Source organism: Rubrobacter tropicus (assembly GCF_011492945.1).
GTDB classification, from domain to species: domain Bacteria; phylum Actinomycetota; class Rubrobacteria; order Rubrobacterales; family Rubrobacteraceae; genus Rubrobacter_D; species Rubrobacter_D tropicus.
On sequence record NZ_CP045119.1, the window covers coordinates 3,700,522 to 3,758,192 of the forward strand.

The following is a 57,671-nucleotide window of genomic DNA, read 5'->3' on the forward strand; positions in this document are numbered from 1 at the left end:
TGCTTGCCCGTGCAGGTCGCCCCCTCTGCCTGCGGGACGTAGGCAAAAGCCGAGAATAGCGTGGCCAAGGTCGCTGACAACACCAACAAACGTTTCACGCTAGACCTCCGTCGTTTTTGCGCTCCCCTGCGATCCTCCTCACAATCTGCCCTTGCCGACTCAGTCCAGGCCGCCTGGGGCTCGGCTGTACCGGCCACCACAGCAAGCCCGGGCCACGGGTTCGTAAGACGCCCCTACGTAGCCAGAATCGCACGGAGGCCCTGCGAGTAGTACAGCCTACAGCGAGAAGCTACGATTCCCCCTCCAAAGGAATTCTTTCGCAGCATCTTACGGTTTTTCTTTCGGCCAAGTATCTACTCAACTGGATACGCTGTATATTGGTCATCTGACCCATATTTTCTGACCGGCAGACCCATATCCGACCGGGATTACGACACTAAGAATGCCCAGAGGAAGAGCCCCTATCTCTCGTGCCCCGCACCAACCCCAACTCCGCGGCTTTGACGGCCGCCTGAGTGCGGTCAGAGACCTCTAGTTTGGAGATGATGTGTTCCAGATGCTTTTTCACCGTCGAGATGCTCACGTGAAGCTCCTGGGCGATCTGGTGGTTGGTGTTGCCCTTGACGAGGTACGGCAGCACATCGAGTTCCCGGGGGGTAAGGAGGGTTCCTCTGGCGGCCCTTTCTGACCGCGCGGGGGTTCGCCCGACCGGTAGGAACTTCGTCTGCTGCTCACGCCTGTTCTCGCCTTCCAGCCTCTTGAGAAGGCGCATAGCCACCTCGCGGTTGAAAGGAGACATGCCCTCAAGCGTCTTTTGTGCGGCGTTCAGCAGTTGGGCGGGCGTCGACCCTTTCAGAACGTAGCCGGCGGCGCCCAACCGTACCGCCTCCAGCAGGAGGTCTTCGCTCTCCCTGGTCGCCAGAAGGAGCACCCTCGTTCCGGGACATTCCTCCTTGAGCGCCCTGGCGGCTTCCATTTCGACGGCATCCGGTTGCGTGAGACCCACCAAAGCGATGTCCGGCCGGAGATCGCGACACAACTCGAGGGCCTCTCGCCCGTCCCGCGCCTCGCCGACCACGCGCAAGTCGGGCTCGCCCGAAAGTGCGGCCCGTATTCTCTCTCGCGCAAGGGCCTGGCGGTCCAGTATAAGCACCTTTGACGGCGCGGGGTCGTCGTTCCGCATGTCGGCTCCTTCAGTCCCGGTCTAGGCGACCTCGTCGAGTGGACGACTTGTATCTTTCTCCACAACTCGACAACGGAACAACTCGGACACGTGATCCCTCCTGGCCCACGGCCTCGGATAACCGGCTGCGCCGCTAGCGCACCGTCGCCCCGACTCGCGGTCTTCCTCTCGACCTCGGCTGAACCTTCTTGCGGCCAGGAACGATCTACTCCCCTGACGCGTGCGGCATCGAGGCCATCGCTCGACTTGCCGGCATTGCCACAAAGCTCCGTGGGCTCCGACGGGGGCGGAGGCCTGATCGAGTGACCGTCCTGGACGGAGCGTGCGCGGTTCGTTACGGGACGGTCTTATTCGCCGAAAACTCCGAAGTGTTGCCCGTCGTGTCAGTCGCGGTCGCGGTTACGCGGTCTCCGCTTGCGACCCCGGTCACCGGCACCGAAAACGTACCGTCAGGGCCGGCGACGGACGAGCCGATGAACGTCTTGCCCTCGCCGTAGGGGCCCGTGGCTGAATCCGCGATAAAGACCTCGACGGTACATCCCACACAAGCCGTCCCCGTAACCGCAAGAGGCGTGGCCGTCTCTATTACAGGGAAGTTCAGCTGCTCGTTGGCGTCGCCGTCGACGTCGCCCGGGTCGTTGGGAGTATCTCTGCCAAGGGTCGGGAGGTCGATCCCGAGCCCTGCGTTGCCGAAGATTGAGTTGCGTGTGATCGTGTTCCTGTCGCTGTCCGCACCGAAGATGCGCACGCCATTTACCCCGTTGTTCGCGACGACATTATCCGGCCCGACGTACGAGTCCGAGGAGTTGGTGCCGTTGATGCCGTCGATCTGCACGCCCGAGAGGGCGTTCGGTATAGCAGTGCCATCACGCGCGATGCCGATGCGGTTTCCGTGTATCCGGGTACTCTTGGAGTTCTTCGTGACCAGGATCCCCCCCTTCGTGGTGCTGTTCCCGATCACGTTGTCGGCGACCACGTTGTCGACGGGCCTATCCTCGACCTGCACGTTCCAACCCTCGTGGGAAGCGTAGTCCGGGGCAGCGTTGCCGGAAAGATCGGTGCCGATAAAGTTCCCGACGACCCTGTTTCCCGTCACGGCCACGCCGTGGGAGAGCTCGATGCCCTCCAGGCGGTTGCCGGAGATCACGTTGCGTTCGTACTGCTGGGTGCCTCCGATCTGGTTCTGGGCCGCGCTCAGGTTCAGGTCTACGCCGATCTTGAAGTTGGCCAACCGCTTGTTCCCAGCTGGTCCGAGGCCGATTATGTTGTTGACCACGCGGTTGGAGTTCGAGTTGGCGAAGAACGATATGCCCCTGCGGGAGTTTCCCGAGATAACGTTGCGGCCCTCGGGCGAAGCGACACCGATCGTGTTGCCGCTCGCGCCGTTCTGCACCCTGACGCCCTCCCCGTCGTCGACGAACGCCGCAGCGGAGAAGGTGGCGGCGGCGTTCGTCCCGACGAAATTGCCGGCGACCGTGTTGCTGCTGGCGTTGCCGCCGTACAGCCATATGGCCCTTCGCACCTTGAAGACAGAGAGACCGCGTACTTCGTTCCCGGGGGAGGTCATCGTGAGACCGTACACGCCCTCAGGAAACGCCTGGGAAGCGGTGATCTGCACCCGAATCTTGGCGTTGCTCGCCAGAGGGGCCGTGTTGGGCGACGACCCCGGCTGGGAATAGCCGTTGATCGTGGTCGGCCCGGTCTCGTCGCTGATAGTTGGCAGCGTGCTGCCTATCTGGATGCTCTTGACGCCCGTGCCGGGTATGTCGAAAGCTATCGTATCCGGTCCAGGGTGGAGGTTCGTCTCCTGAATGGCGGCCCGTAGGGTACAGCCGCCGTCGGCGGCGGCGCAGGTCCCGTCCCCGACGTCAGCGTCGACCCCGTCGCCCGTCGAGCTCACCGTGAACGTCGACACCTCCTGCGCCAGCGCCGGTCGCGGGGATAACCATTCGAAAAGCGAGGAGAGCGGGGCGATCAACGAGCTAGCCGACGACCTTCCAGCCCCCAGGTCCGCTGCAAATCCCGTCTCCGCCCCGTCGCCGTCGTAATCTGCGGCGATCGTCTGGAGGTCCGCAACATCGACGCAGCCGTCGCGGTTCACATCCCGGCTACGATCTTCCACGGAGCCACAGGCGCCGCCGGCCTCGCGCAGCGCCGTCCAGTCGAGCGCCACCTCCATGGCGTCGGCGTACGTGACCCGTCCGTCTTCGGTCAGGTCGGAGGACCGAGGAGAAGGCACCGGCTCCCTCGAGCCTTGCGACACGACGTCCGGCGCGGGGTAAGAAGGGCCCGCGTTCCGGGGGCCGACTCGGACAACTACGCTCTTGTCTGCCGCGCGGACGCGCAACAGATTGCCGGTCGCGTCGACGAACTTCGTCTCGGCCAACTCGAACTCCAGAACACCCGTCCGGTTCGGGACCATGGTGACGGCGAAGGGTTCGACAGCGCCCCCCACGCCACGGGCGGCCTCCGGGGGCTCGTCCGACCGCGTGCATTCCCCCGTCGGACACGAGAACGCGCCGATGGAGATGCCCCAAGGCTGCTCTACCGGGCCCAGCGACTCGACATCGCGGCCGCTGCGGGAGAGATTCCCGTTTGTTTGAGAGAATCCAACGAGGTTCGCGGCCTGACGGTCGAAGACCAGGTTGGTTTCGTAGCCGCCGAGGTTGGTCGCGTTCTCTACGCTCAGCATGATCTTGATCGGTTGCCCGACGTCCACTCGTTCGGGGGCCGAGATGCGGAAGGATGGTCCGGGATCGGCCCGGGCAGACCGGGTCACATCAGGTATCCCCGCGCACAACGCGAGCAAGACCGTTCCCACGACCAACAGGTGAATCGTACGTACCATCATCGCCTCCCCGCAGCCTTGCTATACGGCTCGCACGTTGCTACTAACCTGAGCATGACGCCACAATTTCATAGTATGTTTGTTACGAAACACCGGCGCATATGCCAGCTGGCACATCTTCGCCAGACAACGCCGACCCGGGCGGGCGAGGGGATACGAAGATCGCTTACAGAGGCTGTCCCGCGATCCAGACCGAGAGATCTCGCCCTATAAGATCCTGTAGGGCGCGAATGTCTTTCTTGTAGCTTTGGAGCAATTCTGCGTAGGTCTCCCTGTCAGGGCGAGGCTTCTCGAGCAACCGCTGGTTGAGCCTCTGGCTCAACCCGTAGCGCACCTCTCCGGGCACGAGGGCTTTCATTGCCGACCTCAGCGGGTTGGGCTGCAGGAGCAGCTTTCCCAGGAGTCGATTTTTCGGGATCCCGGTGGCGTTGGGCCGCAACGAAGTATCGACCACGAAGTCTGGGTCCACCCCCAGAAACACGTAGATGTCTTTGAGGAAGCCCATCGGATTCGCCAGCAGGTCGTCGTACAGGTAGACGCGTACCTGCTCGCGCGGGAACACATCGAAGAAGCGCCCGACCTGGGCCGCGTAGAAGCCGGTCCGCTGGTAGTGCCAGATAAACTCCCACCCTTGCTCGATCCGCTCCTCCTCGGCGAGCAGCCCTTCTTTGAACGTCAAGTGCTCGCGTCCATCCCTTGCCACGTGCAGGTAGCTCGAGAAGGCCCTCTCGGCGGGGTTCCGGAGCACGATGATGAGCTTCGCATCCGGAATGTGCCGATGGATGTTCTCCGCGGATCGGGCGGAGTACAAGTACCAGGGAGAGGCCTCGCCTATGGCCCCCTCACCGCACACTCCGGCGAACTGCTCCTTGTACGCCTCAAGGTCCGTGATAGCGGTTTCGGAGATCTTCTCGTCGCCGGGGCCTTTGAAATGGATGTTCTGTCCCTCAAAGGCAAAGAAGTTCGTCTCCTTGGTCGGGCCCATGTACACCTGAGGATGCTGCTTCAAGTAATGGTACAACGCGGTCGTTCCCGACTTGGCCGCGCCTACTACCAGGAAGTTCGGAAGCGTCATTTCGCCGCCCACGCGTCACGCGTGGTGGAGGGTAAGGGTTCGACCCCCTCCGGTGTCAACAGGGATAGCCCTTCTCTCGAAACCCGCTTTATCGGTTTACAGAGCATGGCGTGGAGTATAGATTTCGGGTAGATGCGGCGCATGGGTCAAGCAGCATATTCTTTGCAATCAAACGGCCACATATCCGGGCCGAACGTGAACCCGTCCGGGCTACCTCAGCCAGGTCGAGAGGTCCCTCTCGATAAGGTCTTCCAGCTTGATGATGTCTTCCCGAAAGTACTCGGCTGTCATCCGCCCACGCGCCTCCGCCGACAACCGGGGCTCCGTAAGGTTTTTGTTGTGCAACCCGCCGCCCACGCGCAGCAGGCCCCGGTAGTGCTTCTCGGGTACCAGGCGTTTGATAATCGGCCTGGCTCGGCGCAACCCCTGCAGGGTGAGGTGCAAGGTCTTATTCTTCGCGACTCCCGAAGCGTTGTACCGGATGCTCGTGTCCGGAACGAACGTAGAGTCCACGTCCAGGAACTCGAAGGCGTCCCGCAGCACCTGCACGGGGTCGGCCCGAAAATCGTCGTAGAGATAGACTTTGATCTGATCCCGTTCGAAGAGATCGAAGTAACGTCTCAGTTGGTCGTAGTAGAGGCCCATTCGGGTATAGTGGAAATCGGGCCACCATCCCTCCTCGATGCGCGCTGCCTCTTCTTTGAGCGCCTCGAAAAAGTTCTCTGACGGCTCACGGCCGTCCCGAACCATTTGGCTGTAGTGTGAGAATGCCCTCTCCACCGGATTACGCAATATGGCGATCAACCTTACGTCGGGCGCGTAGCTCTTTATCCGCCCGGCGGCCTCCGGAACGTAGAGGTAAGAGTGGGAGGCTTCGCCGATGGCCGTCTCTTCTTCGGCCCCCACGAAGAGCGCGTGGTAAGTGGCAGCGTCGGCTATAGCGTAGGAGATGTACTGGTCGTTTATGGGACCAGGACCGCGAAATACCGGGTTGGCAGTCTGGAAGGAGAAGAACCTGGTGTGTTTTTTGGGGCTCATATAGATTTGCGGGTGTTGCCTGAAATAGTTCCAGAGCGCGGTAGTCCCGGACTTTGCCGCTCCTATAACAATAAAGTTCGGCCTCTTGACCGTCCGGGTGGTTGTGTCCCGCTCTTCCTTCACGATCTTGCTCCTACTCCAGACTGCACCCTAACCCGAGTGCCGCGCGGTCACTCGCTGGCACCAGGAACTCGACACGAGCTGAAAACCGTCCGCCCGCGTGTAACCGTCGAGCTGCGTACCTGGACGTTTTCGTCCCGCGCGGGGCCGGTCAGGCTCCGGCCCGCGTCAGGGACGCCTCGCGAAACCAGGCGTAGGTCTTCTCTATGCCTTCTCTCAGCGGCGTTCTCGCTTTCCACCCCAGCTTGTGAAGCCTGCCTACGTCGAGCAGCTTTCGCGGGGTCCCGTCCGGCTTCGCAGGGTCGTAAGAGATTAGGCCCTGATAACCTACTACCTCTCTCACCAACTCGGCCAACTCTGAGATGGCCACGTCTCTTCCCACCCCGACGTTGACGACCTCGCCCGAAGAGTAGTTGCGCATAAGGTAGACACAAGCATCGGCGAGGTCGTCGACGTGTAGAAACTCTCGTCGGGGCTTGCCCGAACCCCACACGGTCACGGACGGATCTTCGCGTTCTTTGGCCTCATGAAACTTGCGGATAAGCGCCGGCAACACGTGGCTGGTCGCGAGGTCGAAGTTGTCCCCGGGCCCGTAAAGGTTCGTTGGCATGGCGCTTATAAAGTTTGCCCCGTACTGCTCCCTGTAAGCCTGGCAAAGCTTTATGCCCGCTATCTTTGCGACGGCGTAGGGCTCGTTGGTAGGCTCGAGTTCTCCCGTCAGCAGGTGTTCCTCTTTCATGGGCTGGGGGGCGAACTTGGGATAGATGCACGAACTCCCGAGAAAGAGAAGCTTCTCGACGCCGTACCTGTGGGCGGCGCCCACGACGGCGAGCTCTATTGCCAGGTTCTCCCTCAGAAAGTCTGCCGGGTAGGTGGCGTTGGCCAGGATGCCCCCCACCTTGGCGGCGGCCACAAACACGTACTCGGGCCTCACCGATTCGAAGAACTCGTCGACCGCCTTCGCGTCCGTCAGGTCGAGCTCTACCCGGTCCCGGGTGACCACGTTCTCAGCCCCCTCGGCAAGCAAGCGCCGGACGAGCGCCGATCCCACCAGCCCCCGGTGACCGGCGACAAAGATCTTGCTGTCTCGGTTCATAGTGTCGCCATACCCCGAGACGCGAAGAGGTGCCCGGCCTCCTTCAGGGTTCTTTCCTGGAGGGCGAGCTCGAAGTCGTGGTCCGTCATGCGCCGGACGAGCTCGTCGAACCCTACCCGGGGGCTCCACCCCAGCACCGTCTGCGCCTTGGTGGGATTACCCTGCAGCACCTCCACTTCGGTCGGACGGAAGTAGCGAGGGTCGACCTCGACGTACCGTTCCCAGTCGAGTTCCAGATGCCCGAAAACCCGCGCCACGAAGTCGCGCACCGGGTAGGTCTCCCCAGTGGCTACTACGTAGTCGCCGGGTTCCTCCTGCTGGAGCATCAACCACATCGCCTCGACGTAGTCGTTGGCGTGTCCCCAGTCGCGCTTGGCATCGAGGTTGCCCAGGTACAGCTTGTCCTGCAGACCCAGCTTGATGCGCGTGGCGGCACGCGTGATCTTACGCGTGACGAAGGTCTCTCCCCGGCGCTCCGACTCGTGGTTGAAGAGTATGCCGTTGGCCGCGAACAGGCCGTAGGCCTCCCGGTAGTTGACGGTCGCCCAGTAGGCGTACACCTTTGCGGCGGCGTAGGGGCTGCGCGGGTGGAAAGGCGTCGCCTCCGACTGAAGCGGTGGCGCGGCTCCGAACATCTCGGAGGTGCCGGCCTGGTAGAACTTCATCTCCTTGTCGGAGAGGGTCGATATATCGCGTATGGCTTCGAGCAGCCTCAGCGCCCCCATGGCGTCCACGTCGCCGGTGTACTCCGGCTGTTCAAAGGAGACCTTGACGTGCGACTGGGCGCCGAGGTTGTAGACTTCGTCGGGCATCACCTGCTGGAGAATTCGCCTGAGCCCCGTCCCGTCAGCCAGATCCCCGTAGTGCAAAAACATGCGGGCCTCCGGGTCGTGGGGATCTCTGTAAAGGTGATCTATCCGATCCGTATTGAAACCCGAGGCCCGACGAACCAGACCGTGGACCTCGTAGTCTCTTTGCAGAAGCAACTCTGCCAGGTAAGAACCGTCCTGCCCGGTGATGCCGACGATGAGTGCCCTCTTAGTCAACCGACTTTCCTTTCTCTCTAGCGAACCGGCCGGCACGACCTGTTCTTACGCCGCCCGCAGGTGAGCCTTTCGAGGTCTCCCCTGACAACTCTCACGATCCCCTGAACTTCTTGGTCCCTGTCTCGTAGGCTGGTTTCTTCCGGCCGTGCAGCCATACGGAGAGGTCCCGTCCGGTAAGCTCCTCCAGCTTGAGGATGTCCTCCTCGTACCCGTCGAGCAACTCGGCTCGTATCTCGGGGTCCATAGCCTCCGGTTTGGCGAGCATCAGACCCTGCGCGCGTCGACGCACCCTGGACGCGAACGGGTAGAGGCGCGAGTTGGCCGAGAAGCTCTCCAAAAACGCGGCGGCCACCGCGTCCATGGCTTTGACCGCAGCGCGGGCGGCCCGGCTCTTCGGAACCCCGGACGGATTGTGCTTGCGGGAGGTGTCTGGAACGAAACCGTCGTCTACCCCGAGAAGCCTGAAGACGCCCCGCGCGACGCCGGTCGGGTCGTCCCTCAGATCCTCGTAGAGAAAGATCCCAACCTTCTCCTGTCCGAAAAGCTCGTAGTAAGGTTCCAACTGCGCGTGGTAGAAACCGAGGTTGCGATAGTGAAAAACGTAGCGCCAGCTCTGGCGCCTGCGCTCCTCCTCCGACCTCAGGGCCTCGGAAAAGTGGGCGAGCGGCTCCACCCCCAGCCTGCGGGCGTGCAGAAACGACGAGTAGGCCCGGTCCGCCGGATTGCGCAGGAGCGCTATCACCCTGGCCTGCGACGCGTACTTCTTTATGCGCCCGGCGGTACCGGGCGCGTACATGTACAGGGTGGAAGCCTCGCCGACGGCGCTCTCGCCCGTGACGTTCTCGAACAGCGCCCGGTACTCGTCGAGGTTAGTGAACCTGCTGGCTCGACGACGGGCCGGCCCGCCAAATTCCCGCTCCACGATCTCGTGGTCGGCGTTTATCTCGTGGTTGAAGAAGAAGGGTTCCTTTACCGGGCTCATGTAGACCTGGGGGTGCTGGTTGAGGTAGTGGTACAAAGAGGTGGTGCCCGCCTTCTGCGCACCCACCATGAAGAAGTTCGGCATTGTCATCTGCTTACCTCGTCGGCCTTTCCTGTCGGAATGCCCCCCAGACGTTCCATCCCCCCGAAGCCGTCCCCGCCGCCCCGCCCCTCGCGGTATCCGCGCATCTCACCTCGGCGGTACGCCAGCAGTTGGAGCATGAGCAACCCCAAAAACCTCGGATTGTGTTTGGCGTAGCGTTTCCACAAACGCCTGGGGTCCATCATCAACCTGAAAGCCCACTCCAGCCCCGCCTTTTGCATCCAGCGCGGCGCCTGTCTTACCCGGCCCGTATGGAAGTCGAAGGCCGCCCCAACCCCCAGCATGACCGCGCCGAACTTTCCTCTGTGCTCGGACATCCACCTCTCTTGCCTGGGACAACCTATACCAACCAGGAGGATGCGTGCGCCTGACTCTTGTACCCGCCGCACTACCGCGCGGTCTTCCTCGAAAGTCAAGGGGCGGAAAGGTGGCGCTATCTGGCAGGCCACTCGGGCATTGGGGAAGCGCTGACCTATAACCCGGGTGAAGTCCTCTAGCGACTCGGGGGTGCCGCCGTACAGCCCGACCGGGATACCCTCCCTAGCCGCCCGCTCGATCACGTGCGTCACCAGGTCCGCGCCGCGCACCTGCGAAGCGTTCTCCGCTCCCAGGCCCTTCAACGCCCACACAAGGGGCTTGCCGTCGGGCGTAACCAGGTCGGCCCCGTTCACGACCTTCCTGAACTCTTCCGAGTCACGCGTCTCCATCGTCATGTGAACGTTCGCCACGCAAACGTAGGCGGACCTCCCCTCCGTGGCCCACCGCGCTACGTACTCTGACGTTTCTTCGTAAGATGTGGCATCGACCCTCATGCCCAAGATATTTCTCGAAGCGAGACCCACGCGCATCTCCTCACAAAACAGCGAACTACAGTCTGATTCAGGGACGATGATATTCGGGGTTAGTCTCTTGGCACATCCTCCACCTGGCACATTTTGCATCGGCACTCCCCGTAGGGACCCCGACGTGCCATCCAGTAAGAACGAGCCCCCGAATCCTACGCTTCGGTTTCGGGCCCCGCGACAACCCCCTCGTAAATACCAGACAACGAACGGTAGTTGGCTTCGGCCGTGTACTTAGATTCGAACTCCTTGCGAGCTTCCCTGCGCATCCTGCCGATCTCGACAGGGTGGTTCGTCGCCCACTCCACCTTGCCGGCGAGATCGCCCGGGTCGTGGGCCCTGAATTTGAGCCCGGTGCGGCCGTGGTCTATCAGGGATCTCATGTTGCCGAGATCGCTGGCTATGATCGGAAGGCCCACGGCCAATGCCTCCACGATAACCATGGGGAAGCCCTCGTACCACACGGAGGGGAAGACGAGCGCCGTGGCGTTTTTCATGAGGTCCAGCACCCGGTCTTTCGGCTGTCTACCCAGCCACTCTACTCCTTGAGATCGTCTCACCGCCTCCGCGACCTTCGGTCCCAAGGGCCCATCTCCCACGATTTTGAGACGCACCTTTTCCCCGAGTTGCTTCCGCGCCGCCAGCAACGTCTCCAGGCCCTTCTCCTGGGAAAGACGGCCAACGTACAGAAAGTACGAGCCTTGCCCCCGCCCCACACCGGGGTCTGGCTGTACGAAATTTGGTTTGACCACGATCTTCTCAGCGGGCAACCCCCCCTGGATGAACCTCCCGCGCGAGAAATCGGTGAGGGCCACGTAAGTGTTTACCGTATGCCTCCACGTGCCCAGCATGCGGTGCACACCCAATGCCGTTGCGACGACCGCGCTCGAGGTGCGACTTCCGCGGTAGCAGGCGTGCGCGATCCCAGGCCACGGCAATGTTTTTCCGGAGCAGTCCTCACAGACTCCCCCCTCGCGGAAGAACAGAGCGTTCGGGCAGATCAAACGGTAGTTGTGCAGTGTCTGAACTACCGGCACGCCTTCAGCCCGGGCGGCGTGGTACGCCGCCGGAGATATTAGCGGAAAGGTATTGTGAAAGTGGGCCACCTGGGGACGCTCGCTTCGGATGAGGGCTCGTATCTCCCGATAAACCGGTCCGTTCCACACCGTGGCCCCCACAACCGCGAGGCGCCCCATGTCGGAGATCTGGTCGTTGTGCAAGGTGTAGCGGGAGACCGCGTGTCCCCGGGCTTCGAGGAGTGAGCCCTCATCTGTAAACACCTGATCTTCGCCGCCGGGCTGCTGGTACAGGTTGTGCAACAACATCACCCGCGTGGGTCGTTCCGACAACTTGCCTCCTCATCACGCTTATAAAAACGAGAACCAAACCGAAGGTGAGGACGTGCCAGGACCAGACGAGGTCCACAGCGAAGAACGAACGCACGCACAAGATCGTCAAGACGCCCAAGCTCTCGAACCAGAGCAAGCGCGCAAGCTTATGCCTCACGACGTAAGGGTAGAGCCTGATCAACCAAAACCACGTTGCGGCCAGCGCCAGCGAGAACAGAAGCAGCCCCACGATCCCCGTATCCAAGGCCACCTCGACCCAGGTGCTGTGCACGGTGGAGACGTCTTCACCCAACGCATCCTGCAGTACGTAACGTCCGCCGACGTTGGCCCCGTAACCACCCAGAGGACTGTTTCCCAGCGCCTCGATACTCGATCGCCAGTAATCGACTCTTCCGGTCAGGGAAGCCAGGTTCTCATCGGTCTGGTTTCTCTGCATGAACGCGTATATCAAATGACTGTATCGGGTGAGGAATGCCACGCCCATCAGGCCGCCTGAGAGGAGCAAGAGGCCAAAGCGGCGGCCAGCGACCAAGACAACGATCACGGCCACACAGAGGGCTAGTATCGGAGAGCGACTCTGCGTCAGCACCATGGTAACCAAAGAGACCGCCAGTAACGATCCGTAGAGTACCTTGGAGCCGGGCCAAAAGAGCAACCTCACGATGGCGACGATCCCCATTACAGCGCCGATGTGGCCCACCGAGTTCGCCGCGATCGCCGGCAGGGCCCCCTGTATCCAAAAGCCCAGTATCCCCTCTCGATAGCCTGACATAATGGCGTACTCGGGCCACACAAGCATGCCCAGGTATACGCTGGCGATCAACGAGAAGATCAGAAACCAACCAAAGTCGAAAACCTTCTTGACCGCGTACGGCTGGGAGCGCGGATCCCTCACGGTCGAGGCGATCAAAGAAACCGTTAGAGCGAAGACGGCCAGCATGGCGCAGTACTCGGAGGCCTTGATCAGCGTACCCGCAGAGGAGACGGACCACAGCGTAGAAAGCAAACCCCACGTGGCGAAGAGGGAGAACAAACCCAGCACGCCCGTCCGCAGGTCCGAGAAGAAAGCGAACCTGTACCTGGCACCGACCGCCAGGAGCAACAGAACGCCGAGAGACAGGAAAGCCAGCCGCACGTAGTTGTCGGCTCCCGCCTCTTCCACGGAGAAGCGTACGTCCCTCGAAAGGTTCCACACGGAGCTGGCGCCGAGCAGGAGCACCCAGACTAGATAGAGCCAGCGAAAGGACAGAACGTGAAAAGGCGGACGGGTAACTTTCCAGCCGACTAGCAACAGCGCCGGTAGTCCGGCGGTCGTAGCGATCGCCCCCAACAATATGAGCGATACGACGTCATCACCCAGGCGCGCCTGCAACACAGAATCCTTTCGGTCGTGATCCGCATCCCCTCGGGGTATGTCCGGTAAGGACCGTACCGGGCAGGACGTACCGGCGCATCGGCCAGGTAGCCTATCTTGGCTGGATCCCTGGAAGACGTCAGCCGACTCCCTACCGTATACGTGTCGGACATTTTGGTTACGCCCTCACGGCCTCACTGCCGCAACAAGTACTCGTAGATAGCCGTGGCCTCGGACAAGAGAGCCTTCCGTCCTGGCGCCCGCAGGGCGGGCTTGATCCTGCTCTTATGCTCAGTCTTGGCCGCAGAGGGGCGTGCGATCCGCGTCTCTGATATCCCTCCCGCGTTGCGCTTCTTGTGCATTTCTTCTATGCGAGAGTAGACCCTGTTCACGTTCTCCTCGGTGTGGGAGAACGTAGAGAAGGAGGTCCCGAATTTCTGGTTTACGCGCTCGAGGATCGCGCCGTAATCCGTCGTTACCTCTTCGAAGGATGCCAGGACGCAAGCGTTGCGGTGCGCGGCCACCGCCTTGTAGAAAGATACGTAGTGCTCTATCGCCCGGTCCATCGGTTGCGGATCCCTTATCAACCACGAAGTGATTGCGTCTTCAGGCTCCCGGATAAGTACGATGGTAGGTATTCGCCACCGTGCGGCGCACACTACTTGTGCTGGGTAGTGTAGGTGGTGGGCTACGCGAAACTCCTCGCGCTGCGCCTGTTTGAAAGCCCATACCGAGAAGGTATTCGCGGATCTCGGGTACCCCTCTATCACCAGGTGCGTGTCCCGGCGGACACAGCGGCGGTCGCGTTTGATCCGGCAAACGGCCGAAAACAGAACGGGGTTGCGGCCCACGAAGCGTTGGAGTTCCCTTTTCGTATCTCTCACGTTTTTCGATGTCGCCGTGCTCGACACGCTGTCGGCGGGCGCTGCATGACCATCCTTCAAGGCGTACCCCCTGGCACCAAGGCTACTACGCGATCTGTTTCTGCGAACATGCTAAGCAGCGGGCCAGCACATCGCACCCGCCGGGTGACACATCTTGCGCCCCGCGAAACTCCCGGAGATCGAGAGCCGCCCGTGGTCGACGCACCGGTGGGAGCCGAGGGGTCGTCAGGCTACCCACGGCTTCCCCTCCCAGATGGCTTTACGCCAAGGCTGAAGGCCGGTGTCAGGCGATTTGCCGTCTTCAACAGATTTCACGTAAGCATCGTAAGCAGCAAGGCGTGTGAGGGCCCGAGCCTCGTTTTCGTTCAAGGTGAGCCGTCCCTGTTGAGACAGGTAGGCGGCGACGTAGCGGCCGGCCGCTTCGGGAGCTCGGCGGCGCAGAAGCCCCAGTACCTGCAGAACGTAGTGGACGAGATCGAGGTAAGGGAAACCTTGTAAGGTGCCGTATTCCCAGTCTATCGCCCGATGTCCCGCTTCACGCCCTTCGAGCAGGTTCCACGGAACAAAATCCCCATGCTGCACCGTGACGGGCCACTCCCTGGATGCCAAGGGTTCAAGCAAATTGTCGAACCCAGGTGTGCTCTTTTCGCGCATGCAGAGCACCCAGGGGTGTCTTTCGAGAGGCACTGGAGGAGACACGAGGAGCGACTCCAGCAGGTTGATCCATCCATCTGAGGGGGTCGGGCGGGGAGAAGGCGGCCTTCCTGCCACGGGGCTCGTCAGCAGGGCCACGCCCCTACCCAGCGGCCCGTACTTCAGCGGCTTGGGACCAACCTTTTCGGGCAACTCCTGTAGCACGGACCATTCCTGACGCATCCTTCTGCGGGCGGCGGCCTTCTCGGCATACTTCACGTAACCTATCACTCGGCCGTTGCCGTCCCAAAGCTGCGCCGTCATGCGTTGAGCGGGGGTGGGCGTTCCAATCAAGATCACCACCGAAGCCAGCGAAGGCACGGCGTCCTGAACGAACGTCCGTAACGGCCACCCAGCGGAGCGGATCGTTCGCGCCTGCATCAATCCCGAGGCGGCATTGAGCCTCAACAAGAGACGATACAACCTTGCCGTCAAACGGGAAGCCGGGTAGAGGGCGCTTTGGTCCCAGCGCTGAAGTGGGCGCTGTGTGGGCAGGTAAAGACGCGGGTTGCGTGGTCCGGGCAATGTGAAGACGCGCGTCTCCGGCGCGAAGAAGAGGCTAAGATCCACTGTCACTGGCTTTTCTACTCGTTGGCGCCGAAAACAGATCTCCACGGGACCGCCGGTGCAAGACGAGCAACATTATGGCCATGGACACCGCGAGGACTATCCGGGAGAAAAGTATGCCGATCCCTGCTCCGGCGATGAGCCAGAGGTACATGCACCACACGCCCAGGGTTCCGCCGACCACAGCATAGACTACATAGACCCGGAAGAGCCATTCCGGCCTCTCGAGCGACCTTATAGCCTGGGAGAGCACTTCGTTCGCGGCCATGGCGATGGGCAGGAGGCCCAACAGCCACAGCAGATCCGCGTGTGCCGCGTACCGTCCCCCGTATGCCAGGTTGATCATGGTTTCGTGAAAGAGACCCAGTAAGACCCAGTACAGAATCGGGGCGATCAAGAGGAGACCGAAGGCGGAACGCACACTGGAACCGAAACTATCCTGTTCCCTGGCCTGCACGAAGGTCGGTAAAAGCAAAGCAGATAGGGCCGTGGTGGCTTGCAGCATGGGCATCAACAAGTTCATGAGCGCCTTGAAGGCCGCGCCCGCCTCCAAACCACCCCAAACGGGCAGAATCAGATAGTAAACGTTGGTGGGTAGCCAGTACAACGCCCGGTTCCCGACAGACCAACGACCGTACTCCCAGTGACTCTTGAGGGCCTCGCCGGTCACCCCACCCCTCAATGGTGGCGCCTTCACGCCGAGACGCACCCCCAACCACAGGCTCACCACGAGGCTGCTTATCGCCATCACGCCGAGCGCGGTCGAAGTGGACAGCCACCCGTAGCGGTACAGCATGAACGCCCCAACCAGCATCATCACCATGTACCATGCCCCTCCCCAGGCCGCCAACTGGGGCTCGAAGCGGGCGTAGCACGCCCGACGCATCATCCAGAGAAGGTGGATGAACGGCTCGGTGAGCGCCAACGCGAAGAAGACGGAAGGGAGAGTGCTGGAGGGATCCCAATAGGCAAAGACCAACCCTGTCACCAACAGAGCCAGGCTCCCGAGAGTGGCGAAGCCGATGTGACCGTAGACGAGGGCGCCGAGGTACTCAGAGACGCACTCTTTGTATCTTCTCGGACTAAAAACGAGCATGGGTTCTGTGAGCGTCGCGGCGTGCAGGCACCCTACGAACGTGAAGACCGCAAAGGCCAACCCGAAGGCACCGTATTCGGTGGGCGGAAGCCAACGGGCCAGGAGTATGTTGAGCGCGAAGTTGGAGGTCGCGAACAATCCTTGATCCGCCACGGCATAGAAACCCTTTTTGAGCCAGCGTTTCGTGGTCCTACCGCTTCCAATCTGCTACGCGACGTTCGCCGCACCTTCGGGCACTAGTCAATCACGACAGGGCACAGCGCATGGCCCGGAGCACCAGCACTTCCGGTACGACGAGCCTGAGAGCTCCGTTCGAAGAGTAACGCTGCGTACGATCATCGGTCTCCCTGCGCAGGCTTATTAGTAACTGTAAGCGGAGTAGAGGCCCTTCTGACCGCCTTTGACATTGTTCATGACCGTTCCGAGCACGCTGGCGCCAACGGCGTCCAGCGTGCGCTTGGCCTTGCGCAGGGAGGCCTTGCGCGTCTTTTGCGCGTCGAGGACCAGCAGAACGCCGTCACCCTGGGTGGCGAGGATAGCCGGGTCGGAGACGGGGGCCGTGGGGGGGGCATCCAAAAGGACGTAGTCGAACTGCTCGCGTGCTTTCTCCAAGAGCTCCGAGAAGCGCTTGGAACCTAGCAACTCCGCGGGCCTACTCGGCAGAGGGCCCACAGTCGCGACCTTGAGGAACGGGACCGGCTCGTGCCAGGTTTCCTGCAGTTCGAGCTCGTTGGCCAGAACGTTTACGACCCCCTTGAAATTGCGCAGCCCGAACACTTGGTGCATCGCCGGCCTGCGAAAATCGCAGTCGATTATCAGCGTGCTCTTGTCCGCCTGCGCCAGTACGACTCCCAGGTTGGCGCACGTGGTGCTCTTGCCTTCTTTCGGGCCTGGGCTTGTCACCACTACAACCTTCGGAGGGTTGTCCACGACCGTGTAGAGGAGGCTGGTGCGCAGGGTACGGTAGTCCTCGGCGGCCATGCCGCCGGGCTCTGCGAGCGTGATCAGGTTCTCCGCAGCGATAGCACTGGCCCCGGTCTCTTTGCCCATCTTGGACTCGGTCTTGGGCTGCTGCATCTAGCTTGCCCCCTTCTTTTTGGGCTTCTTCGGGAGCCTGAACTCCCGAACGGCGGCGAAAGTGGGGACCCCGGAGACCTGCATGGCCTCCTCTGGTGAGCGCCAGCTGTCGTCCAGGTACTCGAGCAGGAAAGCCAGGCCGACGCCCAACATGAGACCCAGCACGAGGGCCAGAAGCCCGTTACGTAAGAGGTTCGGGCTTATGGGAGAAGACGGCACCGCAGCTTTTTCCCAGGTCACCGCAGTGATAGAGTTGGCGCTCGAGCTGACCTCGGAGACCTGTCCCGAAAACTCGTCTCCTATGGTATTGGCGATCTGGCTGGCCCTCTCGGGATCCGAGTCCGTGTAGGAGACCTCGATAACCTGCGTCTCGGCGACCTGCTCCACGCTCATGCCAGCGAGGAATTCGTCGGGGGTCGTCTGCAGATCGAGGTTCTGGATAACCGCGTCCGCCACGGTGCGCGTGTAGGCCAGCTCCGCCATGGACTGGGTGAGTTGCTGCAGGCCTATGACGTCGTTCGATTCGGGGGTCAGCCCCTGCCCCTGGCCGACAAGCACCTTGATGGAGGCCTGGTACATCGGGGTCTGCGTGAGGCCGTAACCCACCGCCGCCCCGACGACCAGGATGGTCATTAGCAGGATGACCCACGCTTTCCTCCAGAGCGTCTCCAGCAGGTCTCTTACGGAGAGGACCTCCTGGCCCCGGGGAGCGTCCGCCGGCCAACCTGCGTCGTGGTCGCCGATCGTCGGGGCGGCGTGTCGCGTGCCGTTGGGCAGCATACCTTCCAAGTCGTCTACACCTCCTGTCTCGCTATGGGCATTCCGGTAAGCGCGGCCGAACCTCCTGCACCAACGCCCAGCTTCTCTGTCCGAAACCCGATCTTGGGGCGATACTATGAAACGCTGGGAAATTCGGCATGGGCCACCCGGCATATCTTGTGCCTGGTTACCCCGGGGGATGCCGGGTGGCCCGTCTCTGGCGGTGACGCGCGGACGGGATCGCCGGGAGGCTCGCGATCACCTAGTTGTCGACCACCGACTCTCCGCCCACGGACCCTCCGTCGACTCGACGCCCCACGTGTCTTTTGAGGTCGTCGTCGAACGGGTTGCGTGCGGCCGCTTCTTGGTAGTACTCGCGTGCTTTGTCTTCTCGCCCCCGCTTCTCGTAGAACCTGGCGGCCAGGACGTACGGCGCGTAGTGACGGGGGTTGAGGTCTATCGCCCGCCCGTAGGCGTCCTCCGCCCCCTCGGCGGCACCCATGCGGGAGGCCAGCTCCGCCTCTCTCTGGGGCAGTCGGGAATCCAGCGGGTCGTATTCCTGTGCGCGCTGCACGGCCGCGAGTTTTGTCTCGAGGCTTCCGGCCGCGTAACTGCGGGAGAGCTGAACGTCCGCCGCGTACAGCGGCGCGACGACGAGCACCGCCAGGGCCGCGATGCCGACCCCGCCCGCGCGCAGCGGCCACCGGAGCGGGTGCGGCGCGAGTTCCAACTTCCAGGGCGCCACCAACATTGCCAGGTAGACGATGGCAGGCAGGGTCACGGCGGGAATCTGCCAGAACCACTCGGCGCCCGAGTGGACGAACCAGTAGGCCACCGCGGCCGTCAGGGCCCCGACCTGCGCCTTGCCCTCCGAGTGGAAGTTCTTGAACCGCTGCCACAGGCCGGCGACCACGCATACGCCCAGAAAGCCGAAGAAGAGGACGCCGCCTACGATACCGCGCTCGGCCAGCACCTCCAATGGCAGGGAGTGCGGCTGGCGCGCGAAACCGCTCGCCCGCTCCCGCTCCTGATAGTAAGTGGCCTCCCAATTCTGCGTGCCGACGCCGAGGACGGGACGCCCGGAGAAGTCTTCCCACGCCACCTGCCACAGGGTGTAGCGTCCTGTGCCGGAGATGCTCAGATAGCGGCTCTGGTCCTCGCCAGCGGTGTCGTTGGTCCTGAACGCCTCCCACTTTTGCTCTGCCACGCTCACGGGCTCCCCAAAGCGTTCGACAAAGACGGTAGCCCCGACCGTGAGCGCCACGAGGCACCCGGCCAGCACGAGCCCGCCGACGACCCGCTTGGCCGCAGCCGGGGGCCTCCACCGCACGTCGATGAGGCCCCAGATGAGGCCGTAGAGCCCCACGCCCGCGGCGCCCAACCAGACGGCCGGGAGCGCCGCGTCGAGCGCCGCCGGGGTGCTCCCTCCGTTCGAAGACACCACGTACACCGCGTTCAGGCCCGGGAATGCGAGGTAGAGCACGCCCGCCACCGGGGCGAGGGCGAGCAGCCCGCGCAGGCGCTGCCCGGAGAGCAAAAAGTAGACCGGCAATGAGGCGGCGAGTGCCACCATCGCCCCGCGCGACTGGGTGAGGACGGCCAGGTTCAGGCCAAGGACCGCGCCGGCGAGGACCGCGCCGCGCAGCACCGGATTTACCCGCCGGGAGCCGCCGAGGTAGACGGCGACCCACAACGAAACCAGCAGGAAGGCGGCCTCGCCATTGTAGTAGCCCACGGTGCCGACCAGCCGATCGTTGAAGAAGGAGGCGTCGGTCCGGGACGGAAGCGCCAGCAGGGTGAGGGCGGCGACGGCGGCCGGTCCGAGCACGGAGGCGGCGAGGACCCACCGCCGGGACGCCCCAAGGGCGACGAGCGCCACCGTCGTCAGGAAGACGAGCAAGTAGAGGTACGTCTGTCCCGCGCCGAGCCAGGCGTCGCCCTTGTTGGGCGACCACAGCACGGAGGCCAGCGTCCAGGCCGTGTAGGCGACAAAGAGCGCGAGCGCGAGGACGCCCCACCGGAGCCTGGCGCCGCCGAAGGGCGCCACCGCCGCCACGAGGAACGCCACCGTCGCCACGACAAACGCGCAGGGCGCCCAGTTCCCCACAAAGTAACCACCGTTCGCGTCGCCCATCCACGCGGCGAGCAGCACGGTCACGACGAGGGCTACGGTAGGGTACAGCCTCTCCTGGTTCTTGGACGCCTGCGTGCTCCTCCTGAACGCCGCGAGGAGGCGGTTTGAAGAGCCCCTGGGTTCCACGATACCGATCCCGAACATACCGGCGCCCTCCGGACGTGCCCTAGCCGCGCCCCGCGCAGCGACGGACGAGGGCTATGCCGGTGCCCGTCACGATCAGGGCGGCACCGACGAACAGGATCAAGGGCCCCCCGGTGTCGGGCAAGACGCTCAACGTGCCGGAGACCCGGCTCGCGTGGTCCATGGTATCGGTGGGCGATCCGTACTGGCCCTCCCGCGACTGCGCTTGCGCCGACGCGGCGAGGACGAGCATCGTGAGGATCGCGAACGCGCACCCCGAGAGCCTGGCACCGAGATGCGACTGGATTGCGCTCATAGGAACCTCCGGTTTGGTCTGTGCACGCGGCGCATCCCGCAATTCGCCTCCCCTTACGCCCATCTTTGCGAAGAGGATAGGTAGGAAGGGTTTGACGTACAAGGGCCACATGGCATATGTTGAGACCGCCCGCTGTGACCGCCCGCGCGGGTTGGCCGTTGCCTTCAGACCGGCGGGCGTCGCAGGGCGTCGAGGGAACCGGGTGCGCGAATACCTTGCGCCTCGCAAAAGGCGGCGAAGCGTCCACCGTCTCCGGCGAGGAGCGCGTCGGGCTCGCCGGACTCGACCAGCTCGCCATTCTCCAGCACGTGGACGACGTCCGCGAACCTCGCCGCCGAGAGGCGGTGGGTTATAAGGAGTATCGTCAGCCGACCGCGGAGCCCCTCCACGGCGTCCAGTACACGCCGCTCGTTCTCGGAGTCGAGGGCGCTGGTCGCCTCGTCGAGGATCAGCAAAGAGGGACGGCGCAGCAGGGCGCGGGCGAGGGCCAGGCGCTGGCGCTCGCCGCCAGAGAGCCGTACCCCCCGGTCCCCAAGCCTCGTCTCCAGGCCGTCCGGCAGACCCGCAACGAACTTCCGGGCGGCAGCCTGATCGAGCGCCCCGACGAGCTCCTCTTCGTTGGCGTCCGGACGGGCCCACAGGAGGTTGGAGCGCACGGTGTCGTTGAACAAGAAGGTCTCCTGGGCTACGTAGCCGATGCGGTCGCGCCAGGAGCCCCGCGCTCCACCCACGAGCGGTCTACCGTCCACCAGCACCGCCCCTTCCGTCGGCGCCAGGAGGCCAGATACGAGGTCGGCCACCGTGCTCTTGCCGGCGCCGGAGGGGCCCACGAGGGCGGCCGTGCTCCCGGCCTCCACGGTAAGGTCGAGGTCCCGCAGCGTCCTACGCCCGTCTTCGTAGCCGAAGCAGACACCTTCGAGCTTCAGGGCGTCCCGAAGCTCCACCGCAGCCGGGGCGTCCGGGCGGGCTTCGGCGGCGGCCCGTAGGCGCCGGCGCATGTCGGCCGTTCTGGCGAAGGCCGGAACCGCGCCCATAAAAGACTGCAGGCTCCCCTGGATGCCGCCGAAGAGCGGGATCATCCGGTTGAAGAGGACGAGCAGGAACAGGAGGCTCGCGGCCGGTAGCTCGAGCAGCTCCAGCGAGACCAGCAGGATGGCGCTCAGGATGGACGCGGAACCCACGCTGAACCAGAAGGCCGCGTCGGCATAGTTGCGGTTGCCGGCCAGGTAGGTTCCCATAGTTCTCTCCGTGAGCGCCGAGAAAATGCTGGCGCTGCGCACCTCCGCGCCGTAGCTCTTGACCGTCTTCATGGCGCCGAGGTGCTCTATCGCGGCGGAGTACAGGTCGCTCGTGGCCTGGGACATCTCCTCCCCGATCCGGCGTGAGGCCCGGGTCTTTTTGCGGAGCAAGAGCAAGAGGGCGGCGCCGCAGAGAAAGACCAGGCCGGTCATCGAAACCGAGATCTTCACGGCCAGCACGACGTACACGGGCACCAGCACGAGGCCGGTCAGTAGCTGCAGGAGGTAGGCGGTGGCCGCGCCGACCCGGTCTAGCTCGGTGGTGAGCGCGTGGGTAAAGTCCGAGGAACGACTGCGCGAGAAGGTGAGCCAGTCGGCGTCTGCTATGGAGCTGTACAGACGACGTCGCAGACGGGCCACGAACTCTTGCTGGAGCCAGAAGTTGGAGGTGGACTGCCACCTGCTCACGAGCGCCACGGCCGTCGTAAGGAGGACGAAGGCGCCAAGCACGGCCGCGGGAGTGGTCTGCAGACCGACCATGCCGAAAGCGGACCGGATCGCGCCGGAGAGCCAGCCCAAGGGCCCCTTCTGCACGTCCAGCCCGACGAGCTGCATGAGCGGGATGAGCAACAACAGTTGCGCCGCCTGGCTGGCGCTCCTGAAGAGCATCAGCGCCAGCGCCAGCGCCACCCTCCAGGACATCATCTCGAGTAGGGTCGTCACGTAGGCGCGGGGGGCGTTCTCCCTCCAGCGCTCGAGCAGCCTGGCCGGCACCTTCGAGATCACGCCCGGCGCTCCATCAACCGGAGCCCCTGCCGGGCCGCCAGGCGAATCGGACGGATCAGGGGGTACAGGGGCACCAGCTTTTCGGGGAGCGGCACGGCTTCCCAGTCCGCGGGGCCCGGCGCCGTGATCCTGCGGATACGGTAACGCAGCCTGTCCCGGTGACGATCCAGGGCCGAAGACTGAAACGCCCGACGTTCGGAACCCTCGGTGCCGCCCTCTCGCACCGCGGACGCGAGGAGGCTTTCGTGCAGGCGATCGTGCGCCCTCGCGGCCAGCACTCTCACTTTCCCGTCGGCATCCGCTGCGCGCCGGATGTTTCCGGGAAGCTCCGCGCCCAGGAGGTCCGAGGCGAGAGAGAGGCCGAGGAGGAGCGCCCTCTTCGCGTTCGAGGCACGGGCTCGCGCCAGGAGGAGCTCGTGGTCGAGTCCGGTGGGGCACTCGAGAAGGCCGGCGACGTCCCGGATCCAGCACAGACGCTCCCACAGGTGGGCCGTCCCGTGGACGCACAGCACCAGGAGCGTGTCCTCCGGGGATAGGGTGCGCACGCCCGGCCCGCCGAAGGGCGCCCGGACGGCGCGTCCCCACATTTCTTCGCAATCGAGCATGAACGAGACGGCGGCTGGGGCGACGGTCCAATGCAGCTCCACCACGGTGCCGTTCTCCCTCGTAAGGGGGTATTCGCGCTCGTAGCGCAGGAGGGCTGCTTCTTGCGCCGGGTCGAGCGTCGACCACGGGCGGTATCCGAGCGCCGCCAACGCCCTCTTAGCCCCGAGGGCGTCCCGCCTGCGGACAAGGACGTCCAGATCCCCGAACTCCCTCAACGACAGGTCGCCGTACGCCGACACCGCGAGAACCGGCCCCTTGTACGGCAGGGCGGTAATACCGTGTCCCTCCAGGACGCCCAGCAGCTTGAGCAGCTCCCCAGCGAGGTAGAGGTTACGCGCGCGGGCCACGCCAAAGTGGGCGCGCAGCCGTTCCAGCACTTCGGGAGGCATGGCCTGCGAGAAGCCGCCGAGACGCGAGTGCAGGAGCGGCGCCACCCCGTGTCCGTAGGCCGCGCGAAGCAGCCGGTCCCAGTTGAGATCCCCGCCGAGCAGGGTCTCGATGCGTCCGGTCGCCCCTGCGGTCGCGCGAACCCCCGCGCACAGGAGCAGAAGTTCCAACTCGGGACTGTCAGCTTGAGTGCGGGCGCTCAAGGTCTTCCTCGATCAGGCGGGCCACCTCGGAGAGTTCGGCCAGGCTCCGGGGCCGCCTCAGATGTCCGAAGGTGACGTTGTTCACGACGTTGGCGCACTGGAAGAAGTGCGGCGACCCGCCGACGGCTATGAGTGCCTCGGAGCCGAAGGTGTGGCGCACCGACTCTACCAGCGCCTGCTGCGGCCCGAGGGGATCGATCCTCGCCCCCCCTTCCCCATCCCCGAGCACGCCGAGGAGGTAGACCCGCCCGAGCGGTAGGGACGATGGCACGAAACCCGCCATGGCCGGGCGGGTGCGTTTCTGGAAGTCCGGGTGCAGGCGCGGCAGATCGTCGGGATCTTCGCCCAGCGACGCCACGGCCTCCGGCCACAGCTTGAGCTGCGGGGCTCCGGGGCTCACTACGGGCGGCCCCGTTTCGTCCGTCCTCACGGCCGTCACATCGTCCGCCACGAGCGGGTGGCCCCTGGCGTGCAGGGCGGCGGCCGTCGTGGACTTGCCCCAACCCTTGGGCCCCAAGAAGGCGACGGCCATCCCGCAAACCGAGACCGCGCTGGCGTGCAGGATGAGGAAACCCCGCTGCTGGAGAAGCACGGACAGAACGGGACCGGAGACGAAGTTTCGGTACACGCGCTCCCCGGCCTCCGGGGCGGGATCGACTACTATCTCGCGCCCGTCCCGCACGAGAAAAGCCCCAACGCCCGCCCAGTAAAGATAAGCCTCCCTGGCGGCCGTGCCAGAGTATCCTTCCTCCACCGCGCGCGCCGGTAGGTCGGCCAAGCGCCCCGGTGCACGAGCACGTCGGCCGTTCCCTCCCGGGTACGAGGCCCGGTAGGGGAAACGGGGAACGAATTCCCAACCCATATGCATTATACGCGTACGTGCTTGGTCCTCCTACGTATAAGCCCCCCGCAGGGCGCGAAGGGTGACCCTTTCAAGAGCTTGCGGGGGACCACGGTCAGCCTGGCGCCGAAGGCGCCGGCCGAGAGGCCGCGATCACGGCCTGTTCTGCGGGTTGTTGCCGGTATTACCGACCTGAGAGCCGAGCCCCGGTGCAACGCAGCCGTCCGACGGGTTGCAGCCCGGGGGTCCCGGCCCGCCGAAGGGCGGGTCGCCGTTCGGAGCCAGGGTTATCTTTTCGACAGAACCGTGCACCGTGAGGCTTGGTGTGGTGTAAGCCTTCTTCATGGTCCACCTCCTTCCCGAAGATCGCCTAGCATTACATCGTCCACTGTATTTTCCCGGGGACCGGGGCGCACCGGCCACATGGCACATTTGGGGCCAACATCCGGGAGGCTAGCGTCAGTTCGCCTCCAGGGTCGCAAGGATCGTGTACCTTTCGATCCCGGTCCCTCCGACGAGCACCTTGCCCCCGCTCTGGACCCAGGCGTGTGCCTCCAGATCAGACCCTCCGCCCCCCACGACGCCGATCAGCACCAGGGCCGGATGGCCCCTACGACCGAGCAGCACCTGGCTTGTCAGGGCCAGGGTAAGGCAGGTACTGAACCGGGAAATGCCACGTCCCGCCGTCTCTACGGCCCACACGACCTTTCCCGGAGGGTACTCCTCATCCCTGACCCGGAACGGCGCCCGCACCAGGCCGCCCGAAAGCCGTCGCACGAGGGCGAACGGCAACAACCAGAGACAGAACTTCGTGACCATGAGCAAGATCGTCGCCTTTACCAGCAGCCTTCGTTCGGCCGCAGGGAGGCTCAACAACCGGCCGACCTTATGGATGGGTAACCTCGACGAGCCCCTCGCTCTCGAGGGCAGAGATAAAGTCGAGCAGATCTCGCTCGCAACGCTTTGCATCGACCTCGTACTCGGCGAGCAGTTCGTCTCGGACCTCTACGATCTTCCTCGGTCTCTGAACGAGATTCCAGATCCGAACCCCCACGGCGTCTAGCCCGTAGTAGGTGCCTCCCTTCAGGTCCAGGATCGCCACCTCGCCCCCGATATCGCTGAAGACCTGGTCTTCGGCCGCCACGACAGCGGAATCCATCGATGCCGTCTTTCGCATACCCCTCGTTTCTGCGGAGGCCGGGCGCGGCGGGCCGCCGCCCCGGAGGCTACCGGCAAGCTCCGGTAAGATACCTGTAGTCTTTACCTATACCCCGCGCGGCGACGGACGAGGGCTATGCCGGTGCCCGTCACGATCAGGGCGGCACCGACGAACAGGATCAAGGGCCCCCCGGTGTCGGGCAAGACGCTCAACGTGCCGGAGACCCGGCTCGCGTGGTCCACGGTATCTGTGGGCGATCCGTACTGGCCCTCCCGCGACTGGGCATATGCGGCCGTGCTCCAAAGTAGCAACAGAGTGGACGCAAGAAAGAGCCCCGCCAAATGGACGGCCTTCAAGCGTGCGAAACGGGTGTTCTCTACCATAGCTGCCTCCGATTTTCTTTGCGCGACCCGACGGGACCCTTTCCGCCTACCCCTATCTTGCTTTTTGCGGCTTTCACCGTGCCTCTTATCCTGAGCACGTTGACGCAAGACCAAAACTATTAAAGGTCCGAAGCCCACGCATGGGCCACCTGGCACATATTCGGGCCGGGAGTTACTCGACACGCGCCTGAACACTCTTCCAGCGGCGCGTTCGGCCCGCCGATGAGCACCCGGAAAAAGCCGGCGGATAATTCCGGACGCCAGGTCGCCAATATGCCGAATGGCACGCGCGTCCTTGCCGGTGTGTTGGTACTTTTGGGCTGTCGTGAGTAGAAGGTCGGCAGAGATGAAGGTATTGGTCGTCCTGGAAGATGAGTTCCGCGCCTACCGAGAGGTGCTAGCGGCCGGGGTTCAGGCCTTGCGTCCCGGCGCCCGGGTCTCCACGACCGTGCCCTCCAGTCTGGACGACGAGATGGCCCGCTTCGACCCGCAGGTGGTTATATCCAGCATCCCGGGCACCACGAGGCCAGGGAGCGTGATCACCTGGATAGAGTTGCCTACGGACCCCTCCCGGCCAACGGTCGTGAGCTTTGGTGGACGCAGTTTCGAGCGAACCAACCCGACTCTGGACGCGCTGCTGCAGATCGTCGACGAGGCCGAGGAGAAGTGCAAGCTCAACGGGCAGCCGGCGAACGGCGACGCGTTCGCCGGCTAAACCGGGGGATACAGACCTGGTTCCCGACCGCTTCTTACGAGCGCGCCGGGTGCAGGCGGAGGCGACTCGGGGCGTCGGGTCTCGCAGGTACGCTGCTTCGGTAAACCCCTTCTCCCGGATGGCGGGGCTGCGCCTCTCTTCCACCGACTGCTGAACGACCGCCGCAAAGCGCGCCTCCGCTGTGGCCGGTCACTCGTTCTCTTGCGAGTACGGTGACGTACGGTGATCTCGACCGTTTACGATTCTTGTGGCCTGGGACGGTTGCCGCCGCCCCGAAGCTGCCTGCTCGCGGAGAAGGGCGTTGTCTATCTCGCGCTCCAGGTCCTTCGTACGGCAGGGCCAAGGGATGAGGACACGCCCCCTTCCGGGCCGGGAGATGGTGGCGGACACGAGCTCCAGGATGGGGAGGCCGCCTTCGCGGCACGCCGCCTCGACCGAGGATAGGACGGCGCCCCGGTCCCACTCGTCAAGGCCGGGCGCCAGCAACACGAGGCGGACCCCCCGAAGGGTTCGTCCGGCGTCGAAGGTGCGTAGTGCCTCGAACCTCGCGTCGTACCCCGAGCCGCAGAGCAACAACTCCAAGGCGTTGCCGACGATGGAGTCCTCACCCAGGACGGCCACCGTCGGGGCGGCAGTTTCCACCGTCACCCTACTCTTTCGAGCCAGCACAACGCTTCTCCATCACGTGGGAGAATGATGCGCCAGGAGCGGGTCTTTGCCTATCCGCCGGGTGGCACATTGTTGGCCACCGGGTGGCGCCGCGGCTAAGGGCGCGGAAAATCGATGAGGCGCAGCTCGAGCGCGCGCACTACCGCCTGGGTGCGGTCAGAGGCCTCCAGCTTGGCGATTATGTGCTCGACGTGGTTCTTCACGGTGCCCACGCTTATGACGAAATCCTCGGCGATCTCGCGGTTGGTCTGCCCCAGAGCCACATGCTCGAGTACCTCGAGCTCCCGCGCCGTCAGCGGCTGCGCGGGCGCGGCGCGCCCGTCCTCGGCGCGCGGGGCGGCGGCGCCGCGGGCATCGTTGGCCAGCCGCTTTAGCAGGCCGGTGGCGAGCCTGCGGTTCAGGGTCGTCTCCCCTTCGAGCACCTTGCGAATGGCGGTGACAAGCTCGTTTTGCGGGGCATCCTTTAGCACGTAGCCCGCTGCGCCGGCCTTCACGGCCTCCAGCAGGTAATCCTCGTTCTCGTGCATCGTGAGGATGAGCACGCTGACCCCCGGGAAGCTGCGCTTTATCGAGCGGGTCGCCGTCAACCCGTCCATCCGGGGCATGCGTACGTCCATGAGGGCGAGGTCCGGCCGCTCGCGGCCGCAGATCTCGAGCGCCTCCTGCCCGTCGGCCGCCTCGCCCACGATCCGCAAGTCGGTCTCGCCGGAGAGCATCACCTTTATGCCGGACCGGACGAAATCGTGGTCGTCGGCGACGACGAGCCGGGCCGGGGCCTCTCTTTTTACGGGTGTTTCCACAAGCCTACCTACGACTTTCCGGAGAGGTTGGATCATCGTGTGTCCCGATCGACCACCCGGACACGCCTTCTTCACCCGGCGCAGGAATCAGCACGGTCACCCAGGCATCGTCACCCCCACGCCGCGCATCTAGACCCTCCCGACTCGCCCGCCGTGGGCGCCCCCCCTCGAAGGAGCCGGCCCCCGTCACAGGTCCTCCTGCTCGGCGGCCAGAAGACCGACACCTTCGGCTTCCACCGGGGCTCCTTCGCCATCGTCCGCACCCTCCGTGGGTAGCGGAACTTCGACCGTTACCAGGGTTCCGTCTCCGTGACGGCTCCGCACCAGGAAGCTTCCGCCGAGGAGCGCCATCCGCTCTTGCATGCTGTTCAAGCCTATCCTCTCCCCCGGGCCGCCCCCAATCCGTGGGACCGACGGATCGAAGCCTCGGCCCCAATCTCGGACGCCCATCCGGGCCCGGTCCTCGAGCCGGTCGAGCGTGACGCGCACCCGTCGCGACCGGGCGTGCCTGCGGACGTTCGTGAGGGCCTCCTGGGCGACGCGGAAGAGGGCCGTCTCGACGGCCATCGGCAGCCTCTCGTCCTCGTCGAGGTTGCTCTCGTAGTCGACCTGGTAGCCCTCGGCGCGCAAGCGGTCGGCCTCGATACGCAGCGCCGTCCCAAGCCCGAAGTCGTCGAGGGCGGTGGGGCGGAGGTTGGCGATCACCCGCCTCGCTTCACCCACCGTGCTCTGGACGAGATCCAGGGCCTGCGACAGCAACGCCTGGCCCTCTTCGGAGCCAGGGGGGTGGAACCTGGCGAAGCCCTGGAGGTGCTGGTGGGCGGCTGCGGCGACCTGTGCGAGGCCGTCGTGCACCTCGTAGGCCACACGGCGCCGCTCCTCCTCCTGGGCGGTGAACAGTTGGCCGATCAGGTCCGCGAGCCGCCTCTCGCGCTCGGCGAGCTCCCCGTAGAGCCTGGCGTTCTCGAGCGCGCTGGCGGCCTGGGCGGCAAGGCTGCGCAGGATTTCGACGGCGTCCTCGCTCGCCAGGGACTCGGGCCCGTAAGCCTCGAGCACCCCGGCGATCCGTTCCTTCATCCGCAGCGGCAGGCACAATCCCACGAGCTGTCCGGAGCCCTGGGGGCCCCGCAACCGGAAGAGTTGATGCTCATCGGCGTCCAGCACCGCGCGCCGGGCCTCCTCGGCCTGCGGGGCGTAGCGGGCCCTGCGCCACAGCCCCTCAAGGCCCACCTCGCGCCAGATGCGAGGCTGCCCGAGCTCGTCCTCGACGCTTATGACCGCCGCCGTCAGTCCGGAGACGCCGCGCATGATCGTCAGCAGTCTGGTTACGATCTCCTCGGCCTCCAGGGTCGAGCCCAGTATCTGACCGGCTTCCCGCAGGGCGAGCAGCACGCCTAGGCTGCGCCTGAGGTTCTCCTCCGTACGCTTGCGCCCGGTAACGTCGTTGACGACCACGCAGAGGACATCCGCGCCCCCGCGGGTAACGATCTCCGTGTAGACCTCGACGTCGGCCAGCGTGCCGTCTTTGCGCCGGTACTGCCTCTCGCCGATGTGGCTGCGCTTCTCTTGCAGCACACGTCGTCGGTTCTCCTCCACGCTGTCGGGGTCGTGGGCGACGAGATCATAGATCGTCAACCGCTTGAGTTCCTCGGCAGTGTAGCCTAGAGCGTGGCGCAGGGCCGCGTTGGACTCCAGGATCCGCATGGTTCGCGCGTCCGCAAGATAGACCCACTCCTTGGTTTGCTCGACCAACGCGCGGTAGCGTCCCTCGCTCTGACGCAGCGCCTCCTCGGCCTCCCTCTGCTCTGTGAGATCCTTGAGGTCCACAACCAGGGCGCTGGACCCCTTTGGTGTATTCGCGATCGTCGCACCGAAGCGGCGCCAGGATCCTTCCGAGTGCCGGATACGGATCTCCACGAAAGACTCTTCCGCAACGCCCTGTTTGGATGCCGCCTTCAGAGCTTCCCTGATCCGATCCCTATCCTCCGGGTGCACACCATCCAAGGCGTTACGCCCGATGGAAGCGCCGGAAGCGTGGCCGAGAATCTCCTCCGTGGCGGGGCTGGCGTATTTGAGGGTTCCGTCCGGCTCCATGAGCGCGAGTGCCCCGGCGGCCTTGCCGACCAGCCCTCGGTAGTGACGCTCGCTCTGGCGCAACACTTCTTCTTCGGGTTCGTGTCGCGCAACGTCGCCGCCGGAGACCGGGGCGTGTGGCGAGTCGGTCGCCGCGTTCTCCAGATGTACCCAGGAACCGTCCTTATGCCGGAAGCGCAGCGGCGGAGATCTCCTGGCCAGGTCCCCGGCCACTTTTTGTACCTCCAGGGCAGCGAGCGCGCGGTCTTCGGGATGTACGAGGTCGAGGACCGGAATCCCGACGAGTTCGTCCCGCCCATAGCCGAGGACCTGTTGTACGTGGGGGCTGATGTGGCTGATGGTGTTGTCCGCTTCGTGGAGCGCAACGAGGCCCACCCCGCTCTCGACGAGCACCTTGCCGATACTGGCGGCGGCCTCCTGTGGCTCGGCCCCGCTCCCCCCACGGGCAGATGCCCTGAGGATCAGGCCAATCTCCCCGTACCGGTCTGGCTTTCCCCCCGCGAAGGTCACCCGGGCCTTGAAGGCGCCGCCGTCCCGGCGCACGAACCCAAGCTCGCACCCGTCTTCCGCCACCCGACCGGCCAACACGTCCTTCCACCGCGAGTCGGCGGCATCCGTCACGGTACCAAGCCCCGACTCCAGAAGTTCTTCGCGCGTGTAGCCGAGCATCCCGCAGACCCGCGAGTTGGCATCTACCACCTCCCCGTCCACGGAGACGACCAGCATGCCATCGGACGCGTGGTCGAAGAACGACCTGTAAGAGAAGATCTGTTCGCCGGGCGCGGTCAAACGCGCTACCCCCTCCCTGCTACGCCAGCCACGCTACCACACCGAAAATTGTCCGGGCAAGAGATGAGAGCACGATAATAGCAGAAAGGGTGAGTATGGACCCCGTCCGGGGCGACGCGAAGACCGTGTCCGGTAGGGTTCCCTCCGTGAACTCTAATTCGTATCTTCTCCGCTTCTTACGGCCCAATTCGGTCGGTCGGCTTCCCGGGTTCCGCGATGAACGGGACCGGCAACGCGACTCCCCTGGCTTGGCCCCCACAGGTGCGAGCCGGCCCACCAATGAAGGGGTGCAGGCACGGTATGCCGTTGGGCCTCGCCGCGCGTGTGCCAAACGGCACATATTGGTCTGGCCGATCCCGCCGTACCTGGCACAAGAAGGTGTCGTGGGTCGGATGATAGAGAGGCGAAAGCCCAAGACTAGAAGTCTCCATCTGAGATGGCGTTGAAACGCAAGCAGCATGCACAGGCGGGGCGTCCACAACTCTGCATACTGCTTCGAGTTCTTTTTGACGCGGTCGCACACGAAAGGCGGGCTGGAGTACGAGAGGATCGACGCGGCCCAACGGCCGCGCTACGTGTTCGGACCCCGCTTGATCGCAGGGTTGGCCCGGCCTCTCTTAGTCAGCCTCGCCCCGATGCTCGGGCGATGTCTCAAGCCGCAAGACAACCAGGTAGCGTCAACCACTTGTGCTCAGGCGGCCGACTCGGGAGCGGCGGCTGGTCTTCCAGAAGCTCGTCCGATGTCTGTCCATCCGAGTGGACGCTATTCATGTTTAAGGGCCGTGGGGGAGAAGCCCCGGAAGGATCCGGGGCCCGGGTGCGGTGTTACCGGGGCGCCCCAGAGGGAACGAGAATCGCCCGTCGAAGGCGTAGCACGTAGGCGGTCCCAGAGACGCCGAGCACCCTCAGGAGTGGTCCAGCAAGCGTCTAACGGGAACCGAAAAAGGACTTCGTTCCGGCGAAACCGACCAAGGTTTCGACCACAATCGCGACCATGATCCCGTACGGGTCCAGGGGGTCCAGCGATCGCCCCAAAAAGCGAAAGCTCCATATCATGGGGCCCAAGCGGGGCTGCCGGACCAGGATTCGAACCTGGACTAAGTGATTCAGAGTCACCCAACGGACCCCGCAGCCGGCCGTCACGCACCGTCAAAGGCCGCCGCAAAACCGAAACGCCCGAGCCTCAATGAGACCCGGGCGTCGTGGATCGCCGTAGATAGCCGCGCAGTCTTGGTCAGGATCTTGGTCAGCGAAGATAGTCTCCAGAGATCCGGCAGTGATGAGCGGGGAGCTCGTCTTCTCCGGCACCCGGGTTGAGGTCAAGACGCTCGTCGACTACCTCAAGGGGGGCCACACCCTGGACGACTTCTTGGAAGGCTTCCCGACCGTCTCCCGCGAGCAGGCAGAGGCTTACCTCGAAACAACGCTCTCAGCCGCCGACGCTACGACGACCGCCGGTCGACTATAGAATCAGCCAACCCATTCTAGTTGCGTATACTACTGGACGAGAACGTGGACCGCCGCCTGAAACGGGACTTCACCGGAGGGCACGAGGTCGTGACCGTGGCCGAGGCCGGCTGGGTTGGAAAGTCTAACGGCGAGTTCCTCAAGCTTGCAGAGCGGGAATTCGACGTCCTTTTGAGCACGGACAAGGGCATCCCGCACCAACAGAACCTCTCCGGGTTCGACCTTACGGTCCTGCTGCTGCGTGCGAGGAGCAACGCCTACGAGGACCTGGCACCTTTGATGGACGAGGTCAACGCCGCCCTCGAGTCCGTCGAGTCCGGGACCGTCGTCAGGATATCCTCGGATCGGTAGCCGGATCGACAATCAGCGAACCCCGAAAAACGTCCCGAAACCGTGCCGGATAATCGCTCCGGGAGACGACACCGGAGCAAAACCTCATAGGCGAACCGTTTACGCCTCATCGGTTATGCCAGATAATGGTAGTTATCCTGCTCGGCACGCGGCGTCACCCTGAGTGGCCTTGGACCCTCCGGTTCGGCTTTTCGCCATTGCCCGAGGCGACGTTGCCGTTGGTTGCGTTCCTCCAACGGGCGTCCGTCCACCTCCGCTCGCTGCGGGCGCTCTCGACAGCCTTCTCGATAAAGTGGACGCCCCGCGCGCCGTCGTAGACCGTCGGGAAACCTTTTTCCGCCCCGCCGGGCTCTCGCTCGCCTTTCCTGACCCGGATTTCCTCGGCGACGCCCGCGTAGACGTTGGCGAAGGCCTCTATGAAGGCCTCCGGGTGACCAGGGGGCAGCCGGGACGCGTTCTTAGCCTCCACGCACAGGTAATCGTTGCCCGGCCTGAGCACCTGGGCCGGCGCGGCGGCGGGCTTCAGGAGGAGCTCGGTCGGGTTTTCCTGTCGCCACTCGAGGCCGGCTTCGGAGCCGTAGACGCGGATGCTTAGGTTGTTCTCTTCCCCGGTGGAGATTTGGGAGCAGATCAAGACGCCCCTGGCGCCGCCCTCGTAGCGGATCAAGAGGTTCGCGTCGTCGTCGAGGCGGCGCCCCGGAACGAAGGCGTTGAGGTCGGCGGAGATCTCCGCCATCTCGAGCCCGGTGACGGTGTGGGCGAGGTTCTCGGCGTGCGAGCCGATGTCCCCGACGGCCCCCGCGACGCCCGACCGCTCCGGGTCGGTGCGCCACTGGGCCTGCTTGTTGCCGTTCTCCTCTGCGCTGGTCGCGAGCCAGCCCTGACTGTACTCAACGATGACCTTGCGGACCTCTCCGAGGTGCCCCTCCCGAACCATGTGCCGGGCCTGCTTGACCATGGGGTAGCCGCTGTAGTTGTACGTGACGGCGAAGACGACGCCCGCCTCCTCGACCGCGTTCACGAGGCTCCGCGCCTGCCCTGAGTCGAGCACCATCGGCTTGTCGCAAACCACGTTGAATCCGGACTCGACGAAGGCGTGGGCGACCGGGAAGTGGACGAAGTTTGGCGTCACGACGCTCACGAAGTCGATCCGCTCCTCATCGGGGAGCGAGAGCTCGCCCTCGAGCATCTCCTCCCAGGAGCCGTAGTTGCGCCCGTCTGGAAGACCCAACGCGCGGCCAGAGTCTATGGCCTTCTCCCGTGTCGAGGAGAGGGCGCCGGCGGTAAACTCTGTCCTGCCATCCAGAACCGCTGCGCTCCGGTGCACGGCTCCGATGAATGCGTCCGATCCCCCGCCGACCATCCCCATCTTGAGTTTTTTCAAGCTACTACCTCCCGAGCGCCGCGTCGAATGCCGTCGCCGACGGCTCGAAGGCCATGTCTCTTACGAACGCCGCAGACCCCCTCGGCGCCCCAGCAGGCGAACTCCAGGCCGTCGTGCCCCGTCTCCTTCGCGAGCGGGGCCGACTCTTCCAAAGGCACGCACATTGTTCCGAAAACAGGGTGACCAGTCGTGGCACCGAGCCTCCTTTCTCGTGTTCCGGTTAGCGTACGCTCTTGCGAGCCAGGGCGACGGCGAGGATGATGATCGCCCCGCGCACTATCTGCTGCTGGCTGAACTCCAGGCCCATGAGGGTGAGGCCGTTGTTGATGAGGCCGACCAGGAGCGCCCCGAGGACCGACCCGACGACGGTGCCGTAGCCGCCGAAGAGGCTGGTGCCGCCCAGGATCACGGCGGCTATCACGGAGAGCTCGTCACCCTCGCCCCACTGGTAGCGCCCGGACTGCAGGCGCCCGGCGTAGAGCATCCCGGCGAGCGCCGCGACGGTGCTCGACGCGAGTAGCACGTAGAACTTAATCATGCGCGTGCTCACGCCGCTGAAGCGGGCCGCCGATTCGTTGCCGCCCGTGGCGAGCACCCTTCGGCCGTAGGCGGTCTTCCGCAGGATGACGTGCCCCGCAACGAAGGCCACGCCCATCCAGATCAGGAGCGACGGGATCGGACCTACCTGCCCGGAGCCGAAGATGAAGTTGAAGGCGTCGTCGAGCACGGGTACGGGGGCGGAATCCGTGATCCAGCGTGCCGTGCCCACCGCTATCCCCAGCATCCCCAGGGTGACGAGGAACGAAGGTATCTGCACAGCGGCGACCAGCGCGCCGTTGACCGTGCCGACGACGAGCCCCGTCAGGAGGCCCACCGCTATGCCCGCGAGGAGGCCGTACTCGGAGACGGCCAGGGCGCTGGTCACGGAGGCCAGCCCCGCCACGGACCCGACGGAGAGGTCTATCTCGGCGGCCGAGATGACGAAGGTCATCGCCACCGCCATGACCGCGATGATCGCGCTCTGGCGGACTATGTTGAGCAGGTTGTTCAGGCTCAAGAAACCCGAGTCGTAAAGGGTCACACCGAAGAGGACGAAGACCACAACGAAGGCTATGAACACGACGTACTGGCGCCAATCGAAGCGCGGCCCGCTCTTGGTGGTCTCGGTGCTGTTCGTCTCGCCTTCAGGCGCTCTGGACTGCATGATGTAACTCCTCCTCGGACTCCACATCCCTCCGCTTTAGCACCTGCTTTACGGTGCCGTCCTGGAGGACCAGAATCCGGTCGCTAACGGCCAACAGCTCGATAAGCTCCGAAGAGATCACGATGATCCCCTTGCCCGAGTCGGCCAGGCCGCGGGCGATGTCCAGGATCTCGGTCTTCGCCGCTATGTCCACCCCGGCCGTCGGCTCGTCCATGACGAGCACCTCCGGTTCGGCCGCCAGCCACTTGGCGATGACGACCTTCTGCTGGTTACCGCCGGAGAGCCGCCAGATGGGCTCGAAGATGGAGCCGACCTTGATCCGCAACCTCTCGACGAAAGACCGCGCCGTCCGCTCCCCGCTCCGGTCGTCGACCACCCCGCCGCGCTGCAGGCGCGCGAGCAACGGCAGGAGCAAATTGTCCTTCAGGGAGTGGTCCAAGACGAGCCCCTGCAGGCGACGGTCCTCGGGGATCAGGGAGATGCCCGCGTCCATCGCGTCCCGGACGCCGCGGATGCTCACCGGGCGGCCACGCACCAGGATCTCGCCGCCGTCCACCTTGTCTACCCCGAACAGGGCGCGGGCTATCTCCGTCCTGCCGCTCCCCATGAGGCCGGCGAGGCCCAGGATCTCGCCCGGGTACAACCTGAAGCTCACGTCCCGGAAGCGTCCCGCGGCGGAGAGATTTCTCACCTCCAGCAAGGGGGTCTCGGTCTGGTCGACCTCGCGCTCCCGCCACTCGAATGCCGCCTCCATCTTCTCGCCGACGATGTGGTCTATGACCTCCTCTAGCGTCAGGTTGGAGACGTCGTCGGTGACGACGTTGCGGCCGTTGCGCAGCACCGTTACCCGATCGGCCACTTGAAATACCTCTTCCATGCGGTGGGAGATGTAGACGATGGAGATGCCGCTCTCCTTGAACTTCTTGATGAGGGCGAAGAGCGCCTCCGACTCGGTCTTGGTGAGCGAGGAGGTCGGCTCGTCCATGATGAGGATCTGGGCCTCCCGCGAGAGCGCCTTGGCGATCTCGGTTAGTTGCCAGTATCCGGTGGGCATGTTGCCCACGATGGCGCCGGGGTCTACGTCCTCCCCCATCTCGGCGAAGATCTCGCGGGTGCGGCGGCGGCTCTCCCGGTCGTCCAGGAGCCCGCCTTTGCTCCGCGGCTCGCTGTTCAGGAAGATGTTCTCTGCCACGCTGAGAGTCGGTATCAGGCTGAACTCCTGGAAGATCATCGCGATCCCGTTCTCCTGAGCCTCCTGGGGAGACCGGATCTGGACCGGCGCGTCATCCACCTTCACCTCTCCCCCATCCGGCGCGTGGACGCCCTCCAGGATCTTCATCAACGTCGATTTACCGGCGCCGTTGCCGCCCATCAGCGCGTGGACCTCGCCCTTGCGAAGCTCGAAGTCCACGCCGTGTAGCACGGCGTTGCCGCCGAACGCCTTGACGATGCCCTTGAGCTCTACCGCCAACCCTTCTCGACTCACCGTCACGACCTTTTCCTTTGTTCGACGATGTGGTGTGGGGCGGCAGAACGTACCTGCCGCCCCCCTATGGCCGGCCTACTCGGCGGCGGCTTCCTTGACCTGCTCCGGCGGCTCCTGGTTGTAGACCTCTTTCCAGGCGTCCAGTACGTTCTCGCCGGTCACGGGCAGGGCGGGAAGCGCCACGTAGGGGGGTGCCTCCTTGTCCAGGAGCGCGTACCCGGCCAGGTTCGCCTCGGCAACACCCTGCTCGTAAGGTCGCTGGGAGCCCAGGCCCTTGACGATCCCGCCGGAGGCGAGCTCTATCGCCATGGTGGTTCCCAGGTCTATCGTGGTGACGTTCAGGTCGGTGCGGCCGGAGTTGCGGGCGGCGGCGAGCACGCCCTCGGCCGGCACGTCCCACACGGCCCAGATGCCGTCGAGGTCCGCGTTCTTCGTCAGCATGGCGGAGGCGGCCTCCTCGGCCTGGCCCGCGAAGTCCGGGCCGGCGATGCCCTGGTCGGCGACGATCTCGATGTCCGGGTATTCCTCCTTTATGGTCTTCTGGAAGGCCTCGTAGCGCTGCTGCGTGACGAAGAAGTCCGCTGCGTGGAAGATGGCGCCGACCTTGCCCTCGCCCCCTATGTTCGAGGCCATGAGGTGCGCCGCGGCAACGCCGTTGCCGTAGTTGTCAGCCGACACGACGCTGGTGTAGTCCTTGCCCTGCTCGAAGCCATCAGGGACGTTGTCCATAAAGACGAGCTCGACACCCTGCTCCCTCGCCTTCCTGTAGGCGTCGGCGGTCGCGACCGGGTCGGTCGGGATAGAGACTATGATGTCCGGGTTCTCGGCGAGCACGGTCTCTATGTCCGAGACCTGCTTGCCGGGGTCGAAGTCCGCGTCCGTGGTGGAGATGACCTCGATGCCCATCTCCCCGAACCGGGTCTGGAGGGCGTCGATCTGAGCCCGGCTCCAGTCGTCGCCGCCGTAGTGCATCACGATGGCCGCAGTGGCGTTCATCCCCTTGATCTCTTCGAGCTCCGCGTCGGACAACTTTATCTCGTCGGCTGGGGTCGGCTTCTCGCCGTAGGGGCCGGTGCTGAGGACCTTCCCCTCCAGGTTGTCAAGCGCCTTCTGCGCCCTGGGCAACTGCTCGGCGCTCCCCTGGCCTCCCCCGGAACCCGAGCCGCCGCACGCCGCCAACACCATCGCTATAGCCAGGATCATCACCCCGGCCGCGTATCCCTTGTTCTTGCTCACTTTTTCCTCCTTCGTGGTGCCCTAGGTTCGTTCGTCTACTCTTTCGTAGACGCTCTTGTTGAACTCTTTCACGGGGTCGGTGAAATCCCGGTACGGTTCGTCCCACGGGTCCTTGATCCCCCACCCGCGCCCTTTGTTCTCCACGTAGGCGCACCAGTGCCAGCCGAGGAACCAGGGCTCCCGGATAACCGCGCTGATGGCCTCGACGTAGTCCTGGGCCCTGCCCCGCTGGTCCTCGATCCCGCTGACCCGGTGGGGGTTCATCTCCGTCGGGGTCCAGTTGCCGATGTCCGCGATGATGACGGGCTTGCCGGCCTCCTCGTGCCAGCGCGCGAGGTCGTCGCGCATCTGGCGGCGCGACCCCTCGTTGGGCTCCGTGAAGTACTGCACCGACAGCACGTCGACGAACGGGTTCATGGCGCGCAAAACCGAACTAGGTATGCCCTTGTTGCCGTTGTAGCGGTCTCCGAGGATCAGGTGGTTCGGGTCGTACCGTTTGATGTGCTTCGTTATCGTCTCGTAGTACTTCGTGGCGACGTCGAAGAGCTTCTCGTTGCGCGCCGCTTCGTCGAGCCCCTTGAGCTGCTCGAAGTCTTCGCCGCTCGCATGGGGCAACCAGGCCGGGATATCGACGAGAAAGTAGCCGATGAGGTTGCTGCTCTCGGCATGGTCGAAGCAGACATTCCTCGCGAGATACTCGCAGTAGACGTCGAAGTCGTTCGAGTAGACGTCCCGGAAGGACGGCCTCCCGTTCCAGTCCTCTATCTCTTGAACGCGAAGCTGAAGAACGTACGGCATGTTCGCGGCCTCGAAGTCCCGGGCGCTCCAACCCGTCGAAGAGTGGCCGAGGTCGATGGGATCCCCGAACCAGTCGAGCGCGACGCCCCAGTCGCCGCTTATGTACTCCTGAGTCCACCCGATGGTGTTGAAGCCCCAATCCTTCAGGTCCTTTACGACGCCTTCCCGAATCCACTTCTCCCTGGAACCGTACTTCTTCCTCCAGACGTCCGCGTTGTGCGGGTACTTGAGGTTCGACTCGTCGGCGTGGTTCAGCCCGACGGTCACGAAAGCGCCGCCGTCGGGGTCGACCATCCACCACCGGTCGTTCGCCTGCTCGAGCCGGAAGTACCCCGTCCCTTGGAACCGCCTGCCATCGTTGCCGCCGTAGAAATCAAAACCCTGCACGGCTACCGCCTCCGTTCCATTACCGGTCCTCTCGAAAATACGCGACTCACGCCGTCACCTCGTCGAGGAACTTCTTGCTTATGCGCGCCCCTTCTTTCGGATCGTCGTAGGCGTCGAGCTCGACGGTGATCCAACCGTCGTACCCGACATCGTCCAGGGCGCGCATGATCCGCCCGAAATCCAGGCCTCCCTCCCCGAGCGGCAGGAAGTCGCCGTCAGCGTAGTCCTTGAGATGCACGTACTTGATGCGGTCCCCGTGGGTCCTTATGAGCTCCGCCGGGTCGCCGCCGCCGGCCTCGAGGTGCGCGGTGTCAGGGCAGAAGTTGACGCCGGTATGCTCGAAGGTCTTGGCGATCTGCTCCGGCGACTCCACGCAGGTACCGAGGTGCGGGTGGAAGCTCGCGATCAGACCGGCCTCGTCCGCGATAGAGACCACTTTTTCGAGCCCTTCACCCAGGAGCCGGTAGTCCTCTTCGCGGGTGCCGGAGGCACGGACCGCCCCGCCGCCGACGACTAGGTGTTCGGCGCCGAGACCAGCCGCGAGCCGGGCCGCGCCCCGGATACGACTCAACTCATCCTCCAGGACATCCGGGTATATAAAGTTCGCCCCGGAGTAGACAGCGACCAGTTGCAGGCCGAGTTCTTCCATCGGCGCGCGCAACTCCTCCTCGCGCCCCGCGTACTGCACGAGGTTCCCGTCGAAGAGCTCGACGCCTTCGTAACCGGCCGCGGAGACGTCGCGCAATGCCTCCTCGGTAGAGCCGTTTGCCAGGTAGTAGAGGTCCTTAACGCTGGTGACGCCGGCAGGGTGCCCTACCACCCCGCCCCAGGTGTTCGTGTGGTATGCGAGCTTCATAGTGCTATGCCCCCTTTCCCGCGGTGGTTGTCGCCCTTCCGGACCCGCGCTGGCGGACGACGTGCTCGGCGACCCGCCAGGCGTTCGCCATGATGGTGAGCGTCGGGTTGGCGCCGGTCGCGGTCGGGAACGGGCCGCCGTCCACGACGAACAGGTTGTCCACCTCGTGCGCCTGGCAGTACCTGTTCAGGACCGAGGTGTCCGGGTCGTCGCCCATGCGCGTGGTGCTGTGCTGGTGCGAGCAGTTGCCGGTCACGCGTTCGGGGTAGACGCGGTACGTCTTCGTCGCCCCTGCAGCGTCCAGGATCTCCGCGTTGCGGTCTATGACCCAGCGGCCCATAGCCAGGTCGTTCTCGTGCGGATTGAGCGTGATGCGCGCGACGGGCAGACCCCAGGCGTCCTCGACTGTGTCGTCGAGCTCTACCCGGTTATCGTGCTGGGGCATGTCGTGGAGCACCATGCCGACGGCGAAGCTGTGGTCGTAGTATTCGCGGTCCATCCGCTTGGCCTCGGCGCCCCACGCCGGACGGTCGGGCAAACTCCAGTTGATCGGCAGCGGTATACCGACGCCCGCCGCGGCGATGTGGCTGCCTCCCACGAAGCCGCGGGAGTCGTCGTGCTCGTAGAACTCGAAGGAGCTCGCGGCGACGTATCCGCCGCCGGCCCAGGCGTGGATCGGGTCGTCGAACACCCCGACCGCGGCGCTGTACTCGTGGAAGGTCGCGTTGCGCCCGACCAGATCGCTCCCGTTCGCCAGGCCGTTGGGGAAGCGCCCGGACCGCGAGAGCAGGAGCAGCCGCGCCGACTCCACCGCGCCGCAGCCGAGCATGAAGACGGCCGCCTCCTGCTCGATGAAGTCCCCGTCCGCGTCCTGGTAGATGGCGCTCTTCGCCCGGCCGTGCTCGTCGGTCGTGATCTCGTGCACGTAGCAGTCCGGACGCAGGTCGTAGCGGCCGGTCACCAGCGCCTGGGGCACCCAGACCGAGAGGGCGCTGGAGCGGGTCCCGGTCGGGTCGCCGTGCTGCTGCGCGAAGGCGCTCAGGGCCGTTGCCGGCCGGCCGTTGTAGGGTTCGGAGAGCGCCGCCATAGGCGTCGGGAACGAGTCGTAGCCGAGTTCGTTGCAGCCCTCGTGGAACTTCCGGGCGTAGTTGGTCGTCGGCATCGGCGGGGTTGGGTAGCCCTTGCTGCGCGGTGACTCGTACTTGTTCGCGCCGGCCTGCCCTGATACGCCGAAGGCCCACTCGACCTTCGTGTAGTACGGCTCCAGATCCTCGTAGGAGATGGGCCAGTCGACGAGCGTCGTGCCCGGCACCTCGCCCGCGACGGTCTTGAGCCGGAAGTCGTTCTCAGTGAAGCGCGGCAGCCAACCCTGCCAGTGGACTGTCCCGCCGCCGACCATCTGGGGGACTGGGCAGAAGAGTTCCTCGCGCGGCTCTTCGTCGTTCGACCCGCGGTAGGTGCGCGGGTTGAGGATCGGGTCGGGCCACAGATTGTAGCGGTTCACGTTGGCGAGCTCGTCGCCGCCGAAGCTCTCCTTCTTGCGGTAGGGTCCCCTTTCGAGGGCCACGACGTTTACGCCGCTCTCGGTCAGGACCTTCGCGGCGGTCCCGCCCGAGGCGCCCGCCCCGATGATGCAGACGTCCACCTTCTCCGGCTTGGGCTTACGAGCCATGACCGTTTTCCTTCTTCCAGTCGATCTGTTCCTCCGCGAAGAAGGGCCGCGTCGTGTAGCGACCCGCGTGCGTCTCGGCCAGCGACTCCGGGCCCTCGAACCCGATCAGCCTCCAGCCCACCCGGTCTCTGTTGCCGCCGTAGACGGGGTCCGAGTAGAAGCCCTGACGGGTGTGCAACGCCAGCAGTGGGAAGAAGTCGAGCTCGATCTCGGTGCTCGTCTGCTGCATCGCCGGCTCCGGCGGCGCCCCGTAGCCGGTGGCCACCTGCGCCTGTTCCAGATCCTTCTGCTGCTCGGGGCGCTCCATCTCGGCCAGCGCCTCGTCCTGCTGATCCTCTGAGAGCTCCACGAAGTCTCTGTCGAACCGAGCCCGGCTCCTGCGGTCCAGTTCTTCGATCCCCTCCGCGTACTTCCCGCGCAGGGCGTCTATGCGTTGCCTCCATGCCCCTGCGCGCTTGCCTTCTAGCTTCTCGAATCCGCTGCCGTCGGGCTTGGCGTAGACGTAATCTATGCCGGAGAGGTAGCGGTCGAGGAACTCTGCGGTCCCGGCCTCCCTAGCGCCGGGTTGGTCGTCAGTGGGGATGATCCGCGCCATCGCCGCCTCTACCGTCGCCCACTGATGTTCGTCGAAGAAGAGCCGCCCCCCGTTTTCCTGTTCGCTCATGCGCCGGACCCCTCACGGAAGAAGTCGAGGTATACCTGGGCCAGCTCCTCAGGACATTCCTCTGCGAGCTGGTGCCCCCAGGGGAGGACCACCCCGCGCACATCCTCGGCCACCTCCCTCATCTGCCGCTCGTTGTCTTCGCCGATAAAGTCCTTGCCGCCGACGGCGAGCACGGGCATCTTCAGCTTCGTCTTCGCGGCCTCCCGGTTCTGATCGGCGTCTTCGAGCGTCGCCCGGTAGATCTCGAACATGCAGCGCAGGCCCCCGGGCGAGGAGTAGCAGCGGATGTATTCGTCGAGGGCGTCGGGGGTGATCGCGCTCGGGTCGTGGGTCTCGTGCTTGATGAAGTACGAGAAGTACTCCCGCTCCTTGCCCGTGATAAGGAGCTCTGGGAAGTCGGGCACGGAGTAGAAGTTGATGTGCCACAGCCAGACGTACGTCCGCACGTTCTCCGGCGTAAGGAACGAGTAGTCCTCGAGCCCGTAGCCCGGCAAGATCATCTCCTGGTAGACGAGCTGCTCGACCCGCTCCGGGTACTGCGCGGCCACCTGGTAGGCGGTCGACGCCCCCCAATCCTCCCCGACGAGCCGGAACCGCTCGTACCCCAATTCGGTCGCGAGCTGGGCGATGTCCTCCGCCATGTTGCGCATGTCGTAGCCCGAGGTGGGGTGCTGGGAGTCCCCGAGACCTCGGAGGTCCGGCGCGATGACCGTGTAGTGGGGCGTGAGCAGCGGGATCACGTGCCGCCAGTGGTAGGAGGTCTTCGGGACACCGTGCAAAAGGAACACGGGGTCCCCGGACCCGGCAGTCATGTAGTGCAGTCGAACCCCGTTGGCTACGGCCCGGCCATGGGTGACGTTGTCCCCATTGTGATCTTTGATTCTCATCGGTACCCTCCTTCGGCATGTTTCGTCGCCCCTGTAACGCGATGGACCTAATTGCGCACGGCGATCACCCCCTCCGCCGCCATCACGCTCGCGCCTACCACACCCGCGATGTCATCGAGCTCGCTCATTACGACCGGCAGATTGCGTGTGGCGAGAGGCAGCGACCGCCGGTAGACGGAGCTGCGGATCTCGGCCAAAAGCGCGTTGCCTATGTGCGAGACGCCGCCCCCGATCACAATGAGCGAGGGGTTGAGCACGCTCACGACCGACGCGAGCGTCTGGCCGACGAGGCCCCCGGTCCGCCGGATGACGTCGAGCGCGCACGCGTCGCCGCGCCTGGCCGCCTCACCGATGTCACGGGCGCTCAGCTCCCCCCCCTCGCCCACGATCCTCGCGAGCACCTCGGAGCGGCCGTCCCTGGCGCACCTCTCGGCCCGCGCGACCATCGCCGGGGCCGCCGCCATGGCCTCCAGGCATCCGCGGTTGCCGCAGGTGCAGGTGGGGCCGTCGGGGTCCACCATGACGTGGCCGAGGTCGCCGGCGCAGCCCTGAGGCCCGCGGTGAAGCCTCCCGCCGATGATGATCCCACTGCCTATCCCCGTCCCGATCTTGACGAAGATCATGTCCTCGACACCCCTGCCGACCCCGCCCCAGTGCTCCCCCAAGGCCATGACGTTGACGTCGTTGTCCACGAAAACGGGTGCAGCGTACTCCCTGAGGAGCACCTCGCGGATCGGGAACCGGTCCCAACCCGGCATGATCGGGGGCACGGTCAAAAGCCCGGTCGTCTGCTCGACGGGCCCGGGGAGGCCCAGGCCGACGGCCAGGATCTCCTCCCGGCCGGTTCCCTGCTCCTCCAAGAGCTCCGCAACCAGCGCCTTGACCCTCTCAAGCACGGGCTCAGGACCGAACCGGACGTCCGCGGGCTCGCCCCTGTAGGCTAGGATCTCGCTGCCCAAGGTCGTCAGCGCGACGTCCACGGAGGTCGCCCCCAAGTCGACGGCCACTATCAGCCCAGCCGAGCGGGGGATGCCGAGCAAGGACGACCGTCGCCCCCCGTCGGACTCCGCGAGGCCCTCCTCGGCGAGGAACCCCGCCTCGATGAGCCCCGCAACCTCGGCCGAGATCTTGCCGCGGGTGGCCTTCAGGGCCGCGGTCAACTGCGCCCTGGAAACCGGCTTGGCCTCCGCGTGAACGTGCGCCATGATGCCTGCCTGGACCCCGCTGCCCACGAGCGGATAACGCGTACTGGCCTGCCCGGCTGCGGCTTCGTCGCCCATACTCTCCTTTCCCTCTTGCGCGCATTCTGCCCCAACTTATGCCGTATTGTCAAGAAGTTTTGAACAAATCTTGCAAAAGTTTCTCCTGACTCTGCATAACCAGTCCGGGTTCGCACCCTGCCATGCGTCGCTAAGACCACTACCCCGGGGATGCAGTCCTCCTTTCCACCCGCCATCGGCGCCGCCGGGCGTCGGAGGGATCCCGCTATCTCCGACGGTCGGTAGACCGCCTTCGGTCCGGCTTCGCACGCCGGACTCCCGCCCCGCCCCCTGGCCGTGGGCAGGCGACCTGCAGTCGCGACATGAGCACTTGGAAGATAACGGCGGTCATCTAGCACCCCGTGAGCGTAGACGAGCCACCGAACTGCAATCCTGCGGCACCGTGGGTTTTCCAAGATCACTCGAGAACGGCGCTCGCGCAGATAGCGGATGAACGAGCGGGACCGACAAGGCGTCTTCCGGACAAGCGGGGAAACCCGAAGAAGGCACCCCCGATACTGAAGTCTGTGGCGCCACTGGACGGGCTTCGGGCGGACTCGCGAGAATACGACCTCGCCTTCCCGCCACCGGGTCGTCCAGAACGCCAGTCTTGGTCAACTTCTTGGTTGGGTTCGAGGGCACGGCGGGTCGCGATTCTAAATTACCTGCAAATAGACGGTTTTTGTTGCTGCCGGACCAGGATTCGAACCTGGACTAAGTGATTCAGAGTCGGGCGTGATGACTCTCTTCAAGGAACCCTTCGTGGGGAAATTTTATGGTGGTTTGCGGGTAATTTTTGCCACGTCTGGTCTGAAGATCCTCTGCCGCGAAAGGCATTTGACCATAACTCGACCATAACCGAGTCGGGCGCTTTGCTGCCTGCGAGCGGATCGGCAGCGTGTTCGCGAACGTCGGCTCGCACGGCACCTTCTACCAACCCTCGTAAGGGTCGCGCTCGGGCGCTCCGAGATGCCTGCGTATGCTACGGATGCTCAACCCGCGGATTCTGCTGCTGACGTTGCCTTCGTCGTCCAGGATGCCACCTTCCGCTTGGGGGTTATCAGGTGGAGGCTCTATCCGGTACGACACGCGGTCGATCTGCGCGGACAGTGGCGTCGGGCGCGGTGTCCACGAGTTCTCTCGTGGCGCCCGGCCTGGCCGCCCTGGTCCTGTCCGCCTACGCGGTGGTCTTCGTCCTGGCGGCGGCGCTGCTCTTCCTGCGGCGCGACGTGGCGTCGTGAGCGGGGCGACAAAGCCGCGCCGCGCACCCGAACCGAAGTTTGCCGAACCCCGTTGCGCTGGTGGCTGCGGCCGAGCCGCGCCGCAACGACGGAGAAAGCGGGGTCTCGTTTGAGCGGCGCGCCGGTAAGAGACGGCGCGGCCGGGGGCGCGGGCGCCCGCGTGGCCAGAGTCTAGCCGGTACAATACGGACCCCACATCGCCCGAGCCCGGCGGCGATGCCGGGCGACCGCCGCCAGACCGGGCCGGTTCAGGCGCCGGCGTTCTCGAGCAGGCGCCCCATCACGCCGCGGAAGGCGTCGAGCTCCTCGTCGGACAGCCCGGTCCGAAGCCGCTCGTCCAGGCCCACGGCGGCCTCGTCCAGGCGGCGAAAGAGCTCCTCTCCGGCGGCGGTGAGCTCCACGCGCACGGCGCGGCGGTCGTCCGGGTCGCGCGAGCGCTCGATCATCCCGCCTTTCTCCAGCCGGTCGAGGTGGTGGGTGAGCGTCGGCCCCACGATGCCCGCCGCGGCAGCGAGGTCCTGCTGGGTGGGCCAACGGCGCCGCTTGAGCGCGAGCACGATCTGCCAGACTGGCCGCGAGCCGCCCGCCGCGGCCAGTTCCCCCTCGAACGCGCGGTTAAGCGCCTTCGCGGCGGTGACGAACGCCAGCCCGATGGGCAGCGCGTCCGCGTACTCCCCGTCGTCTGGGGAGACCGCCGGGCTCCATCGTGACTTCTCAGAAGCGCTCATGGGCTAGATACTAGCAGATACTTCGACGTCTATTGACATAGCATAAAACGATGTGGTATCTATTTATTTGATGTCTAATGATTTGTTGGGAAGGCAATTAGTGCGCCCTCTGTGGCCGCTCGAGCGGGTTGCCGCCCGTGTCTCGCGGACCGCGGGGGGCGGGCTTCGTGCCCGGGACGGGCTCGTCGGGTGATTCGACTGTGTCCGCAGAACGAAAGGGGAAACATGAAGGTCGAAGTCTACGCGGACGTGGCGTGCGCGTGGTGCCGCCTGCGCACGCACCAGTTCCATCGCGCGGTGGCCGCCGCCGGCGGCGAGGGGGAGGTCGAGCTCGTTCACCTTCCTTACCAACTCGACTCGGGCGGGACCGGCGAGCCCAGGCCGCTGATGGAGGTGATGGCCGAGATGTTCGGCAGGGATCGGGCGGACATGATGGCCGCGGGGATGACCCGGCTCGGCGCGGACGAGGGAGTGGAGTACCGGTTCGACCGGGCGCTGGCTGTCGACACCTTCGCCGCTCACAGGCTGCTGTGGTTCGCCCTGCGCGAGCACGGCGCCGGGCCGCAGGCCGCGCTGGCGCGGGCCCTCTACGAGGCGCATTTCCGCGACGGCGCGAACGTCGCCGACCACGCGGAGCTCGCCGCCCTGGCCGGGCGGGTCGGCCTGAACGGCGAACGGGCGAGGGGCTTCCTCGCCTCGGACGGGGGGGTCGCCGAGGTGCGCGAGAGGGTCGCCGCGGCGAGGCGGGACGGGATCTCCTCCGTGCCGACCTTCGTCTTCGAGGACGGCGAACGGCACCGCGGCGAGGACGCCGTCGAGGCCATCGCGGACGCCTTGGGGCGACCGGGCGTCGCGGGGTCTCCGGGGCGGTTCCCAACGGGCGGGGAGGGGGGACGATCGTGACCGCGGTGATGATCCGCTACAAGGTCAAGCCGGAGGAGGTGGAGCGGAACCTGGAGCTGATCCGCGCCGTCTACGAGGAGATGGAGGCGGCGCGGCCGGAAGGACTGAGGTACGCGACCTTCCGGCTGGAGGACGGGGTCAGCTTCGTGGACCTCGTGGCGATGGAGCACGGCCCGCAAGCCCTGTCCGGGCTCCAGGCGTTCGGGCGCTTCCGGTCGACCCTCGACGAGAGGTGCGACGAGCCCCCGACCATAACCGACCTTACGGAGGTCGGCTCGTTCCGCTTCCCCTGAGGGCGGCGCTGAGCGACGCAGCCCCCGCGGCGGGCGGTGGCGACGCCGACGCCGGACCTTCGCCCCGGCCGTTTCCTACCGACAGCGGGCTCTGCCGCCGCGCACGGATCCCGAAATACGTACACGAGCTTCGCAGGAGGTAACGACCTGCAACAGGCCGAACAGAGCGCCGTCGGGCGTACGGAACGCACCGGGCGCCCGAGGGTGGCTATCGTAGTCGGGAGCACCCGCCCGGGGCGCGCGGCGACGACGCGACCTTCGAGGTCGTGGACATCGCCGACCACGCGCTACCCCATCTCGACGAGCCCGTCCCCCCCCTCGCCGGCCAGTATACTCGGCCACACACCCACAAGTGGGCAGCAAAGATCGCGCCGTTCGACGCTTTCGTCTTCGTGACCCCGGAGTACAACCACTCCATCCCGGGGGCGCTCAAGAACGCCATCGACTTCCTCTTCGCCGAGTGGAACGACAAGGTCGCGGGCTTCGTCAGCTACGGCGTCGACGGGGGCATCCGCGCCGTCGAGCACCTGCGCCTGGTCATGGGTGAGCTCAAGGTCGCCGACGTGCGCCACCACGTCGCGCTCTCCTTAGCCGACGATTTTCGGGACTACACGGAGTTCGCGCCCAGCCCCGGACAGGAAGAGAACGTGGCCGCGATGCTGGACGAACTCCTGGCGTGGGGTTCGGCGCCCAAACGCTCACGGCCCTCGTCCCCCCTCCGAGATCCGGTACCCGGCAAACCAGGCGTCACGACGTCCCACCGGGAAGGCCGCTGCACCCGTCGCCGAAGTCCACGACCCTCACCCTGCCCTGTCCCCCGCACACGGGACAGTCACGGACGACCGCAAACCTTCCCTCCAGTCCCTGCCGCCCTTGCCCCGATCTCCTCCAGCCCCCGCACGCGAAGCATCTCCCGCCCCGCCCGACGACGACGCACAACCTCCTCTTCCCGCCGGAGACGGCGCGCCCCCTCACGGCCGTCTCCCCCCGCTCGCCTCCCCGTCACGTCGGCGCCTAGCCGCCCGTCCCGTAGAACCACTCCCCATCCTCGAAACCTCCTTACCGATATGCTCGGTAGCCTATCAGCGTGCATATTACCGATATTGTCGGTACAATGCCACCATGACGCTTCTGGAGGGCACGGAAGGCCTGCTGGAGACCTTGAGCCGTTACCGCAGGGCGGGTATGCTCCTGTCGGGTCAACCTAAGAGTCTGGAGCCGGGTCTGGCGGACGGCAAATACATGTACTGCGGCCACGTCTTCGACCGGCTGCTGGAGTCGAGGGGCTCAACCAGAGCACCTTCGCGGCGGAGTGCCGGAGGCGCGGCTTCAAGATCAGGGCCATGTCCGGCAGGCTGAGGGACGTGAACCAGAGGAGCGTCTCGGACTGGATGCGCGGCGTCACGGCGTGCCCGCGCGAGATCCCCGTCTACGCCGACGCCATCATGGCCTTCAGCGACGAGGAGTGGGAGTTGTTCGGGGCCGCCTACGCCTACGGGCAGACGGTGCCGAAGGAGGACTTCGAGGACCTCATGGAGTTCAGGAAGTTCTACCGCGCCAAGCTGTCCGAGGGCGACAACCACGAAACCGAGGAGGCGAAGACGGGGTAAGCCCGCGGCGTGGGCTACACCACCTGTCCCAGCAGCCGCTCCACCGTCCCGCGGTCCAAACCCTTCCACGCCGCGGGCTTCCCTATCTCCGGCCGGACCTCTTCGCCCTCGGCGTGGGCTATCTCCCTGACCTCATAGTGCGAGAAGACTACCAGCTCGAAGGTCTCGGCCCGACCGTCGGTGGCCTCGGGAGGCCAGTGCTCGATCCACACCGGCGCCCTTTCCATGCGGTGGTAAACCATCACCTCGGCGGTCAGCCGCTCGGTGACGCTTGGGCCGGTGTTGGCGGTGACCGCCGAGCAGGCGACCGCCGAGCAGACGGCCACCGGCAGGTCGTCGTGCATCAGCTCGCCCTCGGCCTCCGGCAGGAAGATCCTCATCACCCTGCACCTGCCCCGACCTGGCAGAGGATGCACGTAGTCGCTGGCCAAGTACAACCCTAACCCGGATTATTCACGGGCGTGGTCCCGGCTTGCTGGCGAACCTCCTTAGCCGCCGTTGGCGACCCGGTGACGGTTGAGTACGGTTACTCGACTATTAGGCAGTAGAGCGTCAAGGAAAACCACCAAGACTTTCCCGCTTGGCGAGTAGCGGGAGGGGGCTATAAGCGCCTCTAGACCAGCATCACGAGCCCTTGCGGCGATTCCTCTGCTCAGATGCCGGTCGCTAAGAATCCGTCCGTCTATCTGCATGGCAACGCGAGTCATGGGGTCAAGCAGGTCCAGAACCTTGTCTAACTGTACTTCTAGCTCGACCAAGTCGAACGGGACGGTCTTAAAGTCGCCAGGTATCCGCCGTGCGAGTACCTCTGCTAATGCGCTGGCCGGACTCAATGTAGCGTAGAGTGCCCGCTCCCTAGGAGGGTGCCATCGACCGTCAAAAGGCAGGGGCGACTCCAGAATTACCGGATTCTCGGAGCGAACTATACGATACACGCGGCTGTGGAGGGACCGTGCCGGTAATTCTTGCCGGTCCTCCGTCTTGAGGGGGGCAGCCGCGCCGCGAATTGCCTCTGACAATCGCTGCATGAAATCGTCGAATTCGACTGAGAGAGCGTTTGAAGGATTTCCGGAGGCACCTAGGGGCTCAGCGATTTCAGTCGGCACAGTACCGTCCCCAGGACCGACAAACCAGGCTTCTCTCGGCCCTCCTGATTCGAATGCCGGACGAAGAGCCTCAACTATGTCCCGGTCACTGGCAGAGTACCCGACGAAGATGATCGCGTATTTCCGTACGGCCGATCGGAGCCTCTCAACTAACCAATCCTGTACCTGATTCTGCTCCCACACCATCGTGTCTGGCTGATCGAAGTCGCCGTGAACTTTGAAGATATCGAAATCCACATCGGGGTCATATCTCATGTCCGCTTCTCTTATGATGGCTCTTGAACGTGGCAAGACGAGTTCCAACGCATTGTCCCAGTTCGCCGTATAAAGGAAGTCTGCGAAGTAGCCTTCCACCGTTAGTTCGGCCAAGGATTCATAACCTGAACTGGGCTTCCCCATTTGAAACAGTGGACGGATCCAGTGGCGAGCCTTGTCCTTCCCGTATTGATCGAGGACGGTTCGAGAAACGTTAGCGAATGTGGGGGAGCGGGAGTGCTCCTTCTTGAACAGCTCTCGCTGTGACCCTGGCGACTTACACGGGTACAAGAGTTCAAGGTATCGATCTTTGACTTTCTCGCCGAGCGGATAACCGCTGCTCACGGAGGCGCCGGCACCGGTGAATACAACGTAACCGCCCCCCCTCCTGCCTCTCTGGCTGGCGATCATCTGTCCAAGTGAAGCGATCCTATGTCTTACCCACATTTCACACCCTCTTGCTCACAAGGGTAAACAGTACCGTTATAGTAGCGTTAAGCACTTCGATATAGGCAGCTAACCCTGCTTATTCACGGGACGGGTTGAACTGAGGGGACCTCCTTCGCCACGGTCGGGTTGTTCCAAGACTCGGCGTAGTGAGGGGGCTCTCCATGAGGGATTGTGCCACAACCCCGACACGCTTCGACACCCTGACGAAGCTCGCGCTCAAGGCCGTCTTCGACGGCGGCAGCCTCACCAGTGACGGCGGGCTCACTTGGCTGGCCGGGACGGGCTCGGAGCTGGACTTGTGCGGAACCTGAGCGGAGCACATGCCGGAGTGGCGGCGCGGGAAGGCGCACTACCCTCTGCTCGCCCAGCGGAAGCAGCAACGCGTCCAGCATAAGTTACGTTCCCGCGCGATCGAAAACCGCAGCAAAGTCGTAGGGAGACGCTCTCCGGAGCCGGTTCGGGCAAACGTGGTGAGGCTCAGACCCTCGCGCACACCGCCGAGACCAGCACCATGCGAGTCACGGATTCGTTTTAAAGGAGCCCAGCCTCCCAGAGACGGACGAACTGCGCGGGTCCCAGTACCGGCACCGGCGGATCGCTCATCTGGAGGATGTCGTCGTCTCCGCTGACAACGTAGGAGGCCCTCTCCAGGACCGCGGCCATGACGTAGGGATCGTCTTCCGGGTCGCCCGTGTAGGAGGGCACCTCGTCCGAGTCGCCCGTGGAGATCTCTGTGATAGCGAGTCGCAGCCGCCTCACATATGCTCCGATCTGCGAAGAGTCCCACTTCAGCCGGTTGGCTATCTTGGGCCGGGCTAGCACCTCCTCGATCTTGGGGAAAAGCTGCGACGGCGCGCAGAGCTCGAAGTCGTGCGGGCCCTCTCCTAAAGCGTGGTCCAGAATGCGTGCAGGACTACCCTTCGAGCTAAGTACCGCGGAGACGCACACGTTGGCGTCCACCACGACTCTCAAAGCTTACCGGTCGTCGGCACTCTTGGTGGGAGGCGTACGGTCTCGCGCGGCTTCCATCTCGGCACCCACCAGCCCTTCCACCTCGTCCCCGGAAAGATCGGAGAAGGCCTCCCTGGCCTCTCGGGTGGACTCCACGAGCGCCCGCCTTTCTCCTTCCAGATATCGGTAAAGCCTTATGGGCACTAGCGCGAACACTTCCTCCCCGCGGCGCTCAACTACCACCGAGCCTCCGCGCTCGACGTCCTGGGCCACCTGCCCTAAGGACCTGCGTAGTGTCTCAAGCGGGATGCGGTTGTTCGTTAACACGAAACACCTCTCGTTCCACATGAACCGTGCGGTCCACATGGTACCATCAAGTCGTGTCATCTCGTGTTTCACAACCCTGCCCCTCACTCCGTGCGACAGCGTGCCATGGGGACGTCGAATGAGCACAAGACGCGACGACTTCGTAGCCAAAGTTAGGAAAGTGCTCGCCGAGCGGGCGGGGGTTCGATGCTCGAATCCCGAATGCCAGAAGACCACGAGCGGTCCGAACTCAGAGCCCGAGAAGTCCGTGAACATCGGCGTCGCAGCCCACATCACCGCCGCGGCTCCCGGCGGACCGCGGTACGACGCGGCGCTCACCCGCGCGGAAAGGAAGAGCGCGAAGAACGGCATTTGGCTGTGTCAGACTTGCGCGAAGCTGATCGACAACGACTCGCAGCGTTTCCCCACGTCGCTTCTTCACGACTGGAAGAGGGGCGCCGAAGCCAGGGCTTTAGCCTCGGTCAGCGGCACCTCCCCAGCGGCGAAAGCGTCCGTGACCTCCGCTTCCGCCGCTCTTCTCGCGGGAGAGGTGGATCGGCTCGCCGCCCACGTCTCGGATACCGTCGATCGGGACCTGAAGCGCATGACCTCTGCGTGGCGGGAAGGCCGAACTCGTGAGGTGGTGGAGTGGCTGGACGAAGTTAGAAGAGACGAGTCCAGATGGCGTGCCACGGCCCCCGCCTTGAAGGCGAGGTTGCTGAGGTTGGAAGCCAGCATGGCGCTGGAAATGGCGGACGACGTCGAAAGGGCCAAGAGGCTGGCGGACGAAGCGCGATCCGAAGCTCCTCTGGAAAACGATACCCGGTTAAGGGCCGTTATAGCCTACGCGGAGTCGGGACCAGAAGCGGCGGTCGAGCTGCTCGCCGAAGAGCGGGACATCGACGCCCTTAACCTTAGAGCCGGACTTCTGCTCGAGGTCAAACGAGCCGACCGGGCGGAGGAGGCCCGGGCTGTCCTAGACCTCAGCGGCACCGACCTGGAACCGAACGCCGAGACTTTTCGGGTGCGGGCCCTCTCCTGCCTCGCGTCCAAGGATTTGAACCGGGCGCAACTGGAGATACAGAAGGCCCTGGAACTCGGGGAACGGTGGGAGAGCGTGCGGTTTACCGCCGCGACGGTCGATTACCTCAGCTCCCTCTCTCCGGCGGCCCTGCCGGACAACGGCCCCGTGCCGTGGCCGGAGCCGGTGGACTGGCACCTGGTCAAGCGCGACGGCGAAAGCTTGGTCAGGCTGCGAGCGGCGGGGCGGACGTTCGAACAGTTGGCTGCGTCCGTCGAAGTAGCTGAGGAGAAACGCCGACTAGAAACCTGGCGACTGGCATGTCTGGCGAACGACCCTGACAAACTGCAGGAGGCCCATGACTACTGCGAGGCGATCTTGCAGGCCGATCCGGGTCACTACCGCGCCGTACTGTGGGCGATCGCGCGCGGCATCGACGTCGACCTGAGCCCGAGCGAGACAGCGTTGGCAGAACTCGTCGCGGATGGTGTTGCGGAGCACGCGCACATCCTGGCTTTGACAAGCTTGTACTTCGTATCCGGCATGATGGTCGAGGCGGCGAAGCTGTTGGATGACACGAAGCACGTGTTTAGAGAGATCGGGGCCGACGCGCTTTGGACGTTCTGGCGCGCACAAGCATCGACGCTCGCCGGTGACGCCGAGGCCGCAATAGGGTTGCTGGACCGAGCCGGACAAGACGAGGATCGGCTGCGGGAGGCCCGCACGTTGGCGCTGCGAGCGCTCGCGGAGAAAACCGGCGATTGGGAGAGCCTAATCAGGCATCTGGAAACCTCCTACGAGGAGACCGGGGACGCCGACTTTCTGGCGAAATACTGCGAGCTAATGGCGCAGAGGCAACATTGGTCCTACGTGGCGGACAGGGCGGAGGAACTGGTCGACAAGATCGGCACCGACGAGGCGGTCAGGCTCGCCGCGATCGCCGCGTATCTCTCGGATCGCTTCCGTCTCTGCATCAAGCTGCTGGACAAGCACAGGAATCTCTTCGTCCAAGGAAAGCTGCCCGACGAGCTTAGGCGCATTCGGGCCCTTTCCAGATCCGCCGTCGGCACCCTCCCGAAAGCGGTGGTCGAGGCCGAAGCGCTGGCGGAAGAATCCCCTACCACCCCTAACCTTGTCTCACTTGCGCAACTCTACTTCGCGCAGGGCGACCTGAAATCGCTGGCCGTGATCTCGCGCCGCCTTAAAGATGCGCCAGATCTGTCCCCCGAGTACCGCTTGGAGTTGAGCCGGCTGGTGCAACTGGAAGACCAGAGGCTAGCCGCGGCCCTATGGAGGGAAACCGTCTCCCAAGACCTGCCCGACTCTCTGGTCGGTATGGCCGTCTCACTGGGATTTCAGCTCAATCTCGAAGAGGAGGTGGGTCCGCTCGTCGCGAGGATGGCAGAGTTGGGGAATCGGGGCGAGGGAGGCGTTCAGGCGGTCAAGGCCGCGAACCTCCTCTCATTCCTGGAAGAGCGCCGAAAGGAAATGGCCGAGCTCGACGAACTCTATCGCAAAGGTTCGGCACCTGTCCACCTTATCGCGGAGCAGGCGAACCGATCGTTGTTGGAGCTGTACCATGGAAGACCCTCCGCAAATGAAAGGGCGCCTGCTCCGACGATCCAACCCATCCTCTTTGTTCGCCACGGCGGTCGTGGACCCGTCCCCGATTCTGATGGCGCGCTGGTTGGGCGCCGCCTCCATCTGGATGTGACGTCGGTGCTCCTGGCAGCACACTTGGAGATCCTCCAGCCGACGGAAGAGGCCTTCGGCCCGCTACGCATCCCGGCGGATCTTATACCCGCCCTGGTACTGATGACGGAGAAGACGTCGCACCATCAACCCTCGAAGATCGAGGAGTACAAACAGGTCGTGGAACTGGCAGAGGCCGGCTCGTTGGAAGTCGTGAGCACCGAACTGCGGACCGACCACGACGCCCGCTTGGTCGAAGAGCTCGGCGAAGACTGGGTAGCCGCGTTCGAGCAAGCGCGCGCGGAAAATGGGTTCCTACTCGACTTCTTGCCGCCCGTCAGGCTCGGCCTGGATGGGCCACCCATGTCGTTGCCGGAGGACGCGGAGAAACGCCTGGTCAACTGCCGATCACTACTTGAGGTGTTGCGTCAGCGCGGACAGCTCTCCGACCGAGAATACGCGCGCGCTCGAAGCCGGCTGGGAGACGAGGGGCGAAAAGAGCCAAGCTCGGCGAGTCCCGAGGCGGACTCGATCCTGTACTGCGACGGGGGAATGGCCGAGCTTCTGGCGGGCGCCGGGATACTTTGGGCGGCTTGCGGGCTCTTCCGAATGCGTGTGGGTCAGCGAGAGCTGGACGGGGCTCGGGCGTCTTTGCGGTATCACGAGTACGCTCGCAGTCAGGTCGAGTGGCTCAACGATTTGATCGACAGGCTGAGGGGCGGTATCGAGGACGGCACGTACGAGGTTATCCCCGCGCCTTCCCGAAAGGAAGAGGACCCCAAGCTCGCGGATTCGGCCCAGCTGGATCTGATCTGCCTGGAGACACTGTTCAGGTTCGAGGCAGAAGACGGCGACGTGGTCTGGATCGACGACCGGATGGCGAACAGCTACCCGGCCAGAGGCAGTGTACCCATAGTCGGCGTCTTGGAGGTTCTGCGAGCACTGGTCGCCGCAGGTCATCTGTCCGAGGACGAGTGCTATGACAGAATCGAACGGCTGCGGGCGGCCAACGCACGGTTCATCCCCCTCCATCAAGACGAGATTCTCTACCACCTCCGGAAGGCCCAGGTAATGGAGACGGGCGTTCTCGAGTCGCGGCCACTTCGTACCCTGAGACGTTACTATGCTGCCTGCCTCTCGCGGATCGAAGATCTCCAGCGGCCTCCGATGCCAGAGGCCGCTCCCAACCAGTTCGGGGAGCTCGAGTTCGTCGTCGGCCTTAACCGCTCCGCCTCCAGCGCTCTCCCCGAACTGTGGAAGGGGAACGAGGAAGACTACGCACGCAGAGTTAGGGCGGAGTGGCTGCTGGCCAACCTGTACCTGGATTTGCCAGCGCTCGCGCGCATGACCTGGTCGCAAACCGAGGAAGAGGACGACCGCTACAGGCTGGCCGTCGAACTCGCCGGGCTGTTGTCCCAGGCGATGCAACTCGATTGGCGCGTCCATGGGGACGAGTCGTCGCCGCGCCGGACGTACCTCGCCTGGTTGCACGAGCGTGTTCTGAGCAAGCGCTTCGACGCTGATCCCGATCTGATCAGTGAGGTGGCAGAGTCCCTCAAAGAGGGTTTCGCAGAGATACAGGAGAACATCGAGGGCGAGGATCAAGCGCGGGCGGCGAGCCTCTCGCTCCGTCTGTTCCTCGCTGATCTTCCCGAGACGTTGCAGAAAGAACTCGGTCTTGACGCCAAACTCATGGAGAGCATAGGCATCAAGCATCCGAGAGTGGCGAGCATCGGCGACCTCTCGTTCGACCCCGACGCATTTGCGCGGGCGGCAACCGAGGCGGTCAACGGCCGCGAAGCGAAGATCGCTCTGGTCGAAGGAGACGAGAAGATCACGTTCTCCCCCCTGCAAGACCAAGCGGGCACTGTCGGACTGCGCTTGGCACTACCGGGGGACGGTGGGGATACCAACATTACCGATGAGATCCTTACCGTGCTCAGACAATCGGTCACGGAGCGCGAGGCGGTACTTCGGAGGAACCGCCGCTGGTTCGACTGCCGGGACGACGAGTTCGAGCGCGCGGTCGTGGAGATCGCCTCCGCCGACGACCCCCAGCGACGGCTCGACGAGACCGAGAGATGGCGAAACACCAGCATGGCGGTGTTCT

52 protein-coding genes (2 of these 52 only partly in view) are annotated in these 57,671 nt (G+C 64.6%); 9 read left to right on the forward strand and 43 right to left on the reverse strand.

Translation table 11 applies throughout. The annotated features are described in order from the left end of the window. The 25 genes from GBA63_RS18485 to GBA63_RS18605 all read right to left on the reverse strand — a co-directional run. A protein-coding gene (locus GBA63_RS18485; RefSeq protein WP_166178466.1) for a right-handed parallel beta-helix repeat-containing protein crosses the window boundary here: on the reverse strand, window positions 1-98 show its beginning. It extends 868 nt beyond the left edge of the window; the window shows 98 of its 966 coding nt (coding positions 1-98); its start codon is at window positions 96-98; its stop codon lies off the left edge, out of view. A 338-nt stretch (window positions 99-436) separates the two neighbouring features. Next, entirely contained in the window at window positions 437-1,183 is a 747-nt protein-coding gene (locus GBA63_RS18490) for a LuxR C-terminal-related transcriptional regulator (RefSeq protein WP_166178468.1), read from the reverse strand. A 334-nt stretch (window positions 1,184-1,517) separates the two neighbouring features. After that, entirely contained in the window at window positions 1,518-4,031 is a 2,514-nt protein-coding gene (locus GBA63_RS18495; protein ID WP_166178470.1) for a hypothetical protein, read from the reverse strand. 166 nt (window positions 4,032-4,197) lie between these two features. After that, the gene (locus GBA63_RS18500; protein WP_207956906.1) at window positions 4,198-5,118 is read right to left on the reverse strand and encodes a sulfotransferase family protein; all 921 of its coding nucleotides are present in this window, start codon (window positions 5,116-5,118) and stop codon (window positions 4,198-4,200) included. A 198-nt stretch (window positions 5,119-5,316) separates the two neighbouring features. Beyond that, window positions 5,317-6,267, reverse strand: a complete 951-nt coding sequence (locus tag GBA63_RS18505) for a sulfotransferase family protein (RefSeq protein ID WP_166178472.1) — start codon at window positions 6,265-6,267, stop codon at window positions 5,317-5,319. Between the two features lie 148 nt (window positions 6,268-6,415). Further along, window positions 6,416-7,360, reverse strand: coding sequence for a GDP-L-fucose synthase (gene fcl / locus GBA63_RS18510; protein ID WP_166178474.1), 945 nt, complete (start codon window positions 7,358-7,360; stop codon window positions 6,416-6,418). Then, window positions 7,357-8,406 (reverse strand): GDP-mannose 4,6-dehydratase, encoded by a 1,050-nt coding sequence (gene gmd, locus GBA63_RS18515; protein ID WP_166178476.1) that lies wholly within the window; start codon window positions 8,404-8,406, stop codon window positions 7,357-7,359. Before gmd ends, fcl begins: the two co-directional genes overlap by 4 nt. A 91-nt stretch (window positions 8,407-8,497) precedes the next feature. Then, on the reverse strand, window positions 8,498-9,478 hold the full coding sequence (locus GBA63_RS18520; RefSeq protein ID WP_166178478.1) for a sulfotransferase family protein: 981 nt from the start codon (window positions 9,476-9,478) through the stop codon (window positions 8,498-8,500). Then, window positions 9,475-10,302, reverse strand: a complete 828-nt coding sequence (locus tag GBA63_RS18525) for a WecB/TagA/CpsF family glycosyltransferase (RefSeq protein ID WP_207956907.1) — start codon at window positions 10,300-10,302, stop codon at window positions 9,475-9,477. The genes GBA63_RS18520 and GBA63_RS18525 overlap by 4 nt, the downstream gene beginning before the upstream one ends. Window positions 10,303-10,487: 185 nt before the next feature. Then, complete coding sequence (locus GBA63_RS18530; protein ID WP_207956908.1) at window positions 10,488-11,681, reverse strand: glycosyltransferase family 4 protein; 1,194 nt, start codon at window positions 11,679-11,681, stop codon at window positions 10,488-10,490. Further along, on the reverse strand, window positions 11,599-13,056 hold the full coding sequence (locus GBA63_RS18535) for an O-antigen ligase family protein (protein WP_166178482.1): 1,458 nt from the start codon (window positions 13,054-13,056) through the stop codon (window positions 11,599-11,601). Before GBA63_RS18535 ends, GBA63_RS18530 begins: the two co-directional genes overlap by 83 nt. A gap of 173 nt (window positions 13,057-13,229) precedes the next feature. Next, entirely contained in the window at window positions 13,230-13,979 is a 750-nt protein-coding gene (locus GBA63_RS18540) for a hypothetical protein (RefSeq protein ID WP_166178484.1), read from the reverse strand. A gap of 165 nt (window positions 13,980-14,144) precedes the next feature. Continuing rightward, complete coding sequence (locus GBA63_RS18545) at window positions 14,145-15,182, reverse strand: phosphotransferase family protein (protein ID WP_166178486.1); 1,038 nt, start codon at window positions 15,180-15,182, stop codon at window positions 14,145-14,147. Then, on the reverse strand, window positions 15,172-16,428 hold the full coding sequence (locus GBA63_RS18550) for an MATE family efflux transporter (protein ID WP_166178488.1): 1,257 nt from the start codon (window positions 16,426-16,428) through the stop codon (window positions 15,172-15,174). Before GBA63_RS18550 ends, GBA63_RS18545 begins: the two co-directional genes overlap by 11 nt. A gap of 207 nt (window positions 16,429-16,635) precedes the next feature. After that, window positions 16,636-17,352, reverse strand: a complete 717-nt coding sequence (locus tag GBA63_RS18555) for a CpsD/CapB family tyrosine-protein kinase (RefSeq protein WP_166178490.1) — start codon at window positions 17,350-17,352, stop codon at window positions 16,636-16,638. Beyond that, window positions 17,353-18,132 (reverse strand): YveK family protein, encoded by a 780-nt coding sequence (locus GBA63_RS18560; RefSeq protein ID WP_228282620.1) that lies wholly within the window; start codon window positions 18,130-18,132, stop codon window positions 17,353-17,355. It lies immediately after the preceding gene. 241 nt (window positions 18,133-18,373) lie between these two features. Then, window positions 18,374-20,389 (reverse strand): O-antigen ligase family protein, encoded by a 2,016-nt coding sequence (locus GBA63_RS18565; RefSeq protein ID WP_166178493.1) that lies wholly within the window; start codon window positions 20,387-20,389, stop codon window positions 18,374-18,376. Between the two features lie 22 nt (window positions 20,390-20,411). Then, complete coding sequence (locus GBA63_RS18570) at window positions 20,412-20,684, reverse strand: hypothetical protein (RefSeq protein ID WP_166178495.1); 273 nt, start codon at window positions 20,682-20,684, stop codon at window positions 20,412-20,414. Window positions 20,685-20,848: 164 nt separating this feature from the next. Then, window positions 20,849-22,708 (reverse strand): ABC transporter ATP-binding protein, encoded by a 1,860-nt coding sequence (locus GBA63_RS18575; RefSeq protein WP_166178497.1) that lies wholly within the window; start codon window positions 22,706-22,708, stop codon window positions 20,849-20,851. Beyond that, window positions 22,705-23,871: a nucleotidyltransferase domain-containing protein gene (locus GBA63_RS18580; protein WP_166178499.1), complete on the reverse strand. Its 1,167-nt coding sequence runs from the start codon at window positions 23,869-23,871 to the stop codon at window positions 22,705-22,707. The genes GBA63_RS18575 and GBA63_RS18580 overlap by 4 nt, the downstream gene beginning before the upstream one ends. Before the next feature lie 10 nt (window positions 23,872-23,881). Beyond that, window positions 23,882-24,658: an HPr kinase/phosphorylase gene (locus GBA63_RS18585; RefSeq protein ID WP_166178501.1), complete on the reverse strand. Its 777-nt coding sequence runs from the start codon at window positions 24,656-24,658 to the stop codon at window positions 23,882-23,884. 240 nt (window positions 24,659-24,898) lie between these two features. Beyond that, window positions 24,899-25,090 carry a lasso peptide gene (locus tag GBA63_RS18590; RefSeq protein WP_166178503.1) on the reverse strand — a complete coding sequence of 64 codons (192 nt, stop codon included), beginning with the start codon at window positions 25,088-25,090 and terminating at the stop codon, window positions 24,899-24,901. A 114-nt stretch (window positions 25,091-25,204) separates the two neighbouring features. Then, entirely contained in the window at window positions 25,205-25,621 is a 417-nt protein-coding gene (locus GBA63_RS18595) for a lasso peptide biosynthesis B2 protein (RefSeq protein ID WP_166178505.1), read from the reverse strand. Between the two features lie 10 nt (window positions 25,622-25,631). Beyond that, window positions 25,632-25,904: a PqqD family peptide modification chaperone gene (locus tag GBA63_RS18600; protein ID WP_207956909.1), complete on the reverse strand. Its 273-nt coding sequence runs from the start codon at window positions 25,902-25,904 to the stop codon at window positions 25,632-25,634. A 101-nt stretch (window positions 25,905-26,005) separates the two neighbouring features. After that, window positions 26,006-26,287: an LPXTG cell wall anchor domain-containing protein gene (locus tag GBA63_RS18605; RefSeq protein WP_166178509.1), complete on the reverse strand. Its 282-nt coding sequence runs from the start codon at window positions 26,285-26,287 to the stop codon at window positions 26,006-26,008. 346 nt (window positions 26,288-26,633) lie between these two features. On the opposite strand from GBA63_RS18605, the gene GBA63_RS18610 reads away from it, so the two are divergent. After that, window positions 26,634-27,002, forward strand: a complete 369-nt coding sequence (locus tag GBA63_RS18610; RefSeq protein WP_166178511.1) for a hypothetical protein — start codon at window positions 26,634-26,636, stop codon at window positions 27,000-27,002. Between the two features lie 189 nt (window positions 27,003-27,191). Here GBA63_RS18610 and GBA63_RS18615 read toward each other — a convergent pair whose 3' ends face one another. From GBA63_RS18615 to GBA63_RS18625, 3 genes are all read right to left on the reverse strand, one after another. Beyond that, window positions 27,192-27,650: a hypothetical protein gene (locus GBA63_RS18615; RefSeq protein WP_166178513.1), complete on the reverse strand. Its 459-nt coding sequence runs from the start codon at window positions 27,648-27,650 to the stop codon at window positions 27,192-27,194. A 116-nt stretch (window positions 27,651-27,766) separates the two neighbouring features. After that, on the reverse strand, window positions 27,767-28,471 hold the full coding sequence (locus GBA63_RS18620; RefSeq protein WP_228282170.1) for a response regulator transcription factor: 705 nt from the start codon (window positions 28,469-28,471) through the stop codon (window positions 27,767-27,769). 186 nt (window positions 28,472-28,657) lie between these two features. After that, window positions 28,658-31,354: a PAS domain S-box protein gene (locus GBA63_RS18625; RefSeq protein ID WP_166178517.1), complete on the reverse strand. Its 2,697-nt coding sequence runs from the start codon at window positions 31,352-31,354 to the stop codon at window positions 28,658-28,660. A 1,255-nt stretch (window positions 31,355-32,609) separates the two neighbouring features. On the opposite strand from GBA63_RS18625, the gene GBA63_RS18630 reads away from it, so the two are divergent. Both GBA63_RS18630 and GBA63_RS18635 read left to right on the forward strand, forming a co-directional pair. Then, the gene (locus tag GBA63_RS18630) at window positions 32,610-32,822 is read left to right on the forward strand and encodes a DUF433 domain-containing protein (RefSeq protein ID WP_266096327.1); all 213 of its coding nucleotides are present in this window, start codon (window positions 32,610-32,612) and stop codon (window positions 32,820-32,822) included. Between the two features lie 20 nt (window positions 32,823-32,842). Continuing rightward, window positions 32,843-33,172, forward strand: a complete 330-nt coding sequence (locus GBA63_RS18635; RefSeq protein WP_166178521.1) for a DUF5615 family PIN-like protein — start codon at window positions 32,843-32,845, stop codon at window positions 33,170-33,172. Window positions 33,173-33,326: 154 nt separating this feature from the next. Here GBA63_RS18635 and GBA63_RS18640 read toward each other — a convergent pair whose 3' ends face one another. The 11 genes from GBA63_RS18640 to GBA63_RS18695 form a co-directional block, all read right to left on the reverse strand. Beyond that, window positions 33,327-34,556, reverse strand: coding sequence for a Gfo/Idh/MocA family protein (locus GBA63_RS18640; RefSeq protein ID WP_207956910.1), 1,230 nt, complete (start codon window positions 34,554-34,556; stop codon window positions 33,327-33,329). A 220-nt stretch (window positions 34,557-34,776) separates the two neighbouring features. Further along, window positions 34,777-35,760, reverse strand: a complete 984-nt coding sequence (locus GBA63_RS18650; RefSeq protein WP_166178523.1) for an ABC transporter permease — start codon at window positions 35,758-35,760, stop codon at window positions 34,777-34,779. After that, window positions 35,741-37,246: a sugar ABC transporter ATP-binding protein gene (locus tag GBA63_RS18655; protein WP_166178525.1), complete on the reverse strand. Its 1,506-nt coding sequence runs from the start codon at window positions 37,244-37,246 to the stop codon at window positions 35,741-35,743. The genes GBA63_RS18650 and GBA63_RS18655 overlap by 20 nt, the downstream gene beginning before the upstream one ends. Before the next feature lie 75 nt (window positions 37,247-37,321). Continuing rightward, the gene (locus tag GBA63_RS18660; protein ID WP_166180397.1) at window positions 37,322-38,449 is read right to left on the reverse strand and encodes a substrate-binding domain-containing protein; all 1,128 of its coding nucleotides are present in this window, start codon (window positions 38,447-38,449) and stop codon (window positions 37,322-37,324) included. Between the two features lie 54 nt (window positions 38,450-38,503). Then, on the reverse strand, window positions 38,504-39,667 hold the full coding sequence (locus GBA63_RS18665; protein WP_166178527.1) for an agarase: 1,164 nt from the start codon (window positions 39,665-39,667) through the stop codon (window positions 38,504-38,506). A 46-nt stretch (window positions 39,668-39,713) separates the two neighbouring features. Further along, on the reverse strand, window positions 39,714-40,523 hold the full coding sequence (locus GBA63_RS18670) for a sugar phosphate isomerase/epimerase family protein (protein WP_166178528.1): 810 nt from the start codon (window positions 40,521-40,523) through the stop codon (window positions 39,714-39,716). Window positions 40,524-40,527: 4 nt separating this feature from the next. Beyond that, window positions 40,528-42,195, reverse strand: coding sequence for a GMC family oxidoreductase (locus GBA63_RS18675; protein ID WP_166178530.1), 1,668 nt, complete (start codon window positions 42,193-42,195; stop codon window positions 40,528-40,530). Continuing rightward, entirely contained in the window at window positions 42,185-42,859 is a 675-nt protein-coding gene (locus GBA63_RS18680; RefSeq protein WP_166178532.1) for a gluconate 2-dehydrogenase subunit 3 family protein, read from the reverse strand. Before GBA63_RS18680 ends, GBA63_RS18675 begins: the two co-directional genes overlap by 11 nt. Further along, the gene (locus GBA63_RS18685) at window positions 42,856-43,746 is read right to left on the reverse strand and encodes an alpha/beta fold hydrolase (protein WP_166178534.1); all 891 of its coding nucleotides are present in this window, start codon (window positions 43,744-43,746) and stop codon (window positions 42,856-42,858) included. The genes GBA63_RS18680 and GBA63_RS18685 overlap by 4 nt, the downstream gene beginning before the upstream one ends. Before the next feature lie 47 nt (window positions 43,747-43,793). After that, on the reverse strand, window positions 43,794-45,026 hold the full coding sequence (locus GBA63_RS18690; protein WP_166178536.1) for an ROK family protein: 1,233 nt from the start codon (window positions 45,024-45,026) through the stop codon (window positions 43,794-43,796). A gap of 1,468 nt (window positions 45,027-46,494) precedes the next feature. Then, window positions 46,495-46,974, reverse strand: a complete 480-nt coding sequence (locus GBA63_RS18695) for a MarR family winged helix-turn-helix transcriptional regulator (RefSeq protein ID WP_166178538.1) — start codon at window positions 46,972-46,974, stop codon at window positions 46,495-46,497. 225 nt (window positions 46,975-47,199) lie between these two features. On the opposite strand from GBA63_RS18695, the gene GBA63_RS18700 reads away from it, so the two are divergent. From GBA63_RS18700 to GBA63_RS18715, 4 genes are all read left to right on the forward strand, one after another. After that, complete coding sequence (locus GBA63_RS18700; RefSeq protein ID WP_166178540.1) at window positions 47,200-47,877, forward strand: DsbA family oxidoreductase; 678 nt, start codon at window positions 47,200-47,202, stop codon at window positions 47,875-47,877. Further along, window positions 47,874-48,170, forward strand: a complete 297-nt coding sequence (locus tag GBA63_RS18705) for a hypothetical protein (RefSeq protein WP_166178542.1) — start codon at window positions 47,874-47,876, stop codon at window positions 48,168-48,170. The genes GBA63_RS18700 and GBA63_RS18705 overlap by 4 nt, the downstream gene beginning before the upstream one ends. Before the next feature lie 266 nt (window positions 48,171-48,436). Further along, window positions 48,437-49,378 carry an NADPH-dependent FMN reductase gene (locus GBA63_RS24520; protein ID WP_207956912.1) on the forward strand — a complete coding sequence of 314 codons (942 nt, stop codon included), beginning with the start codon at window positions 48,437-48,439 and terminating at the stop codon, window positions 49,376-49,378. A gap of 135 nt (window positions 49,379-49,513) precedes the next feature. Next, window positions 49,514-49,780, forward strand: a complete 267-nt coding sequence (locus GBA63_RS18715; RefSeq protein WP_166178544.1) for a hypothetical protein — start codon at window positions 49,514-49,516, stop codon at window positions 49,778-49,780. 14 nt (window positions 49,781-49,794) lie between these two features. Here the strand turns inward: GBA63_RS18715 and GBA63_RS18720 are convergent, their stop codons facing one another. Both GBA63_RS18720 and GBA63_RS18725 read right to left on the reverse strand, forming a co-directional pair. Next, window positions 49,795-50,211, reverse strand: coding sequence for a hypothetical protein (locus tag GBA63_RS18720; RefSeq protein WP_207956913.1), 417 nt, complete (start codon window positions 50,209-50,211; stop codon window positions 49,795-49,797). Window positions 50,212-50,268: 57 nt separating this feature from the next. Continuing rightward, complete coding sequence (locus tag GBA63_RS18725; protein ID WP_166178548.1) at window positions 50,269-51,588, reverse strand: RES domain-containing protein; 1,320 nt, start codon at window positions 51,586-51,588, stop codon at window positions 50,269-50,271. Between the two features lie 164 nt (window positions 51,589-51,752). Between GBA63_RS18725 and GBA63_RS18730 the strand changes: the two genes are divergently transcribed. Continuing rightward, a complete protein-coding gene (locus GBA63_RS18730; protein ID WP_166178550.1) occupies window positions 51,753-51,902 on the forward strand; it encodes a hypothetical protein in 150 nt (49 codons plus the stop codon). A gap of 220 nt (window positions 51,903-52,122) precedes the next feature. Here GBA63_RS18730 and GBA63_RS18735 read toward each other — a convergent pair whose 3' ends face one another. Both GBA63_RS18735 and GBA63_RS18740 read right to left on the reverse strand, forming a co-directional pair. Beyond that, entirely contained in the window at window positions 52,123-52,551 is a 429-nt protein-coding gene (locus GBA63_RS18735) for a putative toxin-antitoxin system toxin component, PIN family (RefSeq protein WP_166178552.1), read from the reverse strand. Between the two features lie 15 nt (window positions 52,552-52,566). Then, the gene (locus GBA63_RS18740; protein ID WP_166178554.1) at window positions 52,567-52,941 is read right to left on the reverse strand and encodes a type II toxin-antitoxin system prevent-host-death family antitoxin; all 375 of its coding nucleotides are present in this window, start codon (window positions 52,939-52,941) and stop codon (window positions 52,567-52,569) included. A gap of 46 nt (window positions 52,942-52,987) precedes the next feature. On the opposite strand from GBA63_RS18740, the gene GBA63_RS18745 reads away from it, so the two are divergent. Then, on the forward strand, window positions 52,988-57,671 hold the 5' portion of the coding sequence (locus GBA63_RS18745) for an HTH domain-containing protein (protein WP_166178556.1). The gene runs 1,481 nt beyond the window's last position; 4,684 of the gene's 6,165 nt are visible here — the first part of the coding sequence; the start codon lies at window positions 52,988-52,990; its stop codon lies beyond the right edge, outside the window.

Coding starts and splice junctions, on each gene's coding strand:
- GBA63_RS18490 (WP_166178468.1), bottom strand. CDS start 1,183: ATGCGGAACGACGACCCCGCGCCGTCAAAGGTGCTTATACTGGACCGC.
- GBA63_RS18495 (WP_166178470.1), bottom strand. CDS start 4,031: ATGGTACGTACGATTCACCTGTTGGTCGTGGGAACGGTCTTGCTCGCG.
- fcl (WP_166178474.1), bottom strand. CDS start 7,360: ATGAACCGAGACAGCAAGATCTTTGTCGCCGGTCACCGGGGGCTGGTG.
- GBA63_RS18520 (WP_166178478.1), bottom strand. CDS start 9,478: ATGACAATGCCGAACTTCTTCATGGTGGGTGCGCAGAAGGCGGGCACC.
- GBA63_RS18525 (WP_207956907.1), bottom strand. CDS start 10,302: ATGAGGGTCGATGCCACATCTTACGAAGAAACGTCAGAGTACGTAGCG.
- GBA63_RS18555 (WP_166178490.1), bottom strand. CDS start 17,352: ATGCAGCAGCCCAAGACCGAGTCCAAGATGGGCAAAGAGACCGGGGCC.
- GBA63_RS18560 (WP_228282620.1), bottom strand. CDS start 18,132: ATGCTGCCCAACGGCACGCGACACGCCGCCCCGACGATCGGCGACCAC.
- GBA63_RS18565 (WP_166178493.1), bottom strand. CDS start 20,389: ATGTTCGGGATCGGTATCGTGGAACCCAGGGGCTCTTCAAACCGCCTC.
- GBA63_RS18570 (WP_166178495.1), bottom strand. CDS start 20,684: ATGAGCGCAATCCAGTCGCATCTCGGTGCCAGGCTCTCGGGGTGCGCG.
- GBA63_RS18590 (WP_166178503.1), bottom strand. CDS start 25,090: ATGAAGAAGGCTTACACCACACCAAGCCTCACGGTGCACGGTTCTGTC.
- GBA63_RS18600 (WP_207956909.1), bottom strand. CDS start 25,904: ATGGATTCCGCTGTCGTGGCGGCCGAAGACCAGGTCTTCAGCGATATC.
- GBA63_RS18605 (WP_166178509.1), bottom strand. CDS start 26,287: ATGGTAGAGAACACCCGTTTCGCACGCTTGAAGGCCGTCCATTTGGCG.
- GBA63_RS18610 (WP_166178511.1), top strand. CDS start 26,634: ATGAAGGTATTGGTCGTCCTGGAAGATGAGTTCCGCGCCTACCGAGAG.
- GBA63_RS18650 (WP_166178523.1), bottom strand. CDS start 35,760: ATGCAGTCCAGAGCGCCTGAAGGCGAGACGAACAGCACCGAGACCACC.
- GBA63_RS18660 (WP_166180397.1), bottom strand. CDS start 38,449: ATGATCCTGGCTATAGCGATGGTGTTGGCGGCGTGCGGCGGCTCGGGT.
- GBA63_RS18670 (WP_166178528.1), bottom strand. CDS start 40,523: ATGAAGCTCGCATACCACACGAACACCTGGGGCGGGGTGGTAGGGCAC.
- GBA63_RS18675 (WP_166178530.1), bottom strand. CDS start 42,195: ATGGCTCGTAAGCCCAAGCCGGAGAAGGTGGACGTCTGCATCATCGGG.
- GBA63_RS18680 (WP_166178532.1), bottom strand. CDS start 42,859: ATGAGCGAACAGGAAAACGGGGGGCGGCTCTTCTTCGACGAACATCAG.
- GBA63_RS18685 (WP_166178534.1), bottom strand. CDS start 43,746: ATGAGAATCAAAGATCACAATGGGGACAACGTCACCCATGGCCGGGCC.
- GBA63_RS18690 (WP_166178536.1), bottom strand. CDS start 45,026: ATGGGCGACGAAGCCGCAGCCGGGCAGGCCAGTACGCGTTATCCGCTC.
- GBA63_RS18695 (WP_166178538.1), bottom strand. CDS start 46,974: ATGAGCGCTTCTGAGAAGTCACGATGGAGCCCGGCGGTCTCCCCAGAC.
- GBA63_RS18700 (WP_166178540.1), top strand. CDS start 47,200: ATGAAGGTCGAAGTCTACGCGGACGTGGCGTGCGCGTGGTGCCGCCTG.
- GBA63_RS18715 (WP_166178544.1), top strand. CDS start 49,514: ATGTCCGGCAGGCTGAGGGACGTGAACCAGAGGAGCGTCTCGGACTGG.
- GBA63_RS18725 (WP_166178548.1), bottom strand. CDS start 51,588: ATGTGGGTAAGACATAGGATCGCTTCACTTGGACAGATGATCGCCAGC.
- GBA63_RS18730 (WP_166178550.1), top strand. CDS start 51,753: ATGAGGGATTGTGCCACAACCCCGACACGCTTCGACACCCTGACGAAG.